Source organism: Methylobacterium sp. Leaf125, from assembly GCF_001423085.1.
GTDB lineage: Bacteria > Pseudomonadota > Alphaproteobacteria > Rhizobiales > Beijerinckiaceae > Methylobacterium.
Genome location: NZ_LMNU01000034.1, coordinates 1 through 55,650, shown reverse-complemented (window position 1 = coordinate 55,650; position 55,650 = coordinate 1). Strand labels below are relative to the sequence as shown.

Genomic DNA, 55,650 nt, shown 5'->3' with positions numbered 1-55,650 from the left:
ACGCGGCGGTCAGCGCCTTCGTCACCCTCGCGCGCCCGATGATCGCAACTCTCGCCGGAGCTCGGCCCACGTTGGGGAGCAGAGCCCCGCTCCTGAGCAAGATCGCCTCGACCATTGGAATGAGCGAAATCGTCTTCGCGCGACGGATGCCCAACGGGCTCCTGCCGCTCGGTGGTCGCGACCTTGCGCTGGCCAGCCTGATCCAGGCCGATGCGGCGATCCTCGTCGAACCTGACTCGGAAGGCTATCCAAAGGGCAGCGTCGTTCAAGGTCTCCCGCTGTGAAGGAGGGAGTACCCACCAACGCCGTGGCGACGGAAGACGCTTTCCTGGACCTGCTGGCGCAGGCTGCACGCCAGGAACAATTCCTGACCGTGGTCACCCGGGAGGAGGCCATCGAGCGTTTCCGCTCAGCGGTTCCGCACGCCCCCCTCGCCGCCGAGACGATTCCCCTCGGTGAAGCACTCGGGCGCGTCCTGGCTCACGATGTCGCCTCGCCCATCGACGTGCCGCCCTTCGACCGCGCCCTCGTGGACGGTTTCGCGCTGCGCGCTGGCGATACCGAGGGCGCGGACGCGGCGCAGCCGCGTCACCTGACCCTCAACCGCGAGATCCTCGCGTGCGGGGTCGCGCCGGCTGTGGCCGTCACCCCCGGCACCGCGACGCCGATCGCCACCGGCGGCGTCGTCCCGCGCGGCGCCGATGCTGTCGTAATGGTCGAGCAGACCGAGTTCCGCGCCGACAGCCTCGCGATCGATCTGGTCCGTCCGGCCCGGCCCGGCCAATTCATCGGCTATGCCGGATCCGACATGGCCTCAGGCGAGACCGTCCTGCGCAAGGGCATGCTGATCACCGCAAGGGAGATCGGCATCTTGGCCGCCTGTGGTCTCGCCGTGATCGACGCCGTCCGCCGCCCCCGGGTCGCCGTTCTGTCGACTGGCGACGAACTGGTCGCGCCGGGCCAGCCGCTGAAGCCCGGCGCGATCTACGATTCCAATGGACCGATCGTGGCCGCGACCGTGACCGAGAACGGGGGTAGCGTCTGGCCGCTCGGCATCGTGCGGGACGACGAGACCGCCCTGGACAAGGCCCTCCGCACCGCCATCACCGACAGCGACCTCGTGGTCCTGTCGGGAGGGACCTCGAAGGGGGCGGGCGACGTTTCGCACCGCATCCTTCAGCGCCTCGGCGAACCCGGCATCCTCGTGCACGGGGTCGCGCTGAAGCCCGGCAAGCCGCTCTGCCTCGCGGTGGCGGGGAAGACGCCCGTGGTCGTCCTCCCTGGCTTTCCGACGTCCGCGATGTTCACCTTCCACGATATCGTCGTGCCGCTGGTGCGGGCAATGGCCGGTCTTCCGCCGCGGGAAGAGAGCACCGTCACGGCAGTTCTGCCGCAGCGCGTGCTCTCCGAGCGCGGACGTACCGAATTCGTGATGGCCGCTCTGGCAGAGACGGAGGACGGCCTGCGTGCCCTACCGCTTCCGAAGGGATCGGGCTCGGTCACAGCCTTCTCACAGGCCGACGGCTTCTTCGCGGTTCCCGCCGCCAGAGCCGGCCTGGAAGCCGGAGAGACGGTGTCCGTCACCCGCCTCGGTGCCGGCGTTCGACCGCCGGATCTGACCCTCATCGGCAGTCACTGCGTCGGGCTCGACCAGGTGATCGGGCGGCTCGCAGAGCGCGGGCTCCGCGTACGGCCCATCTGGGTCGGCTCGGCCGGGGGGCTCGCCGCCCTGGGTCGGGGGGAGTGCGACCTCGCCGCGATGCATCTCCTGGACGCCGAGACGGGCGTCTACAACCGGCCGTTCCTGGCGCCCGGAATGGCGTTGGCCAAAGGCTGGGGCCGCCTGCAGGGTATCGTATTCCGGCCTGGAAATCCCTTGTTCGAGGGCCGCTCGCCGGAAATAGCTGTTGCCGCGGCCCTGGCCGAACCCGCGACCATGATGGTCAACCGAAATACCGGCTCGGGCACCCGTGCCCTGGTCGACGGACTTCTGAAGGGTGCCCGCCCGCCTGGGTTCTGGAATCAGCCGCGCTCGCACAACGCCGTGGCGGCGGCGGTGGCTCAGGGGCGCGCGGATTGGGGCGTCGCCATCGCTACCGTGGCGCGGGCCTACGGCCTCGGCTTCCTGCCGCTCGCGCATGAGCGCTACGATTTCGCCTACCGCGCAGAAAACCGCGACCGGCCGGCGTTGGCCGCCTTCCTCGCCTGCCTGCGCGAACCAGAGACTCACATCCTCCTCAACGAAGCCGGGTTCTCACCCGCCGAGGCATCGTGAATCCCGCCGCGGTCATCGGTCTCGCGGGCTGGAGCGGCGCGGGAAAGACCACGTTGCTGTCCCGGCTGATCCCGCTGTTGGTGACGCGCGGAGTGAAGGTTGCAACGATCAAGCACGCGCACCACGCCTTCGACGTCGATCATCCGGGCAAGGATTCCTACGTCCACCGCGAGGCCGGCGCGTCGGAGGTCATCGTGTCCTCGTCGCGTCGCTGGGTCCAGATCCACGAGATCGGCGACGGGTCGGAAGCGCGGCTCGGCGACCTCCTGCGCCGGCTTTCTCCCTGCGATCTCGTCATCGTCGAGGGCTTCAAGCGGGAGGCGCATGCCAAGCTCGAAGTCCACCGCGCCGCAAACGGCAAGCCACCGATCTACCCGGACGACCCACGGATCGTCGCTGTGGCCAGCGATCAGACCTTCACGGATGCGAGGGTCCCGGTGGTCGATCTCAATGATATCGCGCGCATCGCCGATCTCGTTCTCGCCCTGGCAGAACCGCTGGAGACGGCGCTGGCGCACGTGGAGGGGCCATGGCCCAACTGACCGACGACTGCTTCGCCTTCGGGGGCGCCCTGATGCGCATCGAGGACGCCGTGGCCTTGATCGGGGAGCGGCTGCCGGTCCTTGCCGGGACAGAGTGGCTGCCACTCGGTCAGGCCGATGGACGCGTTGCGGCCGAGCCTGTCCTGGCGCTCCACGACGTGCCGCCCTTTCCGAATTCCGCTGTCGACGGCTACGCGATTTGCCACGGCGATCTCAACCCGGAGGGCGAGACGCGCCTCCCGGTCCGCGGTCGGCTCCCCGCAGGAATGGCCGCGGAAGGGATCCTGGGCGACGGCGGCGCGATCCGGATCTTCACCGGCGCTCCGATGCCGCCCGGGGCCGATACGGTGTTCATGCAGGAGGACGTGCGCCGCGAAGGCGAAGTGGTCGTGCTGCCGTCCGGGTTGAAGCGGGGTGCCAATGCTCGGGACGCCGGCGAGGACATCGCTCGCGGGGCCTGCGCAATTCCGGCGGGGCGGCGCCTGCGGCCGCAGGATCTCGCCCTCGCGGCCGCCTGCGGTCATGACCGGATCGCCGTGCGTACACGGCTGCGGGTCGCCTTATTCTCCACTGGCGACGAACTCACCGAGCCGGGTGTGCCGCTTCTCTCCGGCGCGATCCACGATTCAAACCGCGTGATGCTCGCGACCCTGCTCGCCCGCCTCGGAGCCGAGGTCGCGGATCTCGGTATCCTGCGCGACGAACCCGATGCCCTCGCCGTGCGCCTGCGGCAGGCCGCCCGGGATCATGACCTGATCCTGACCTCGGGCGGCGTTTCGACTGGGGAAGAAGACCACGTGAAGACCGCCGTGGAGGCGGTCGGCGCTCTGATGTTCTGGCGCCTGGCAATCAAGCCCGGTCGGCCGGTGGCGATGGGGGTCGTTGACGGCACGCCGTTCGTCGGCTTGCCGGGCAATCCCGGCGCCGTCTACGTCACGCTCCTCTTCGTGGTGCGACCGCTTCTCGCGCGCCTTGGTGGCGCTCACGACATCAAGCCCCTCGGCCAACCTGTCCGGGCGGCCTTCACCTATCGCAAGAAGGCGGGCCGACGCGAGTTCATCCGCGTCAGCGTCTCGCCCGGACCTGATGCCGTTCTGGAGGCGATGAAGTACCCCCGCGAGGGCGCCGGTGTGCTCTCATCACTTACGGAGACGGACGGGCTCGTGGAACTGGACGATGCGGTGACGGCCGTGGCCACCGGAGACATCCTCACCTTCTACCCGCATGCCGTGCTCTGGTAGCCGAGGGTGGTGGAAGCCGCCCGTCCGGCGGCCTCCGTCAAGTCGGCCAGTACCGCCGCCTCGATGGTGACGCGGGCCGCTAGGAAGTAGGTTTCCCATCCCAGGGATTGAAAGGCGAGACCGAAGCGCTCCGCGATCGCAGGGGGGCCCATGCCGACATCCGCAGCGCCTGTGGCGATGAGGGCAGCGACGGCCTGATGGGTGAACTCCTCGGTTTGCGCCCCCCGGATCGCGCGACTTTCGAGACCGGCCTCGGCACAGAGACGTTCGAACCAGATCCGCGTGCCGGCACCGCGCTGACGGTTCACGAAGCGCAGGCCGAGGCGGGCGATGTCACGGACGTTGGTCACCCCGTGCGGGTTGCCGGGCGGGAGCATCAGGCCTTGCTGCCGCCGGAACAACGGCCCGACGCGCAGGTCCGGATCGCGGAACAGGGCATCGAACGGGTCGGGCGCCGGGCCCTCGGAACCGTAGTGGAAACCCGCCGCATCCGCGCTCCCGGTACGCAGATGCGCCAAGGCATCGAGGCTGCCGGCAATGGCGAGCTCGACGTCCGGCCGCGCTTCGATGACGCCGAGCAGAAGGGGATCGTGACTCGCCGCAAGCCTGAGAGGGGCGGGCCGTGGGGCCTCCAGGGCGCGCAAGGCTTCTGAGATCCGCTCCGCCTCGGCGGCGAGGAAGGGGTTGAGGCGATCGTACATCTCCGAAAGCACGGCGTGGAGATGGCGGCCATAGGGTGTGAGCACCGTGCCGTGACCCTTGGTCTTGATCGCCACCGGTTGTCCGATGACGGCTTCGAGGGTCGAGACCCGGCTCCAGGCCGAACGGTAGGATATCCCAAGTCTTCGCGCGGCGACGAGCAGAGAGGGTGACGCGGAAAGGGCGTCCAGCAGCGCGAAGGTCGGCCGCAGCGCGAGACCGTTCCAATCGCCGTCGGCCTGCAGCGTGAAAGCACTCGGTTTCCGCATCGGCAATGCCTTTCCTATTGATCTTTCCCGTCACCCCGTATCATCCCGCGAGGCCCCGCGCAGCCCGGTGACGATGCTACAGACCCTTGAGGAGACGATCTCGCGTCTGGCGACCCTCGACCGCGACGTCCTCGCGATCGCGTGGCTCTCCCTGCGCGTCAGTCTCACCGCCGTGAGCATCGGGCTCGCTGTCGGAATCCCGCTGGGGGCCTTCCTCGCGGTCGCGATATTTCCAGGGCGATCGATCCTGGTCGGACTCCTCAATGCCTTCATGGGACTTCCCCCGGTCATCGTCGGGCTGGTGCTCTACCTCCTGCTATCGCGGTCCGGCCCTCTGGGATCGCTCGGACTCCTGTTCACCCCGGGTGCAATGGTGGCGGCCCAGGCCGCACTGGCGACTCCGCTCGTTGCGGCGCTCACCCGGCAGGTGATCGCCGATGCCGAGGCGCATCTCGGCGAGCAGTTGCGCTCGCTCGGGTTATCGGCCCCGCACCGGGGAATCGCACTGATCTACGACACGCGATTCTCCCTCGTAACGACGGCCCTGGCGGCCTTCGGCCGCGCGATCTCGGAGATCGGCGCCGTCCTCGTCGTCGGGGGCAACATCGATGGTCATACCCGCACGATGACGACGGCGATCTCGCTGGAGACCCAAAAAGGCGATCTGAGCTTGGCCCTGGCGCTCGGTCTTGTGCTGATCGGGCTCGTCATCCTCGTCAACGCGGTGGCGGCGACGCTGCGCGCCCACGCCGCGCGCGCTTACGGCTGAGCCGATGCCCGCCATCGAACTCAGCGACCTCGTCCTCGCCCGGAACGGAACCACCATCCTGGATGGTTTGAGCGCCCAGATTCCCGCTGCCGGCATCACCGCCCTGATCGGGCCGAACGGCGCGGGCAAGAGTGCCACGCTGCGGGTCATCGACGGCCTAATCGCGCCCGATGCCGGTTCGGTGCGAATCGTCGGCGACGGCCCGGTGCGCCGCGCCTTCGTGTTCCAGAGGCCGGCGCTGTTGCGAGCCAGCGCGCTTGCCAATGTCGCGCTCGCGCTGACGCCTCTGGCTCTGTCTCGGGACGAGCGAACGCGGCGCGCCCAAGCTGCCTTGGCGCGTGTCGGCCTCGGCGATCGGGCCGCGGCGCCGGCGACCCGCCTCTCCGGCGGCGAGCAGCAGCGCCTAGCCCTCGCGCGGGCCTGGGCCGTCGAACCCGATCTCCTCCTCGCCGATGAGCCGACCGCCAATCTCGATCCGGGCGCTACCGAACTCGTCGAGGGCCTGATCGCCGAGATTGCGCGGCAGGGCACGAAGGTCGTGCTGGTCTCGCACAATCTCGCACAGGTCACGCGGCTCGCCGTTGACGTCGTCGTGCTCGCCCGCGGGCGAGCCGTCGAGCAGGGTCCGACACGAACACTTCTCACCTCGCCCCGAGCCCCCGAGACGCGGGCCTACATCACCGGAGAACTCCCTTGGACATCCTTCGCCGCGGCCTCCTGACCTTCGGCCTCCTGTTCGCGCTCGGTGCCGCATCCGGCGTCCGGGCCGAGCCCGCATCCATCGTCGTCGCTTCCACCACGTCCACCGAGCAGTCGGGCTTGTTCAAGCACCTGCTGCCGCTCTTCGAAGCGAAGTCGGGGATCGCCGTGAAGGTCGTCGCCCTCGGTACCGGCCAAGCGCTCGACGCGGGCCGCCGGGGCGATGCCGATGTGGTCCTGGTTCATGACCGCCCGGCCGAGGAGAAGTTTCTGGCCGAGGGCTTCGCCACCAAGCGCTGGGACGTGATGTACAACGACTTCGTCCTGATCGGACCGAAATCCGATCCGGCTGGCGTCCGCGGGGGCGACGTGGTCGCGGCGTTCGACAAGCTCGCGGCGGCCAAGGCTCCCTTCGTTTCGCGCGGTGACCGCTCCGGAACCCACAGCGCCGAATTACGGACCTGGAAGGAGGCCGGCGTCGATCTCGCCTCCGTCAAGGGCGACTGGTACCGCGACATCGGCCAGGGCATGGGACCGGCCCTCAACACCGCCTCGGCCCTGAACGCCTATCTGTTGGCGGACCGGGGAACCTGGCTGTCGTTCAAGAACCGCGGCGATCTCACCATCCTGGTCGAGGGCGACAAGCGCCTGTTCAATCCCTACGGGGTGATGCTGGTGAACCCCGCCAAGCATCCGACCGTGAAGGCGAAGGAAGGCCAAGCCTTCATCGACTGGCTGATCTCTCACGACGGTCAGGCGGCGATCGCGAGCTACAAGATCGAGGGCAAGGAATTGTTCTTCCCCAACGCCAGTCGGTAGCGCCGAACCCTGCGTCGTGGCGAGCCGCCGCTCTCCGTTCTCCGCATCGGAGTCGTTTGCCCCATTACCGGAACCCCGGACGGGAAGCGTAAGGTGCTGCGGCAATGCGGGGCGCAGAATGTCAGACCTGACATAGATACGGAGCGATGCGGACAGGTGTCGAGCGTGAGCGGCGATTGGGCCCATCGCGGGCGTGGTACCCGGCGTCATCCACGACAGCTCAGAGGGGGCAATCGCCGCGCCTCCATGCACGGCACGGGCACCATGTCGAGCGCCTTGTCGCCTCGTCGCGACGAGGCATATCTGTGAAGCATGACGGACATCATCGAGCACACCGACGGCCAGGAAATCCTGGAAGACGGCCACGGCGTCCGCTTCATCCTGCCGGCATGGCGGTTCGACCGTCCGGTTGGAGGAGGGGCGTGCCGGGACGCGTTGGTCAGCGGCCGACGGGTGCGAACCTTCAACGTCCAGAAGGGTGACGTATCCGCCAATGAGGCGCGTCATTACGCAGGACATTTGAAGGATGCGCCGGCTCGGGCGATGGCGGTGTTCGACGCAAGTCGACGCGATGTGCATCTACCCGGCAAAGCGATGCGCGCCAGCTTCGCGATCACCGTGCTCCCGGGCCTGCTGATGACGCACGATTGGTGCGTCATCAGCCAATACAACGCCCGCCCGAGCCCAGGCGAACGCTGGCGGAATCCGCCCTTCTCGATCGGGATCAAGCCGCAGGCCCCCCACGCTCGGGACGAAGTGCTCTACGTCGATCTGGCAACCTTCCCCGCGGCCGGCTCTCAGGAGCAAGGCCGCCATGTGGATCTGGGGCCGGGGGCCGTCGTCCCATTGCAGAGCTGCTGAAGGTGAAGGTCGATGACAAGCTGATCGTCGATTATGCCGGCCCGACCGGCTACGCCAACTTCGCCGGATGCTTCTTCGCCTACGGTCTGTATCGCTCCCCGTGGTGCCCCGGCTGTGAGGGTTTGACGGCAAGCTTCTCGGACGTCGTAGAAGGCGTCTCAGAGTGATCGCTGCGCCTTCGGGCTTCGACGACCAAAGAGCTTCTGGGGACAGTCCCGCGTCACTCCAGCGATCCGGGCGCGAGCGCAGCGCGGTTTCTCGGATGGTTTTGCCGGGCAATCCAGGGATTGCCCGGCGCAAGAATTCGCTTAGTGCCGATCCCGCCGAACGACGGCGGCGCCATGATCGGCCCGGGCACGATCTCTGTTCACGGCACTTCGACCTTCCGCCGCAGCATGATTGTCTCGGCGCAGGCCCGCCGCGTCCCGATTGACCACGGCCTGATCCCGATCGATGGCGGCCCGGTCTCCTCGCCGTTCGTCTCTGCGAAGGACCGCGGCATCATGATATTGCCTCGCCCGGTCGGTCCCGACAGTCCGGCGATCGTCGGCGCTCGAGCTCTCGGCGCGGTCCAAGTCGCGTCGCTCCGCGGCTGCCCTTCCGTTGTCACGGCGCTGTATGGCAGCATCAGACTGCGCGAAGCCCGGGAGCACCGCAGAGGCTGAGATCAGGATGGTTAAGGTGGCGAGGGTCAATTTGGATTGGGTCATGTGCTGAACCTTGTCCGATCCCTGAGCCCCTCGGGCCCAGTTGATGTTGCGAAGCATCTGCCCCGCCAGCTGTCGGTTCGATGAACGTCACCGGCCTGCCGCCGGAACAACGGTCACGAATTGCTGATCTGAACGAAGCGTAATTCAGATGCTCGCCTGCACAATCTTCATATCGACTGCGCAGGTGACGCCGCGTGATCCTGCGTATCGTCCTACCAGATCCCATCAGCAAATGGTCCGACCGGATGAGTGCGGTCCTACCCGCGAAGATTTCCCGATTGCCTGCGCCGGGCGATGTACCAGACCGCCAGCACGACGACCGCGATGACAAGGCTCAGCCAGATCCAGTTGAAATCCGTCGCGGCCGCATTGGCGGCGGTGGAGTTCGAGCCGGAGGGTCCCGTCTCGGGAATCGGCGGGGCGGGATTGGTTTGCTGGGCGAGCGCGCTCCCGAGGCTCGCGGTCCACAGGAAGACGCTGCTGGTAAGGGTGCGGGTCATCGGCATCGCAGTCTCCGCTGCTACTGGTCTGTCGTGTTGTCTGTCTTCCGCGCCGACCCGTACTGGAAGGCCGGCGCCGCGTTGAGTTGCGCCTTCGTCATGCGGATCTCGGCCTCGAGGGGCACACCGCCCGCCAGCACCGTGGCGCGATCGGCGGTCGGCTTCCGGTTCTCATCGACCGTGCCCGTGGTCGCGGTAACCTGATCGGTGTGCTTGTTCTGGACGGCACCCAGGACCTCGCGCGTCGTATCGGCCCCCGGCATGGTCTCGGGCTGCACGCGCGCTGCGGCTTCGGTGCTGGGCTTGGTCTCAGGCGTGATTACCGAGGTCGGCCCGCTCGTGAGGGGAACGTCCTTCATGTTCCAGGCGACCGTGTCGTAGGGGATCGCCACGAGCTTCTCACCGATTCCCAGGAAGCCACCGACACCGATCACCACGGCCTCAACCTTTCCGGCGTCGCCGATGAGCACGTCCTCAATCGATCCAACCCGTACGTGATCCATGCCGACCACTGGAAGGCCGATCATCTTGGAGCCCCGCATCGCCCCCGGACGTGGTTGGGCAAACCCGGCGCTGGCTGCGTCCGCAGCAGGTTGGGCATGGACCGACCCCTCGTAAGTCAGCGGAAGCGCGAGAACGGACAGGGCAAGGAGCACGGTGCTCCGGCGGCCGATAGACATTGCAGACTCCACGAAAACAACCGGCTTCGCGGAACGCGAACGATCGCTGGACAACGCGCGGTCCGCGTCCCGAGTTCAGGGCCATCGGCACGAGGCTGCTTCAGCGATTTGACTCTCCGCCCCGGGCAGGGCTGATCTCTGCCGGTTCCGCCATGCTGTTCACGCACCTCTCCGACGATCTCTTCAAGCCGCTCGCCTCGCCGAGTCGGGCCTTCAATGCGGCGCTCCTGCTGCATCTGCACGCCCGTGTGTTCGGAGACACCGCCGAACCCCTGCGCAAGAGCGAACTGCTGTCAGCAATCGGCGATTTCGCCGCCGATTTCGTCGACCGAGAGATCGACGACGAAACTTCCGGGACCGTCGAGCCGAGCGAGCGCCGCTCGGTCGTCTATCGCCGCCTTCTCGATGCCGGATGGCTGGTGGAGCGGCGGGAGCGCTACGTTCCGGTGGTCGAGTTCGACCCCGAGGCCCGGATGGTCATCGAGGAACTTGCACGCCTCGACCGAGGGGAGCGGCGCTCCTACGGCGGTGCCGTCCTCGATGTGCTGGGCAGCCTGGAAAGCGCGATCGCCAATCCCGCCGAGCGTTCCGAGGCGCTGGTCAATGCCGCCAAGTCGGCCCGCACCTTCCTGAGTCATCTGCGCAGCCTCGCCGGATCGATGCGCAAGAGCGAGGAGCGCATCCTGCGCGAGGCGGACCAGGGTGTCGCCCTGCGCCTGTACTTCGAAGAGTTCGTCGCGCGCCATCTCGTCAGCGACTACCGAACGCTGCACACCCGCTTCAATCCCTTCCGCTTCCGGTCGGGAATCGTGCGCGAGGCCGGCCGCGCGCTGCGCGATCCCCTCACCCTGCGCGCTTTGACCGATGCGGGCCTCCGGGAGGGGCGGGCGCCCGACCGGGAGACGGCTGAGCGCGCGGTCCGCAGCGATCTGGCGGAGATCCTGGCGATCTTCGAGGGCCTCGATCGTCACCTCGACGCGGTCGCCGACATCGTTGCCAGGCTCGAGCGCCGGATCGCCGCCACCCTGCGCTACCTAGACCATCGGGATTCGGACCGGATCGAACGCACGGCCGCAGCTCTGCGCGCGGTGGCGGGTGGCGATGACGACCTCGGCGGCCTGCCCGATCCGCAGGTCTCACTGTTCCGTCCGCCGATCGGCGAGCCGCACTGCTACGCCCCACGCCTGCGCCGGGCGGCGATCGAGTCCGAGCCGCTGCCCGAGATCGAGATCGATCCCGTCATCGAGGCTTTCATCGCCGCCAAGGACGCGTTCCGGGAGCGCGTCGCAGTCACGCCGGAGCGGATCGTGGCCTTCGTCGAGGCGCGGCTCGGGCCGGAACGCGCCATCCGGGGCTCTCAGATCCAGATCGCCGACGTCGACGATTTCGTCGTCTTCCAGCGGCTGCGTGAGATCGATGTGCTGTTCGACGGGAGCCTGCGTGCCCGCTACCGGCTCTCGCGCACGGAGGGACGGGTCTCGAATGGCTGGCTCGATTGTCCCGACTTCGTGCTGGAACGGGCTCCGGCGCTGCGCCGCTGAAGCAACGTCCCTCGGTGCCGCACCGCCGCTATGCTGGATTCCCGCGCGAAATCCCCCCGTCCTGAATGGCGTTCGGAGCGGTTCGACTGTCGATCCTCGTTTAATCCCGGGACTTGGCAAAATACCGTGACGGGTTCATGCTCCGCTGGATTTCACGCGCCAGATGCGAGGTGAAATCCGAGAAGACTGCGGGAGCGTTCGTCCATGACCAGCGCAAAATGCCTGATCAAGTCCGCCTGGATCGCCGCGGAAGTCGGCCGTGAGCGTTGCGAGCGGGTCCTGGTGGTCGAAACCTACATCGCCGTCAGCCCGCTGGAGCCGAACTACGATCCCGCGCGCTACGAGGCGATCGTGGCCGAGGTCCAGCGCGTCCTCGCCGCGAACCCCTCGCTCGACCGCGCCTCGATCCTCAGTATGCACCGAGACACGGCCTGCCTCTCGCTCTTCCGTGCAACGCCGGCCGTCGCCGCCTGAATGCTAATCCAACACTGGCGGCGCGCTCTTGGTGACCCCTTTGCAGCGACGTCCCTTGGCGCGGGTCGTTGCGAAGCTTAGAGACACCGGCCGGCGCGGGTTGATCCCGCGACCGTGAGGCCAGCCATGCTCGAACCCTTTCGCGCCATCGTCGACGGCGAGGACTTGCCGCCGCCCGGAGCCCGCGCGCCTTCGGAAGAGGAGTTGACCCGGGCACTCCAGGTCCTCCTGAAGAGCCAGTGCGTCTATGCCGGCACACCGGGTATCGGGCGCTCCTACGAGCTCGCCCGGCATTACGCGCCGTTCTTCCAGGCCTATTTCGCGTGCCTCGGCTACCAGTTCGAGGTGATGCACCGCGATCAGATGGTGTGCCTGCGGGTCCCGCCCGAAGGTGTCCGGCACGATGCCCAGGCCGAGCGCCTGCGCAAGGACGAGACGCTGGTGCTGCTCGCCCTGCGACTTGCTTACGAGGAAGGCCTGCGCGCCCATCGCGTGACCACTGAGGGGGTCGTGGAATGCACGACCGACGACATCGTCGAGTCGATCCGCACCGCCACCCGAAGCGACCCGCCGGAGGAAGCACGTCTCACAGATATCCTCCGACTGTTCGCGCGCAAGGGGGGGCTGCGCCTGGGCGAGCGTGACAAGGTCGAGAAAATCACGCCCCTGATGGTCATGCCCGGAATCGCGGTGTTGTCGCCGGACGCCTGGATGGATCAGGTTCGGGCGTGGGGGGCCGCACGCGGCGACGAGGAAGCCTGACCTCTCAGGTCTGCTTCGGATGCGGTTGCCGAGGACATTCAGGACGTTGCGCTTTGGTGGGAACCGCCGAAGGTTCTGGGCATAGAGGGCCTCGATGTCCGCGCTCCCCTGGACTTCTGGATTTCGAGCACCGGTCCTCGTCGTCCGTCGGCCGGACCGCCACGGGGCAGTCGCAAGACATGCTCGACCAAGGGCGGCGACGCTCCACACGGAGTTCGGGGCCAACCGGATGAGGGTGGCTGGCGGACGCTGCCGGCCCAGAAAGCACCGCGGTCCTGGCCCCGCCGGTACCCGACCTGGGCATTCCGGTGAACAGGTTCGGCAGCTAGGGATCGAGGGCCTCCGTGGCGATCAGGGATGCCGATCGGCACCGGTCGTTGAGCTTGGACGTCGTGATCGCACGTACCCGGCCCGGGCCGCCTCCGCCGGCGACGCTCACGCGGTACTTGGGCTGCGCGGTCTTCATCATGAGCGAATCCGATCGCCGACCGGCCTGCGCCGCGGGGCGCCGCGTCCCCAGGCGGGCGGGCGCACCGGCTTGCATCCCGGGCGCGCAGCGTTCATGCGAGGGGCGTCTTCTCGAAATTGGGACCGTCAGCGCCGGCCGTGTACCGCCTTACCGATATCGTCCTCTCGAACTGGTACCTGATCCGCCGCGAGCAGATTCGGATCCGGGGCGCGGCTGCGCTGGTGGGACCGACGGGGGCCGGCAAGTCCACCATCTTCGACGCGGTCGGCACGGTGCTGGCGGGCAACAATGCCAGCCGGCTCGCCCTCAACGCCTCGGCTTCGGGACGCAGCGCTCGGACGGTGCGCGATTACTGCCTCGGTTGGATCAGCGATCCGGCGGAGGGCGGGCGCCCCACCCGTGAAGCCTGCGAGACCCTGATCGTCCTGGTCTTCGAGAACGAGACCACGGGCCGCGTCGTGTCTGCCGGGCTGGCGCTTGCGGCCCGGGCGGAGGATAGTCGAGAGACCACCCTGTCCCGGTTCGTCCATGTCGGCCACCGCTTCGAGGTGGCCGATTACGTCCGGGAAGCGCCGGGCGGTAGCTTCGTCGCGCCCTGGACGGAAATCGCCAAGGATCTTCGCACCCGCGGAACCACCTTCGACGAGTATCGCGCGTCCGGCGAGCGCTTCACCGCCGAACTCCTCGGCATCCTGCGTGAGGGGGCCGCGGTCCCGGAGCCGCGCCACTTCCTGCGCACCTTCTCCAACGCCGTGGCGTTCAAGCCGATCTTCGATTCATCGGCCTTCGTCCGGTCCTTCGTGCTCGAACCTGAGCCCCTGGACGTCGCACGCATCCGGCAATCCGTGGAGACCTGGCGGCGCCTCCTCGAGACTATCGAGGAGTTGGAGCGTCGCCTGGCGCATCTGGCCCGGATCGTCGGGCGCTACGAGACCTGGGCCGAGGCGAGCCTCGCCTCGGCGCTCGGAGAACTGCGTGCCGCCGATGCGGATCTGCGTCGACGCATCCTTGACACCGTCACCGCTCGCCAAGCCCTCAAGGATGTCGCCGAGCGACTTCGCATCGCGCGCGAGAGCGTCGCGACCAGCCAGGGTTTCGTGCGCGAGATCGACGGCGAGATCGCCGGCAAGAAGGCGCTTCTCGCCGGCACGGCCGCCGAAGGGCGTCTCGCCGCCTCGAACGCCGGCCTCGCCATGCTGGCCCGCGACCGGCGGGATCTGGCCGCCCGGGTCGCCGACCTTGTCGGGATCGTCCTCGATACCGGCAAGCTCTCGGTGATCATCGGCGAGATCCGCAAGGTCTCGCCGGAGGCTGCCCGCCTGGTGGAGGCCTGTGCCCGATCGGGCCTGCGACGCGAGGCCAATCCGGAAGAGACCCTGCGGTCCGACGGCCCGCTCGCCGCGCTGCTCGCTGGACTGGCCGGAATGCCCCCGATCGCAACGCCGCTCGAGCGGGCCGCGGAGGACGCGGCGCTGCGCGCCCGTGCCTTGGAGAACGAGGCGCAGTCCCGCGCCCCGGCACCCAGCGCGGGGCGGGGGGCGGCGCCGCGCCTGTCCTCCGACGTCGCGGCGTTCCGCGAGGAACTGTCCCGCCTCAGCATCGTGGCGACGCCGATCTGCGAACTCGCCGAGATCATCGATCCGAAATGGGGCCAGGCCCTCGAAGGCCTCCTCGGCGGCGCTCGCGAAGCTCTGGTGGTGCAGCCGGACCGCCTCAACGAAGCCTTCGCGCATCTCGAGGCGCGCAAGAGCCAGTTCTACCGCTGCCTCCTCGTCAAGACGACGGATACCGCCAGGCGTCGCGGCGGGCGCGACGACGAGGGGCCGCTGGCGCTGATCGAGACGGCCGATCCGCACGCGCAGGCCTTCCTCGGCGCGCGCCTCGGGGGCTACGATCTCGCCCCGAACGATGCGGCCCTCGCCCATATGAGCCGGGCCGTGGCGCCGAGCGGGCGCTCGACCTCTGGCATGGCCTACTCTGTGGTACGCCCGGTCCAGCTCATGATGACCCGGGGCCATCGGGGTCCGACCGTCGAGAGCCGCCAGGATTGGGAGCAGGCGGTCGCCGAGGCACGCCGCGCTCGGGCCGAAGCCGATGTCCTGCGCGAAGCGGCCCGGATCGGTGCCGCCCTCGCGCGGCGCCTGTCCGAGACAAACCTCGACCTCGCCGCGTTGCGGGCGGAGGCGGATGCGATCGAGGGCCGTCGGCGCAGCCTGACCACGGAGCGGGAGAGCGTCGAGCGTGCCGAGACCGGCGTGCTGGAAGCAGAACTCGCGGAACTCGCCAAGGAGCGCTCGGCCTATCTTACCGAGCTCGTCCAGGTGCTGGAGCCGAAGCGGGACCTCCTGCTGGGCGAGGAGGCTGGCTTGAAGGCCAAGGTTGCGGCGAGCCGCGAGGCGGCCCGTGCCGCGCTCCAAGCGCGTCGGGCCGCGTATCAGCGCTGGACAGGCGGCGACAGCATGCGCATCCGGCTCGTGCGTCCGGACGCCTACGACCCGGGGGCGCTGACCGCGCTGCGGGCCGAGCGGGCGGATCTCGACGCCAAGGCGCTGGCGAGCCTGGCCAGTGCCGGGCGCGCCCGCGCCCGGGAGGCGGCGGAGACGGCGCGAACGCAGGGCCGGGCGGCCGAGCGCGACCTTGCCGAGTACTGCGTGCAGTGGCGCGTCGAGAATCCGCTGGGAGCAGGCGATGCGCCGGCCTCCTTCGGCTACGGCTGGGCGAAGCGGGCCCATGACGAGGTGGCGAGCCACGAACTTCGACGCTACCGGGACCAGGCGCGGCGGGCGGAGAGCGAGATGCGCCGCCTGATGATCGAAGACCTTCTGACCCGGCTCGCGGACAAGTTCGAGCGCGTGCGCGCCCGGCTCGATGCCCTGAACGAGCGCCTGTCGAGCCAGACCTTCACGGGACAGACCTACGCGTTCGAGGCCGAGGTGGATCGGCGCTACGCCGCCGTCCACGCCCTAGCGACAGAGGTCGCGCGCTCGCCGGATGCGGCCCAGGCGATCCTGCCCGACGAGGGCGGCGCGATCCCGGACGGTCCGCTCGCGGCGGCGATCGACGAGATCACGGCCCTGATCGCCGGCGAGGAGAGCGCCGCGCGCCTCGCGGATTACCGCAATTACTTCGTCTACGAGATCGGGATGCGGGATCGGGCCGGGAACCGCACGACGATGTCGAACCGGGCGCTCCGCGGGTCGGGGGGCGAAGCGCAGGCCCCGTTCTACGTCGCCATCGCGGCGTCCCTCGCCTCGGCGTATTACCCGGGTGATCGGCCCGGCGACGAGAACCCCGGCCTCGGCCTCTGCCTTCTCGACGAGGCGTTCTCGAAGCTCGACGTACGCAACAGCCAGGCCCTGGTCGACCTCTATCAGGCGTGGGGATTGCAGCTCCTGATCGCGGCGCCGGAGGACAAGCGGACGACGTTGACGGAGGTGATGGATACCATCGTCACCGTCTATAAGAGCCCGGACCTGTCCTCCGTGCGAATCGAGGCCGAACACCCGCTGGAAGCGGCCAAGCGTGCGCTGGCGGCGATCAATCCCGAGCGCCAGGGCATCGAAGGTTTTCGGATCACCGACGCCGCCGAATAGGACGCAGGCCGTCCTACCAGACCGGCTCGGGACCGTACCAGGTGAAGTGCTTCTTGACCGGTTCAATCACGTCCCAGGTGCCAGAGAAGCCCGCCGGAGTGACGAAGGCATCGCCGGTCCGGTAGGTCTTCGAGACGCCCTCCGCATCCGTCACCGTCACCACGCCCGCGATCAGTTGGATGAATTCCGCCCGGCCGAAGTCGATGCGGAACTTGCCTGGCTGGCAAGTCCAGATGCCGGCGGCGAACAGCCCGTCCGGGCTCTTGTAGATGTACGTTGCCGTCTGCTGGGGCTTCCCCGACAGGATGTGCGAGCGCTCAGGCCAGTATGCGGATTCCCGCGGCTGAACGGCTGGGAAATCGTGGGTGCGCTCGACCGGTCCCTCCAGCGCGGGGGGAGGTGCAGGCGTGCGGCGCCACGAGGGCATCGTGCCGACGAGGGCCATCATCGGGCCGGCGAAGGTGTGAAGCAGACGCGCAATTTCCATTCGCGATCCTCTGACTAGTCCGTGTCGAAAATCGCGGATCGTCGTCCAATTCACAATGGATCGCTCGGCCTTCGACGCCTGATCTGCAGAGAAGGCTGAATCGATGATGAATCGCTGAAAGCATAAACCAATCCGCCGATCTTTCCCGAAACTCGCGGATGATGTGCGGATGAGCGCCCTGGCGCGGAACGAGGGCGATCGCCGGGGAGCCTGACCCCGCGAACAGCCGCGGAGGAGTACCCATCCAGAGTCGTGTCTCTGCGATAACGCTCATCGATTCAGCACTACACCCTTAGGTGTAATTCAGTCCCACCTAGTCACGATATCTAACAAATGATTGTTGGGTATCGCACATACAGTCCATGAATCGAGCCGTACAGTAGGAAATCGACCACTGCACTTGCATCGAATATTGTTTAGGGGCTTACTTGCCTGCCAGATCTGGTTGGAGCTGGCTCCGTCTCGAAACTAGGGTCGCGCAATGACAGAAAGCGGACCACCCTGCGTGCTGGTCGCAGAGAGCAACGCGATCGTTGCCCTCGACCTCTGTGAAACCCTGCAGGAGGCCGGTTACCGCGTCGCTGGCCCGCTGGCGACGGTGGCCGCGACCGAGGCGCTCCTGGAGCGGGAGCACGTCGATCTGGCCGTCATCGAGCCGAAGCTGAAGGATGGTGATTGTTCAAGGACCTTGCGGCACCTCCGCAGGCGCGGCGTCCCCTTCATTCTGCACACGGCCTGTCATCGTGCGGATCCGATCACGCGTGGCTTCGGCGACGCCCCCTGGCTCGCGAAGCCTGCGATCCCCTGGGACGTCGTGATCGCCCTCGACGAAATCGCGATCGGGAGTTTGTGAGATGGTACAGGCCCTCAGCAGTCAGGCGGTTGGGGACCGCGTCTTCTTTCCCGTGCCGGAGTCGCCCGCGTCTGCGCTGGTACAGAAGCTCGAAGCGTTCCAAGACTTGTCGACCGAGGACCGGAACGCGCTCGCGCGTCTTGTGACGACCGCGCGGGACTACCCGGCCCACACCGACATCCTGCGTGAGGGCGAGCCGGCCGATGGCGTTCTCATCGTGGTCAAGGGGTTCGCGTGTCGGAACCAGTTCCGTCAGAACGGCGCACGGCAGATCACCGCCTACCTTGTGCCCGGCGATCATTGCAACTTGGAAGCCGGTCTCATCAACCGCATGGATCACACCGTCAGCACGCTCTCACCCTGTCGGGTTGCCCGCGTGAACGCGGAGGCCCTCCACGCGATTCTACGGCAACACCCCGCCATACGGCAGGCTCTTCGGATGAGCATCCTCGTCAACGAGGCCACCCTGCGTGAGTGGATCGTCAACATCGGATGCCGAACCGCCGTCGAGCGCATCGCGCACCTGTTTTGCGAACTGCACCTGCGCTTGAACGCAGTGGGCCTGACCCGTGGGATGACCTACGAACTGCCCTTCACGCAGAGCGATATCGCCGTCACGGTCGGGCTCTCGAACGTTCACGTCAATCGTTCTCTGCAGGCACTGCGACGCCAGCGGTTCCTCACCTTGTCCGGCAAGCGGCTGACCATCCTCGACTGGACCGGCTTGAGCGAGTTGGCCGAATTCAATCCGAGCTACCTGCAACTGGGCTGCCGTCCCCTGGACGGGTAACGCGAACCGAGCCGTCGGGCGGCCGCGATTCGACGCTCGGGTACCGAGGCCGCCGGTGGTCGGCGCCTCCCGTGGCCGCCGCGGCTCAGGCCTTCGCGGACGATTGGGGATCGATCGTCCCGGTCTCGCTCTCCAGGCGATCGTCGGCAGCCTCGTCGAACGCCTGCATCCAGGCGGTTCGGTCCTCGCTGCCCTCGGCATAGGGGCAACTCTCACGCTGCTTGCCGTAGAGGCGGGCATTCCGGCCCTTGATGAAGGGGCTGTCGCTCGCGGTCGCGCCGTCGCTCATATCGCGTATCCTGATGGTCGTGCGGCACGCCGGGGCGCATCCCCGGTCGTACGGCCTTGTCGCGGGTCAACCCGGACCAGGTCGATCCGGTTCATCCGCGTTCCATCACGAGCGCGCTGTTAGGGATCGCGCCGGTGATCCAGGCTATGCGCCACTGCGCGCCGCAGAATCCGAGAGAGATCCTCGACGGAGTAGGGCTTGCGAAGCAACTCGAAGCCGTGGGTACCCTGCTCGGCGATCACGTGGCTGTAGCCCGAAGCGAGGACGACCGGCAGGCCGGGATAACGCGCGCGGATCGCCTGTCCGAGGTCGATGCCGTTCATGCCGGGCATGACAACGTCGGAAAACACGACGTCGAAAGGGCGTTCGGACGGTTTCGCGAGGGAAGACGGCGCCAACACCTGAAGTGCCTGTTCGGCATCCGTGACCCAGCGGGTGTCGTAGCCGAGTTCCTGGAGGGCCTGCGTCGCGAAGGCTCCGACTTCCAGATTGTCCTCGACGACCAGCACCCGCGTCCCATGACCGTCAGCGAGGGATGCCGGTTCGGGCAGCACGGCTTGAGGGGCGATCTGCGCTCGGACGCGGGGCAGGAACAGCGTGAACGTCGTCCCGCTCCCGAGGGCGCTGTTCACCAGGACCTCACCGCCGGATTGCTTGGCGAAGCCGAAGACCTGTGACAGCCCGAGGCCGGTGCCCTGCCCGACGCCTTTGGTGGTGAAGAAGGGCTCGAAGATGCGATCCAGCATCTCGGGTGGAATACCCGAGCCAGTGTCCGACACCGAGACCGCAACGAAATCGCCGCGGACACGCGGATGCGCCCGCACGGCAGGAATGGTCAGGGCGCGGGTCACTCGGATCCGCAGCCGGCCTTCGCCCTCCATGGCATCCCGTGCGTTGACCACCATGTTGACCAGCGCGGTATCGAATTGGCTCGGATCCGCATCGACGAGATAAGTCAGCGGGGTGCCGTCGGAGGACAGGCCCGGAACGACGTCGGTTTCGACCTGAATCCGGGCGCCCGTGAGGGTCCCCACCATGTCTCCCACGGAGGCGACGCTGCGCGCGACATCGAACACCTCCGGGCTCAGGGCTTGCCGGCGCGCGAAGGCGAGAAGTTGCCCCGTGAGCTTCGCCGCCCGCGAGACGGTGTCGGAGATGGCCCCGATGTAGCGCTGGCGCCGCTCCTCCGGCAGGTCTGGGCGCTTCAGCAGATCTGTGGACGACTTGATCACCGTCAGGAGGTTGTTGAAGTCGTGCGCAACGCCGCCCGTGAGCTGGCCCACCGCTTCGAGCTTCTGCGATTGCCGCAGCTGCTCCTCGAGGGCCTTGCGCTCCGTCACGTCGCGACCGGCCGCGTAGAAATGGTCGCCCTGCGGAATGGCGTTCCAGGATACCCACCGGAAATCGCCATCGGCCGTCTTCATGCGGACGTCGAGATTGTCGAGGACGCTGCCCTCGGTCAGGCGGGTAAAAGCGGTGGTCGCCGGTGGGACATCGTCCGGATGCAGGTAGTTGTCGAACCGCGCGCCGAGGAGGGCGTCGGCCGGCCAGCCCAGCATTTCGGACCAGGCCGGATTCACAGCCCGGTAGAGACCGTCGAACCCACAGATCACGAGAAGGTCGCGGCTGGCGCGCCAGACGAGGTCGCGCTCGGCGGTACGGTCCCGCGCCGTGGTCCGCAGCAGCGTCTCGGCTTCGCGGCGGTCGGTGATGTCGTTGAAGAGGATCGCGACGCGGTGCTGGACCGGTTCACCGACGCGCAGGGCGTGGACATCGAACCAGCGGCCGAGGGCGACCGCGCCGCTCTCGAACCGAGCCGGTCGACCCGTCAGGGCGACTTCGCCATAGGTTTCGAGCCAGCGCGGCTCGAGATCCGGGATAACCTCGCTCACCCAACGCCCGACCACGTCGCCGAGGCCTGCCTGACGTTCGAAGGCTGGATTGACCTCCAGGAAGCGATAATCGACCGGACGTCCGCTGGAGTCGAAACGCATTTCCACGATGCAGAAGCCGGCGTCGATCGCATCGAAGAGGGTCCGATAGCGGGCTTCACTCTCTGCGAGCTTGCCCTCCTCGGTGCGGAACCGAGTGACGTCGAGCTGGCTGGCGAAGAAGTAGATCAGCCGGCCCTCAGGATCGAAAACTGGGCTGACGTAAAGCTCGTTGCGGAATGCGCTGCCGTCGCGATGATAGTTAACGATCTCCACCACGACGTCCCGTCGCGCCGCGATCGCGTCCCGCACGCGAGCGACTTCGGCCGGATCGGTACCGCTGCCCTGCAGGAAGCGACAGTTCCGCCCGAGCAGCTCCTCGACTCCGTAGCCGCACAGGTCCTGGAAGGCCCGATTGGCGAAGACAATCGGATTGTCCGGAAGGTTTGGATCCGTGATGATCATCGGCATGCGGGTCTTCTCCGCTGCCGTGAAAAGCAGGTTGGAGCTCGCCGCCGAGGTGCGTTGGCCCGGGCCGGGTGCACGGATCCCGGCATCGCGCTCCGCCCGCAGCGCCGCAATCTCCGCCTCGAGTGCCTGTTCCCTCAGACGAAGCCGTTCAACCGCGTCGTCCATGACCCCCCGGATATCACCTGAACGCGGCACGTCCCTTCGACGGCGCTCGGAGCCTCATCGTGATTCGTTCCGCGCCACGCCTCCCTATCCCACGTCTGTCGGCGCGTCGATCACGTGCGGCACAGGATGCCGATGGCGGAGTCGGAACCATTGCGTGGACCGTGGATTGCGATAGGCGCTGACGTTAGACCTGTGCCTGCAGTGTGTCGGCTCTGTCTGATGGTCGGCCCTGCATCGCCTCTTCGTTGTTCACTGGCCAGCGGCCTCGCTGTCCGTTCCGGGAAACGATCGTTCGTGCCGAGCTTTGGATCGATGCAGACGTTCGATACAACCACGACCACCCTGCCCACCCTGCGTCGCGGTTCACAGCTGTATGAGACGGAGCGGCGACTCAACGCGGTCCTGAACAACGCTTCGGTGGCCATCTTCCTGATGGATGACCGCCAGCACTGCGTCTACATGAACCGGGCTGCGGAACTGCTCACCGGTTTCAGCCTGACCGAGGTCCTCACGCGCGATTGCCCCCTGCACGATATCGTCCACCACACCTACCCGGATGGCCGCCCGTTTCCGCTCGCGGAATGCGCCATCGACCGGGCCTTTCCGGAGAACAATCAGGAACGCGGCGAAGAGGTGTTCGTCCATAAAGACGGACATTTCTACCCGGTCGGGTTCACCGCCAGTCCCATCCGCGACGACGAAGCGCGCATTATCGGTACGATCATCGAGGTCCGCGACATCACCGAGGAGAAGGCGGCCGCCGAGCGTCAGCGCCTTCTCACCAACGAACTCAACCACCGGGTCAAGAACACGCTGGCGACCGTCCAGTCGATCGCCGCGCAGACCTTCAAGGGAAAGACCGACGGCGTCGCGCGCCAGACCTTCGATGCGCGCATGGTCGCTCTGTCGAACACTCACAACGTCCTCACGGCGGAGAACTGGGAGAGCGCCAGCCTGCGCAGCGTCGTCGAGGGCGCCGTGGCACCGCACGCCCTGGCCGAAGTCGATACGGCGCGCTTCGACCTCGTCGGCCCGGATACCCGCCTGCACCCGAAGGTCGCGGTCACCCTCGCGATGGCGCTGCACGAACTGATGACGAACGCGGCCAAGTACGGGGCGCTGTCGGTTCCCGAAGGTCGAGTCGGCGTGTCCTGGACTCTGGAGCCGGAGGGCTCGGGCGAGCGCCTCGATCTCGTCTGGACCGAGACGGGCGGGCCGCCGGTCGCGCCACCCACGCGGAGGGGATTCGGAAGCCGGCTCATCGAGCGGCAATTGCCGCTGGAATTCGACGGCAGTGCGGATCTGACCTTCGCACCCACCGGCGTCATCTGCCGGCTCCGTATCCCGCTGACCGCGCTCGGATGGCACGGGCAGGAACGGGTGACCGGACGGGTCGCCCGATGAGCGGCCTCCAGGGACGGCGGGTTCTGCTGGTGGAGGACGAGAGCCTCGTCGCCATGCTCGGCGAGGACATGCTCCTCGATCTCGGCTGTGAGGTCGAGGTCGCCATGCGGCTTGACAAGGCGGTGGCGCTGGCCCGGGGGGCGGACCTGGACATGGCGATCCTCGACGTGAATCTCGGCGACACCTGCAGCTATCCCGTGGCCGATGCCTTGTTCGAGCGCGGCATTCCTTTCATCTTCGCCACCGGCTACGGCCTCTCGGGGATCGAACCCGCCTACAACGCCATTCCGGTGATGCAGAAGCCCTATCAGGTTGCGCAGATGGAGCGGCTGCTCCGGCACCTGCTCACCTGCAAAACGCCGCCCAGGGGGAACATGCCGTCCTTGCCGTGCGGGTGTTCGTTCTGGGCGAAGATCGTCGGCCCCCACCAGATCCGGGCCGACTGAGCGCCGTCGCTGCGGCCTTCGGTCTCCAACGTCTGGCGCTTGCCGCCGGAGCTTTCCGAACGATGTTGCGTTCGCTCCCTGCGGTGACGGGACAACGAACACGAACGCTCATGCAGATTCATCTGGACGCCCTCGGCGGCGTCGCCGGCGACATGTTCGCCGCTGCCCTTCTCGATGCTTTTCCGGACCAGGAAGCCGGCGTGCTGGAGAGCATCCGAGCCGCCTTGCCGGAAGTCTCCGGCGAACTCGTCAGACACAATGACGGCATTCTGGCCGGCCGCCGCTTCGTCGTCGCGCACGGTCCCGGGGCTCGGGATGGCGGGGCGGCCGGTCACACGCATCGCCACCACGATCACGCGCATGCGCATGGCGACGGACACGGTCACGCGGGCGATGCCCAACACGGGCATCGCCACTGGTCGCAGATCCGCGCGGACCTGCAGGCCTGTCCGCTCGGGTCCGCGGTCCGCGCTCATGCGATCGGGATCTTCACCCGTCTGGCCGAGGCCGAGGCGCGGGTCCACGGCATCGCCGTCGAGGCGGTGGCCTTCCACGAGGTCGGCGCCTGGGACTCGATCGCCGATATCGTGGCGGCCGCCCACCTGATCGCGGCCCTCGACGCCGAGGCCTGGAGCGTGTCGGCGCTGCCCCTCGGCTCGGGCCGGGTCCGGACCCAGCACGGACCGCTGCCCGTGCCGGCTCCGGCCACGAGCCTCCTCATCGAGGGGTTCGAGACCCTCGACGACGGCGTGCCGGGCGAGCGGGTCACGCCGACGGGGGCCGCGATCCTGCGCTACCTGCGCGACATCGCGCCACCGCTGCCGGCGGCGCCGCGGATACTCAAGGGATCGGGCATCGGCTTCGGCACGAAGGTCCTGCCGGGCCTCAGCAACTGCCTGCGCGCGATGGTGTACGAGGCGGCGACGTCGCGCGGGAGCGGCGAGCACCGCGACCTCGGCGTGATCGAGTTCGAGGTGGACGACCAATCGGCGGAGGATCTCGGCATGGGCCTCGATCGTCTGCGCGCGCATCCGGATATCTTCGACGTCGTCCAGATGCCGGTCTTCGGCAAGAAGGGACGGATGATGACTCATGTGCGGGCGCTTGCCCGTGCCAGCGCGCTCGAGGAGGCCATCGCGGCCTGTTTCCGCGAAACCACCACGATCGGCCTGCGCCATCGCATCGTCTCCGGTGCCGCTCTTTCGAGGCGGATGCACACCGTCACCGTCGAGGGTCAACCCGTACGGGTGAAGGTCGTCGACCGGCCGGGCGGGCGCACCGCCAAGGCGGAGGCCGACGATGCGGTCGCCCGGGAAAACCATGCCACCCGCGCCAGCCTGCGCCGTGCCGCCGAGGCGCTGGCGCTCCGGGCGGATACCGAGGAGGGGGGCACGGCATGAGCGGCGATGTCCTGCAACGCCTGAACGACGTGCTTCTAGAGATCGGGCCCCTCGCGGTCGCGGTCAGCGGCGGCGTCGACAGCCTGACCCTCGCCGAGACAGCCCATCGCCTCCTCGGGGCCGACCGGGCGCTGATGGTCCACGCGGCCTCGCCGGCCGTGCCGTACGAGGCGACGCAGCGTGTCCGCGACGAAGCGGCGCGGGCGGGCTGGACCCTGCGCGTGGTCGAGGCCGGCGAGTTCGCCGACCCGAGCTACCGCGCCAACCCGGTCAATCGCTGCTTCTTCTGCAAGACCAACCTCTACGGAACGATCCGTCAGGTCACCGACCGGACCATGGTGTCGGGCGCCAATCTCGACGATCTCGGCGAGTACCGCCCGGGCCTCGACGCGGCCCGCGAGTACAGCGTGCGCCATCCTTACGTGGAGGCCGGACTGCACAAGGCCACGGTGCGGGCGCTCGCCCGCGATCTCGGCCTCGGATCGGTGGCGGAGCTCCCGGCGGCACCCTGCCTGTCGAGCCGCGTCGAGACCGGTATCCGGATCGAGCCCGAAACCCTGGCGTTCATCCACGCCGTCGAAGGCTTGGTGAGCCGTAGCCTCGAGGCCGGCATCGGACCGCGCCGCGCCGTGCGCTGCCGCGTCCGGGCCGCCGGGATCGTGGTGGAACTCGACCCCGACAGCCTCGCCGCCCTCGACAGCGTGCGCCAGGCCGCTCTGTCAGCGGAAATCCGGGCGGGTGCTCCGGCGAACCTGCCCGAAGCCTCGGTGCGGTTCGCGGCCTACCGCACCGGCAGTGCCTTCCTGACGGGAACGGTCCGATGAGCGTTTCCGACGAATTCGTCCTCGACTTCGCCCGGCCGGAGCGGATCGGCCTCGAGGAGGCGATCTACGCGGCCGGCAAATCGCCGGTGCAGATCGACGCGATCCTGGACGCCGCCGCGGCGCGCGGTGCGCGACTGCTGCTGACGCGCCTCGACGTCGACAAGCATGCGGCCCTTTCCGGCCGCCACCGCGACCGGATCGACTATTGCCCAGTGTCGCGCACCGCGATCTTCGGGGAGGCCCGTCCGATCAGCGGTCCTGCGCGCATCGGTATCGTGGCTGCCGGCACCTCGGACGTCCCGGTAGCGCGGGAGGCCGAGCGGACCCTGGCCTACCAGGGCCATGCCACGACGCTCTTTGCCGATGTCGGGGTCGCGGGGCTCTGGCGCCTGACCACCCGCCTCGACCAGATCCGTGCCCACCCCGTCCTCATCGTCGCCGCCGGCATGGATGCGGCCCTGCCGAGTGTCGTCGGCGGCCTCGTCGCCAGCGCCCTGATCGCGGTGCCGACCTCCGTCGGCTACGGGGTGGCCGAGGGCGGCCGTACGGCCCTCGATGCGATCCTGGCGAGCTGCGCCCCCGGTATCACCGTCGTCAACATCGACAATGGCTACGGGGCGGCCTGCGCCGCGATGCGCCTGCTCCAGGCCGCCCGCGCCCTGTCGCAATCCAACCCCGTCGATGGGATGCTGGCCTGACATGCCGCGCCATTCCCGCCACACACCCGTTCACCCCGGAGAGCAGACATGGAACGCCGCAGCTTCCTACAGGGCGCCGCCGCCGGCGCCGGACTCGCCGCCACCAGCAGTGCCGGTGCAGCCGTGACCGCGCCTGGCCTGCCCAACACGCGACCGAAGGACCCGGCCGATTTGCCGGTGCTCACCGACCCCGGCGAACGCCGTGGCGAGATGCTCTACCGCCCCTTCGGTCGCCACGACGAGAAGATCTCGGCGATCGGGATGGGTGGCTTCCACCTTGGAAAGAACGCGGTCTCCGATGACGAGGCGACCCGCCTCATCCACGCCGGCGTCGATCGCGGCATCACGTTCATGGACAATTGTTGGGACTACAACGGCGGCCGATCGGAGCTGCGCATGGGAGTCGCCCTCTCGCAGGGCGGCTACCGCGACAAGGTCTTCCTGATGTCCAAGATGGATGGGCGCACGAAGCAGGAGGCGATGCGGCAGATCGACGAATCCCTCAAGCGCCTGCGCACCGACCGGATCGACCTCGTCCAGCACCATGAGATCCTTCGCTTCGACGACCCGGACCGGGTCTTCGCCGAGGGCGGCGCCATGGAGGCCTTCGTCGAGGCCAAGAAGGCCGGCAAGTTGCGCTACATCGGCTTCACCGGCCACAAGGATCCGCGCATCCACCTCCAGATGCTTGAAGTCGCCGAGGAGCGTGGGTTCCAGTTCGATTCCGTGCAGATGCCGCTCAACGTGATGGACGCGCATTTCCGCTCGTTCGGCCACCTCGTGCTGCCATACCTGGTCCAGCACGGCATTGCGGCGCTCGGCATGAAAACCTTCGGCGACGGCGTGATCCTGAAGAGTGACGCGCCGATCAAGCCGCTCGAGTACCTGCACTTCTCCCTGAACCTGCCGACCACCGTGGTGATCACCGGCATCGAGAGCCAGCGCGACCTCGACCAGGCCTTCGAGGCGGTGAAGACCTTCACGCCGATGGACAAGGCGAAGGTTGCCGAACTCCTCGAGCGCAGCAAGCCCTACGCGCTCCAGGGCAAGTACGAGCTGTTCAAGACCTCCGCCACCTTCGATGGCACCGCCAAGAACGCGGCTTGGCTCGGCGAGGATGTGGAGAGCGTCAAGAAGCTCGCGCCGACCATGGAGTGAGACCGGACGGCTCTCAGGCGCCCGTCCTGGTCGTTCCGGCGGGAGACCGTCGCGTCAAAATCCTGGACGTACCGAGCGTCATCCCGGGACCGCGACGCGGAGTCCGGTATGCAGAGACGCGCCAGCGGCGCAGGGCTTTCCACCGTCGGCGGTGCCGGAGGCCGGGCTCGCCTCCTGCGCCCGGGAATGGCCTGGTGCTTTCGATGATGATGTCACGAGGCGCCGCGAGGAATGCGGTCGCAACGCACAGCAACCCGGTGCAGCCGGCGAACATCATGACGATGCCCGCCGGCGGATGGATCAGCCTTCCTTGAAGCCGTAATCCGGCACGCCTTCCTCGTTGCCGTAGTATTTGTACGGCAGGAACTTGCCCGACATGTTCATCTTCACCCGGTCGCCCTTGTTGTTGGGCTCGCGCTCCATAGTCATGTTGAAGTCGATGGCCGACATGATGCCATCGCCGAACTCTTCCTGGATCAGCTCCTTCCAGGTGGTGCCGTAGACCATCACCAGCTCGTAGAAGCGGTAGATCAGCGGGTCCGTGGGCGGCATCTGCGCGATCGAGCCGCGGAAGGGCGCCTCGTTCAGCATGCGCTCCTCAGACTGAGAAAGGCCGAACAGGGCTGCAGCCTTGGCAGCCTGCGCCTTGGGAAGCTTCATCTGGCCCATGCAGGCGGCGGTGATCAAAATCGGCGAGATGCCGCCGATCTCGTCCTGGATATACTTCCAGGTCCAGCCTTTCTCGCGCTTGATGTCGAGGAGCTTCTCGGTGAGGTCTTCGCGCTTCATGGCTTGCGTCTCCGTGGTGGGTGGGAAAGGGAAAGATCAGGCGCGTCGCGCTGGCGCGGTGTCGGCGGCCGGAGCGGCGCCCTCGACCTCAGTGAGGCTCGGCCGGATCACTGGGGGATGACGCGGGTCGTAGCCGGCCGGCATCGCGTCCCGCAGCGTCTTCGAGCGGCTGACGAGAAAATCCATCAGGTGATTGCGCAGGGCGTAGTAGCCCGGGGCATGGTGCAGCTGAGTGCGGTCCCGGGACTTCGGGAGCGGATTCTCGACGATCTCCGCGACCTTGGCCTGCGGGCCGTTGGTCATCAGGACGATGCGGTCGGCGAGGTAGATCGCCTCGTCGACGTCGTGGGTGATCATGAAGACGGTCTGACCGGTCTCCACGCAGATCCGCCGAACCTCGTCCTGGAGCGTTCCGCGCGTCAGCGCATCGAGAGCGGAGAACGGCTCGTCCATCAGCAGGATCTTGGGCTCGATCGCGAGGGCGCGCGCGATGCCGACGCGCTGCTTCATGCCTCCGGAGAGCTCGGAGGGGCGCTTGTGCTCGGAGCCCGCGAGGCCCACCGTGGCGATCGCATCCTGCGCGCGTGCCGTGACCTCGGGCTTGGCCGCCTTCCGCCAGCGCGACGACACCGCGTAGGCGACGTTGCCCAGCACCGTACGCCAGGGTAGCAGCGCGTGGCCCTGGAAGATGACGGCCCGGTCGAGGCTGGTGCCATCGATGGCCTGCCCATCGACGATGACGACGCCCTCGCTGGGGGCCTCGAGCCCGGCCAGGATGTTGAGCACGGTGGTCTTGCCGCAGCCGGAATGGCCGATCATGCAGACGAACTCGCCCCGGCGCATGGGCAGCCACAGGTTCTCGAACACCGTGTTGCTCTTGCCCCCCGGCGCCGGATAGCGCCGGGCGATGCCCTCGATCGAGATGAACTTCTCCGAGGACGGCATGGTCTGGGACGACATGCGGGCCTCGTCGGCCTGGTCTGCGGAGGGGCTGTGGAAGGGGAGCAGCGTGACCATTGCGCTCACTCCGGAAACGTGACGAGGCGCTGCGCCCGGGCCAGCAGTTGGTCGAGGATCATGCCGACGAGGCCGATCACCAGGATCGAGGTGATCACGTTGGTGATCGAGAGGTTGTTCCACTCGTTCCAGACGAAGTAGCCGATGCCGGTGCCGCCCACGAGCATCTCGGCCGCCACGATGACGAGCCAGGCGATGCCGATCGAGATGCGCATCCCGGTGAGGATGGTGGGGGCGGCCGCCGGCAGGATCACCGTGACGGCCCGCCGGAACGGGCCGACCTCCAGGGTGCGGGCGACGTTGAGCCACTCGCGCCGGGTGCCGGCGACGCCGAAGGCGGTGTTGATCAGCATCGGCCAGAGCGAGCAGATGAAGATCACGAAGATCGCCGACAGGCCGGAATCCTTGATCGTGTAGAGGGCGAGCGGCATCCAGGCGAGTGGCGAGACAGGCTTCAGGAGCTGGATGAAGGGATCGAGCGCCCGGTTCATCAGGGGTGACATGCCGATGAGGAAGCCGATCGGGATCGCCACCAAGACGGCGAGGCCGTAGCCGAGCGCGACGCGGCCGACGGAGTAGGCGAGCTGGATACCCAGGCCCTTGTCGTTGGGGCCCCGGTCGTAGAACGGGTCTTTCAGGTGCTTCCACAGGGTGGCGCCGACGTCGAGCGGGCCCGGCATGGCCGACTTTCCAGTGGTGGCGCTCGCGCCCATCAGGGCGGCATATTCCGGATCCATCGCCTCGGTCTTGGCCGTGCCCCCGACCGCGATCTGCCAGGTGAGCAGGAACGCCAGGAGCAAAGCCAGCGAGACGAGGCCGGCGCGAAGGGAGAGGCTCGCGGCCATGGCTCAGCCTGCCCGCTTGATCTTGAAGGAGTCGAGGTATTCCTTCGGCTTGGCCGGATCGAAGGTCTTGCCCATGACCACGAAGGTCTTCGTGGTGGTCTCGGGCGGCGTGAGGCCGTTCTGCTTCATCAGCTTCGCGGCGTCGGTGGCGAGGTAAACCTTGGCCGCCACGGTCGCGTAGTCGACGTCGCCCTTGATCTGACCCCAGCGCTGCATCTGGGTCATGATCCAGACGGCGAAGGACTGCCAGGGGAAGGCATCGAAATCGACGCGGTCCGGCACCTTGCGCACGCTGCCGAGCCCGTCCGCGAAGGTGCCGGTGAGGACCTGTTCCACCACGGTGACCGGCTGGTTCAGGTAGTTGGCCGGCGCGATCTGGGCGGCGATCTCCTTCCGATTCTCCGCCTTCGACGCGTAGGTGGTGGCTTCGATGATCGCCCGCAGCAGGGCCGCGTAGGTGTTCGGTGTCTGGGTGACGAAGTCCTGCGACGCCGCGAAGGCGCAGCAGGGATGCCGATCCCAGATCTCCTTCGACAGGATGTGGATGAAGCCGACGCCGTCATAGACCGCGCGCTGGTTCACCGGATCGGGGGCGAGGAAGCCGTCGATGTTGTCGGCCCGCAGGTTCGCGACCATCTCGGGCGGCGGGACCGCGCGGATCTGAACGTCGGTGTCCGGGTCGATCCCGGCCTCGGCGAGGTAGTAGCGCAGCAGGTAGTTGTGCATCGAGTAGTCGAACGGCACCGCGAGCTTGAAGCCCTTCCAATCCTTCGGGTCGCGCCGATCCTTGTGCTTCATGGCCAGCGTGATCGCCTGACCGTTGACGTTCTCCACCGCCGGCATCGTGTAGGGCTGCGGGTTCGAGCCGACGCCGAGGGAGATCGCGATCGGCATCGGCGCCAGCATGTGGGCGGCGTCGTATTCGCGGTTGAGGGTCTTGTCACGGATCACCGCCCAACCGGCGGTCTTCACCACGTCGACGTTGAGGCCCTGCTTCTCGTAGAAGCCCATCGGCTTGGCCATGATGATCGGCGTGGCGCAGGTGATGGGGATGAACCCGATCTTCAGATCGGTCTTCTCCGGCTTGCCGCCTTCGGCGAAAGCTTCCGCGACGAAGCGGGTCGGCAGGAACTGGCTGACGGCGGCTAGGGCGGTGGCGGCGCCGACGCTGCGCAGGAAAGCGCGCCGCTCGGCATCGTGCGGAAAGAGCGCGCGCATCACCGTGCTCTCGACGACCCGCTCCATCGCAGCATCACCGCTGGGCAAGCCGGCATCATGCTCGGACTGCGAGGGGTGGGCGCCGCACGAACAGCCGCCCCGGTTCAAGCGACGGGACGCATCGAAGGGATTGTCGAACAGAGCCATGGCTGCCTCACCGCAAGCTGGTGCGGCCCTGTGAGCAATCGCCGTGCCAGGTAGAATTTCAGAAATTTATCAATGGATGCGAGCGCTTATACCATCTTGATGCTTTCACGTGATCTCGTGCTTTGCGAGATTTCGTGACGGTAGTAACGAGATCTCGTGCTACTGTCGCATGATGGCCCCCGATTCCGCTCTCCCTCCTGAACTCGGCCTCGCCTTCGAGGAAAGTCGCGAGCCGATGTTGATCCTGGATCCGCCCGCCGATCGGATCATCGACGCGAACCCCGCAGCAGCGGACCTGCTCGGCTACCCGCGTCCCACGCTCCGGGGGATGCCCGCCAGCACGCTGCATCCGGGGCAGCGCCCGGCCCTGATCGTGTTCACCCAAGCCGTGGACGCGAAAGGCCATTGGTGGACCCACGCGCTCTCGCCGCGGCACGGTTCCGGAAAGGCGCTCCGGCTCGAATACGCCGGCTCGCTGCTCAAGAGTGCGGCGCCCCTCATGCTGGTGACCTTGGCCGACCTCGACGCGCGCCGTCGGCGCCACGTCGACGCGCAGGCGGACGCTCACATGCGGGCCGGCCTCTCCGAGTGGCAGCGGATGGAGCGGATCTTCCGCGATATCGAGCGCGAGAATCAGCTCATCCTCCGCGCAGCGGGAGAGGGCATCTACGGGGTCAATGCCGAGGGGGTGACGACCTTCGTCAATCCGGCCGCGGAGCGGATGCTTGGTTGGCCCGCCGTCGAACTTGTCGGCCGAGACATGCACGCCACCGTCCACCACACCCATCCGGACGGAGCCCACTACCCCCACCGGGACTGCCCGATCTACGCCGCCTTCCGCGACGGCGCTGTTCATCAAGTCGACACAGAGGTGTTCTGGCGGCGTGACGGGCACGCGTTCCCCGTGGAATACACATCGACTCCGATCCGTGACCGGGGCCAGCTTCTCGGCGCCGTGATCGTCTTCCGCGATGTCGGTCCCCGGCGGGAAGCCGACGAGCGACTGCGTCAGGCGCTCGCCGAGGTCGATGTGTTGCGCGAGCGCCTGGAGCTCGAGAACGCCTATCTCAAGGAGGAAATTCGCATCGAGAGCCATCACCAGGGCATCATCGGGCGCTCGCCGGCCATCGAGGCCACCCTTCGCCAGATCGACGTGGTGGCCGGCACCGACGCCACCGTTCTCGTCACCGGTGAATCCGGCACCGGCAAGGAACTCATCGCCCGGGCGATCCACGAGGCCAGTCGGCGGTGCGACCGCCCCCTGATCCGGGTGAACTGCGCCGCCGTCCCCCGCGAGCTGTTCGAGAGCGAGTTCTTCGGCCACGCCAAGGGCGCCTTCACCGGCGCTGTTCGCGACCGCGTCGGGCGCTTCGAACTCGCCGACGGCGGCACGCTGTTTCTCGATGAGGTCGGCGAGATCCCCCTCGACCTGCAGGGTAAATTGCTGCGGGTGCTGCAGGAGCGCTCCTTCGAGCGGGTGGGCGAGGAGCGCACCCGCGCGGTCGATGTCCGGCTGATCGCGGCCACCAACCGCGACCTGCGGGACGAGGTGCGCCGCGGCCGCTTCCGTGAGGACCTGTATTTCCGCCTCAACGTTTTCCCGATCGCTGCGAGTCCCTTGCGTGAGCGACCGGAAGATATTGCGTTGATCGCCCAGCATTTCCTGAGGGGCGCGGCGCGAAGGCTCAACATCGCCGAGCCTCGGCTTACGGAAGGAGACGTACGCCGCCTCAGCCGCTACCCGTGGCCCGGAAACGTTCGAGAACTGGAGAATGTGATCGAACGCGGCGCGATCCTCGCGGTGCGCGGGCGGCTCCATCTCGATTTGCCAGAGATTGATCCGCCGCCGCAAGGCCTAGATGTGATCGCCATGGCCTCTCCGATCCTGAACCCGCTGACAGAGCCCGAACGCCGCGCTCGCGATCGGGCCGAAATCGAGGGGGCCCTGGGCTTGGCCGGCGGCAAGGTCTTCGGACGGGGTGGCGCAGCCGAGCTGCTTGGCCTGCGCCCGACCACCCTGGCCTCGCGGATGAAAGCCCTGAATATCGATGGACGAGCCTTCCGCGTGAGACGCTGAGACCGCCGCTCCGGGGGGACGGATACGTCTTCACGCGCGTCCTGCTGCCTTCGGCACGATCCGTGCGCCAGAGGATATGTCGAAGTCCGGTGCCCGGCCCTAGATGATGCAGACGCTCGTCTTCGCTGGAGTTCGTGTCCTGATGCATCCCTCTCGACGCACCCTCGTCGCCGGCGCAGGCCTTCTGCCCCTGTCTGCGGTTTTGCTAAAGAACAGGGCGATGGCTGGCACTGAGCGATCCTCCAAATTACTTCACCGAGCGATTCCCTCTTCAGGCGAAAGCCTGCCGGTGATCGGGATCGGTACGTCGCGTCGGTACGAAGTCGAGCCGACGCCAGAGAAGATCGCGCCGTTGCGCGAGGCGGTGCAGAGGTTCGTTTCGCTCGGCGGAACGGTCATCGATACCGCGCCGAGCTACGGCACCGCAGAGGACGTACTCGGACTGATCCTGAGCCAGGATGGCCTGCGCGAGAAGGTGTTTCTGTGCAGCAAGGTTGGGACACAGGGCCGTGAGGCAGCTGTTGCGGAGATCGCACGATCCTTCCAGCGCCTGAAAACGTCGGTGATCGACCTCGTCGCGGTCCACAACATCATCGATCCGGATACAAACCTTGCGACCCTTCGCGATCTGAAGACACAGGGGAAGATCCGTTACCTCGGTGCAACGGTTTGGCGCGATAGTCAGCTCGCGGATCTCGAAGCCCTGATGACCCGCGAGACCCTGGATTTCATTCAGGTGAATTACGCTCTCGACGATCGCGGCGCTGCCGAGCGCATCTTACCCTTGGCGAAGGAGCGCGGTGTAGCCGTGATGGTCAACGTTCCGTTCGGACGCGACCGCTTGTTCAAGGCTGTGCAGGGGCGCGCACTTCCGCCCTGGGCCGCCGAGTTCGACTGCGCGAGCTGGCCGCAATTCTTCCTGAAATACGTCCTCGCGCATGAGGCTGTGACCTGCCCAATTCCCGGTATGGCCAAGGCCACCTATGTCGAGGACAACCTCGGTGCCGCGCAGGGCCGTCTACCCGATGCCGCGCAACGCACTCGCATGGAGGCCCTCGTCGATGCACTCTAAGTTCGTGACACGCCGCTTGATTCTTGCGCTCGCCGCGGGCGCGACCTTGGCCGTGGCCCTTGGCGGCCCTGGTTGGGCGCAGACGGCCTCTGCGCCGGCGCGCATTGGTATCATCGGCGCCGGCAACATCGGCGGCACCCTTGGCGGTCTCTGGGCCAAGGCCGGCCATGCAGTGATGCTGTCGTCCCGGCATCCGGAAGAGTTGAAGAACCTCGTCGAGGGCCTTGGACCTAACGCCCGCGCTGGGACGCCGGCAGAGGCAATTGCTTTCGGCGACGTCATACTCATTGCCGTCCCCTACAAAGCGTATCCTCAGATTGCCCAGGACCATGGCGCGGCCCTGAAGAACAAGATTGTGATCGACGCCGGCAACGCCACTCAGGCCCGCGACGGCGAGGTTTACGGCGAGGTCCAGGCACGCGGCATCGCCGCAGTCTCCGCCAAGTATTTGGACAAAGCGCTAATCGTCCGCGCCTTCAACGCAGCCAACTACAAGGTGTTCGCCAAAAATGCTCACCGCGAGGGGGCGCAGATGGCGATCCCCCTCGCAGGCGACGATCCGCAAGCCGTAACGGCAGTGTCGAAGCTCGTTACCGATGCGGGCTTCGATCCTGTGGTGGTTGGATCACTTCAGAAGGCCGACAGCTTCGCCATGGGGTCTGCCGGCTTCGGTCTCGAACTCACCGCTCCCGACATGCGCGCGCGCCTCGGTGTTACCCCTTGAGCGATGATACCTCCACCAGTGCCTCGCACGAAGCGCCGGCGGGGCAGCGTGCCTCTGATTGGCTTCGACGCCTCGTCGATGTGCGGCCAGGCGAGGGACCAGCTCTTGCCTGGTCGTGGGCCTACATTTTTTCGATCCTGGCGGCTTATTACGTCCTCCGGCCAATCCGTGACCAGATGGGCGTGGCAGGCGGCATCGAGAACCTGCCCTGGCTCTTCACGGGCACCCTGGCGGGAATGCTGGCCCTCAACGTGCCATTTGCTTGGCTGGTGAAGACTCTTCCACGAGCGCGGTTCGTGCCGCTCACCTACCGATTCTTTGCAGCGAACATTCTCGTGTTCGCCGCCGCTTTGTACATCGCGGGTCCGGAGGGGAATATATGGATTGGTCGTGCTTTCTTCATTTGGTTGTCGATCTTTAACTTATTCGTCGTCTCGGTTTTTTGGGCCACCATCGTTGATGTCTTCTCAGCGGAACAAGGAAAGCGGCTTTTCGCGTTCATTGCCGCCGGAGCGACGCTCGGTGCCATCACGGGCTCGGCCACGACTGCCATCCTCGCCCGCGACGCGCCGACCTGGGCCCTGCTACTCGGCGCCGCAGTTCTTCTTGAAGTCGCGGTCTTCAGCATGCGCGGGCTCGCCCAAATGTCGGGCCAACTCCGCCAGGCACCCCACACCGGCGATGCACCGGCCGCCGGGGCCATCGGCGGCAGCGCTTTCGCGGGCATCACGCGAACGCTTCGCTCGCCCTACCTTCTGAATATCAGTCTTTTCCTGTTGCTGTTCTCGATCACCTCGACATTCCTGTATTTCGAGCAAGCCGGTATTGCCAAGCGTAGCTTTTCCGATCGGGGATCTCAGACAGCCTTTTTCGCCAGCGTGGATTTGTTGGTGAATATCCTCACGCTCGGCGTGCAATTTTTCCTGACGGGACGGATCGTGCGCCGGATTGGCTTAGGACCGACCCTGGCCCTCTTGCCCGCAGCCAGCATCCTCGGTTTCGCTGCTTTGGCCGTATCGCCGACGATTGCGGCGATTGCGGTTTTCCAAGTCCTGCGACGTGCCGGAAATTTCGCCATTGCCCGGCCAATCCGCGAAGTACTCTTTACCGTGGTGCCGCGCGAGGATCGGTACAAAGCGAAGAACTTCATCGACACGGTGGTATATCGGGTCGGCGACCAGTTGGGGGCCTGGTCATTCGCCGGGATCGCCGCTCTCGGGTTCGGATCGACCGCTGTCGCCGTAACGGCAGTCCCTCTGTCGGTAGCATGGCTTCTGAACGGCCTGTGGCTTGGGCGTCGTCAGCTAGAGCGTCAGATGCATCAGGATAGGATCGCGCAGAACCAGGATCTGACTGACCGGGTATAGGCCCTCAAGCACCGGATCTCAGGGCGCGTGAGCGTGATGCGATGACTTGAGATTCTTCGGGGTCCGTCATCCGATCAGGCCGCGCGGACAACGCTCGGTCTATCCGACGCGACCCGATGGTTGTGCCGGCGGAAACGCCTGAGCACAGAAGCAATAAACGCGAGTACCCTCCCAGCTCGAGAGTCCCTGTTGTGGACATCTCTTATCTGTGATGCGCATGTCAGGCATGTTCATCAGCGAATTTGGCTTCGACCGCTTGATAAATGTCTACAAATGGGCGATCTGCGGCCTTGGGGGCACAGGGAAAAGAAAACTACGCATGTCCGAAAGCACTGAAATTCAAACGACCGACTTCGTCGATCTCGCCGCGGACATCGTCGCGGCGTATGTGTCGAACAACCCAGTCCGCACCGCCGATCTACCAGATCTGATCCGCAACGTGCACGCAGCACTCAACGGCCTTGTCGCCGGTACCGCTCAGGTCGCGGAAGAGGTCGCTCCGGAAAAGCCGTCGCCTGCCCAAATCCGCAAGTCTGTGATGCCTGACGGCATCGTCAGCTTCCTCGACGGCAAGAGCTACAAGACACTGAAGCGTCACCTCAGCAGCCATGGCCTCGATCCACACAGCTACCGGCAGCGGTACGGCCTCCCAGCGGATTACCCGATGGTTGCCCCGTCTTACGCAGCCATGCGTTCGGAACTCGCGAAGTCCATCGGTTTGGGTCAGGTTGCCAACCGTAATGAGGACGATGAGGTGCCGCCGAAGACCAAGGGTCGCAAGCAGGCAGCTTAAAGTACCGCTTCGCGACTGATCGAGGTCTCGCCTTCTCAAATGGGCGCGGGACCTCGATAGCCAGCGCATATGCCCGCTGGCAAGGCTTTAGCAGCAGCTCTAAAGTCAACGTTGATCTCGATTAGTCGCCCTGAGAGCTGCGCTTTGATGTATTCCATTTCCCGCAGCGAAGATCACAATGTCGCCGGGTCCGACGTCACGCATGGCGCGGAAGTCCCAGCGCCGATGGAAGAGCCTTGGATCAGCAAAGAGACGTTAGGCGTTCCAGTAGCGATCGTCGCGAAAGCCAAAATAGTTATTACGACGGGGACAATCTACCCATTCGTCAGCAGGGACGTTCTCGCGTGCCTTGAAAAAAACGGCCATGTTTGTTTCCGCAAGGCTCCTTTGACATCGAGGTTGCTATCCACCGGCCAGGGATGCGGGTTGGCCCGGGAGCGTCAGGCGGTCACCTGTATAATTCAAGATGCCGCCTGCAATGCGAAATATGCCAAAGTTCTGGTCTTCGTAATTTTTGATATATCTATAACTGCCCGAAGGACTGAACGAGATACTCTGTGTGACGGTCCCGCGTAGGCCTAGGATATGGTCTATACGTTCTGGTCAGGGTTAGCCAGCGACGCGAATCCAGTCGTTGGTGTGTAGCCTAGACTTGCATGCGCTGCGCTCGAACCCCGTACGACTGTGACTGAAGCATGTAGACCGTCCGGTGCAAGCACTAAGAGTTCTGGCGTATCACCAATTTCACAGTGATCGAAGATGTTCGGGTATCGACCATCGGCTCGTAAGATACTGCTGTTATCTGCGCGCCCGTCTCTTTGCTCCTATCGGGTATGTCCGATCAGCGTCAGTGTACCGTTGGGCGTGACGTCGAGCCCGTAGACCTCGGTACCGACGGCATATCGTTCGCAGTCTCATGCCGCCCCAAAGTGGCATCGATCGCTAGGACGCTGACGCGCGCCGACTTGTACTTCGCGACGAAGCCACGCCTACCATTGGGCATAAACACGACGGCGGCGGCTTCATTGAGGACATCGACCAGTGCAACTGACCGCACTTTTGCGGCGGCGATCGACAGCACGGTAACGCTGCGTCCTCCGCAGTTCGCAACGAGAGACAAGTCGCCGACCTTCGAAATCGCGATGCCCCAGGGTTACCATCCAATCCTGACCATTTCGATAAGGCGCGGTGGTGGTGTGGTCAGATCGATGACATGTAGGCGACTGTCCGCGCGAGCGTACCAAACTGCATCCTTTTGGCGCATCAGTACCGAACTTGCGACCAAGCCAAGGCGTCCATTCGGCATGATCCGCAGGTTCGTTAGCGGGCCGTACACCGCGTTGTCGAGGGGAAGAGTATTGACGAGGCGGGAATGTGCCTCTTCGCTGACGTCGATGATCCCAGGGTATCGTTTCCGTTCGGTCCGTTGCAGCTTCCATCCGGCGCGAAGAGGGTTTTGCCATCGAGGCCGACGAGCATGAGCGCTGTTGTGCTACTCAAGGCCGAAGCGAGTCGGGATGAGCGGGAGCAGGAGCGCCATCCCGAGCTTGTTGGTGTGGATGCGTACCATATCCCGCATAAAGGGCGCTCGGACCAGGAGTTCTGTTCGCCTCATCATAGAGCGATCGGTCTGCGGCGCCGCAGCGGCCAGCACATTATCGGAACAATCGAAGTCCTGCGCCAAGCAGACTGAGCCCTGCGATGAGCAGGGTGCCGCCGGCCCATTCCAAGACGCTCCGACGCCGCGGCGAAGCCTGTGCCGCGGCTGCCAAAGCAATGCCGGCCAGCAGGAAACTCGCACTTACCGTGAACATCAGGGACCCCCTTCTTTCGAATTCTGGGCCATGACGGTCCTAATCGACCGATTGCCGGATTCTCCCAACTCAGGAGTTCTCTCCTTGTGTACGAAATGAATTCAGATCTGCATGTCCCATTTGGGGGATTGGCGACGCTTTCGCACACAATAGAAGTCTTGTCGCAACTGAGAAGTCAGTGCAAACTTAGATTGAAGAATATGGATCAGTTCGAGTGGACCGGGAAAGGCACACTAGTAAAATCCAGGCTAAAAAAATATCCTTCAGCAGCACATCATGTGCCTAAATGCTTCAATCTTTGCCATGCGTATTGCCAATTGAATCCCGGTGATTAAAAATATACAGATATTTATTGATTTTAGTTAGTCGTATTTGGCTTGATTGATTGTCTCTTTAGGTGACGCCACCCGGTGATCGGGCTCGAGAAAAGAGCTTTGTCGCGGAAATTTGCGCGCGATCGAAATATTCGGGTCGCGTCGGGATTACAGGGACGAGCAACCTTTCTCCTTGTGTGCGGACTCCTGCCTGGTCCCCCCGACCGCGAACGCTCGACGACTCTATGCTGGACGACCCCTGCGGCAGGGTCGCCAAATCGCCAAGGCGGGGCCCGCAGGCTCGTGAGCTCGCAACCGATGACCGTCGTCGGTTAAGAGCTCAAGCAAATGCAAAGCCGGTCGTTTAAACTTTCCCGGAACAACCACACTGTAATCAGCGGTTAACAGGCACAACGCGTGTCGCCGAGCCAGTAAAACGCGAGGCCGCGAGATCGTCGCCGGGGCTCCGAGCCGAGAAGCGTGTGGCGATTCCAGTTTGCGGCAAGACAATCGCCGTCGGCGCTCCGTCGAGCTTTGCCTTCGCCTTTGCAAGTTTCACCGGTGCCGCACGGCTTGCGGATTCGACATCCGTGGCAGCCGCAACGAAGAGCGCATGTAGCTGGGTTCGCGAATCCGCATTGGCCGGTACAGGCACCGCACGGGGTGGCGCATCTGGGGTAAGATTAACCATACCGGCATTGCCGAGACCGGCAAGATGTACAGCAGGCCGAGGGGGCGGGAGGGGCATCGTCAGAGCAGCAGTTACGGCTACAAATTCGGCTGGACGGCGAGGCGGTAGCGGCAGAGACGCTGAAATGGCCGCATCCGGCGCTGATTTTGCAGCCGCTTGCGTCTCACCGGTCAAGAGGCTCTGGGCGTCGCGGCCGTCACGTTCAAGCAGATTGCTCTTCAGAGCCTCATCCGTGGCGGGTGCTGCGTACGCAAGCGCTGAGCGCGCACCGACGGGGTCCTCGGGATCGGCACTGGCAATAACGATGGCAGTTGCCTTCGGGCGCGGTCCCACAGACGCTTTCGCTGCCATCTGAACCGGCGTTACGGTATTCTGCGAGCCTCCGCCAAAGAGACTGGCGAAGAACCCCTTGATGCTTGGCCCATCATCCTCGTCCATCTGCGCCACTTCCGTGATCCCGAGGACCGTGCCGCCCCGCGCAAGGATCTCGGTACGGGCCGTTTCATAGCCGGGCAGGGGCCGATTGTCGGAAGGGAGGTGTACAGTCTTTCCATCCGGGAAAAGACGAGCCAGCTGATCGTGCGTCATGCGCGGCCAGGAGCGGACTGAACCCACGTCGAGGTGTACGAAGGGCGAGTTTGAGCGCGGATACCAACCGACGCCGCCCCTTTGCATCCGCATACCGATGGCACGAATCTGGTCGATCGACACGTCCGGTAGATAGAAATCCATCGCCTTACCGAGCATATGCTGACTGTACTCGGCGACCATCTTGGATCGTCGGCGCAGCATCGCGTTGGTGCCGGGCGAGCGATAGGCAGAGACGACGTTGATGGGTTCCTGCGATCCTACCGACCGGTAGGCTTCCCAGACCGTGTCGAACAGGCGCGGATCCATCTTGATCGGCTCGTCGACCCGCCAGTCACGCAGGAGCCAGTTCAGCTGTTCGAGAGCCGCCCGGTCGTAACGTCCGTCGCGCTTGAAGGTAACCGTCAGGCTTTCCTTCGTATGGGTGTGATAGATCGACAGGGTCCGGGTATCGCCATTGGCGACGGCGTCCTGTGTGCCACGGGTTCCCCCAAGGAGAGCGAGACCGAAACTAGCGACGATGACCGGTAGACGTCGGGCCCGCTTCAGCGAGACAGCGCGTTGGGTCGTCCGGCCGTTCCGCAGAGACTTACCCACCGTGATCTCACCCTCTACCGAATCGCGCGCGGGGCACGGATCATGGTGAACGCAAGGTTGCCGAAAACCGTAAACGTTCGGTTTACTAAGTTCTCGGCGTTTTGCTCCCCGATGCCTTACGGCTAGGTCTGAACCATGGCAAAATCGTGCCTCGGTGTGCGCAGCGGCACAGTCCAGATTATGTTCCTAAATGTGCAATACTTTCGGGTTAGGCTACGCCTCGAATCGGCATGCTTCCGCAAAAGACAGTCGTTTCATGCATTTTTCTAAAAGGTCGATGGATTAAGACTTCTGTCTGACTAGCATTTGGACCACAAACGAATCAGGTCTGCAGACGTGTGCCTCAGTATCGTTGAAAGCGCAAAGGAGCTGTCGCTCCGATATCCCAATGAACTGCAAAAAATCAGTTTACTGATGCTGTCAGCGAAAAATGTTTTGTGAAACACTATGGTATCTAGACAAGCTGTCCCAGACCAATCGATCAGTCTTTCATTCGCTTGATCGTGGCAATCATATTGGGCGTCGTCTGCAGCGTCGGCTCTAGTAGCCGGATGGAGCGGGTACCGGGAATCGAACCCGGGTATTCAGCTTGGAAGGCTGGATTGTCAACCCGACTGCATCCCTCCCGCCCAGGGTTTCAGTAACCAACCGCCCGAAAATACAGGGGAAATCGCGTTCCCACGGTTAACGCCCGCCTTGCCAGGGTGATTGGTGTCAGGTGGTATCCCGGTGGTATCCAGCGGGAGGGACCGGATGGCAGTCGAGGGTGGCAGGGGCTCGTACGCCCGGGAGCGCGTGGCGTTGACCGCGGGGCACGTGACCAAGGCGCGCGCCATGATCCGCAAGGGGACGGTCCCCGGGCGCGGCCTCGATCTCGTCGACGCTGACTGCGCCGGCCTCGTCCTGCGGGTGACCCGGAACTCGGCGACGTGGATGCGGAAGTCGAAGTCCGGCACGGTCCGCATCGGAGACGCCGCGGTTATCTCCCTGGCCCAGGCCCGTGACCAAGCCGAGCGCATCCGCCTCGCCGTCCCCGGGCTGCACCAGCCGACGATGGAAACTCGCATCTACGAGGAGGCACTGCGCCGGACCGGCAGCGTCGAGGAGGCTCTGGACGCCGCGTGGCCCGAGGAGGAGCCCGAGACCCAGACCGTCGAGGTGCGCCGGCGGGACGGGCCCTGGGTTCTCGGTGACCTGATCGACGCCTACCTCGCCTGGAAGCTTCCACGGCTGAAGGAGGGGCGCTGGCGCGCCAGCTACGAGAGCTACCTCCGACACCCCGAGCTCGCCGGCCTGTCGATGGTCACCGTCGCCGGACTGGACCTGGAGACGATGCTGGGCGTCCGGCAGCGGCTGCTGGAGGATGGCGGCACGAAGCGCAGCGCGGCCAAGAGGGTCATCGGCCAGTTCCGCGACGCGATGACATGGGGCTGGCGGGCGCAGCCGCTCCGCTGCAGGCTCGTGCGCATGGAGTTCCCGTGGTGGGACCGGCTGACCGTCGACTACACGCCCGGGACGCGTGACCACGTGCCGACGGTCGAGGAGCTTGCCAGGACGCTCGCCGTCGCGGAGCGCCACCGCTCGCTCGGGCAGACCGAGCACGCTACGGGCGCGGGTCTGCTCGGGGCGCTCTGGGCCGTCGTGCTGACCGCCCAGCGTACCGGCGCGCTCGTCACCACGCAGGTGAGCTCGTGCGTCCCCCAGTTCTCCAACGAATTGCCTGGCTGGACCGCTGTCGGCTGGCCGGGCGCGGTGATGAAGAGTGAAATGCCCCACGGCGTGCCCATCCCGCCGGAGGCCTGGGCCGTCATCGAGCGCTACCGCCAGGAGGACGCCTGGGGTCGGGAGGCGCCAAGCCCGTGGATGTTCCCGTCACGCCGCGGGGATGGGCACGTCTCCTACCTGGCGACCAACCAACTGTTGAGCCGCCTGCAGGGGCTCCGGGAGGGCAAGCGCGCCGAGGGCAAGGTCGACCTGTTCGCGCTCTACGGCATCCGCCGCTGGACACCGCACGACGTACGGCGCGGTCTCGCGACGTTCCTCGGGGAGCGGCGCCTGGGCGGGGCCGCGGCCGCCATCCTCGACCATGTCGACGGGAAGGCGGATGAGCGCGAGCGGACAGCGGCGGTGACCCGGCTCCACTACGACCGCGCGCAAAGGATGGAGCTCAAAGCCGAGGGGCTGGCTCTGTGGTGCGAGGCGATCCTGGAGGCCTACGAGCGGGAGCGCGAGGCCATCGCCCGCGTGCCCCTGCCGCCGGCGCGACCGCGCACGGTCAGGAAGCTCGCGACCAAGCGGAAGGCGCTCGTTCCCGCCTAGCTCGCCGGTCCCGGCCGAGGGCCCGCGCCAGGTCGGCCGGGCGCTCGGCCGACACGAATCCAGCCCTGCCGCGGCGGGGACCCGCCGCCTCGGCGACGTCTTCGGCCAGGGCGCGCCAGAGGGCGTCCCGCTCCTCGCCGGCCGGTGAAATCGCGACGTCGTCGTAGCCGTGCATGTCCCGCCTCCGCATGAGAACAAAATAGGAACAAGCGGGCGCGGGTCAACGGGGTCCGACGTGCATTTCCATACCCGGGAGCGCCCCCGGGTATAGGAATGCACGTCCCCTCGCAGAACCACTTAAGCCTTCCTTCATCACGCTGTCGGCATCGCCCCGGCGCGAGCTTGACCGGTCCCCGCGAGCTGCGATCCTGTCGATTCCCCCCAGCGCCCGAGAGGCCCCCGGTGAAACGAATAGCGCGCCCCACCCCGCACGAGAGACCCATCCCGGGGGCGTGACGCCGCGCGCGCAGCCCCCCCCTCACGGAGGCTGCCATCATGAAGAGCCCGACGTTCAACCCCAACACGACCTGGTTCACCGCCGACGCCCATTTCGGACACCGAGGCGTCCTGCGGATGGCCAACCGTCCCTGGGACGACATCGCCCGCCACGACGAGGATCTGATTCACGCCTGGAACAGCCGCGTCCGCCCCGCGCACGACGTGTTCTTCCTCGGCGACTTCGCGATGAATTCCTCGCCGGAGCGGTGCCAGGCGATCTTCGCGCGGCTCAATGGCCGGAAGCATCTGGTCATCGGCAACCACGACGGTCCGCGGCACATCGAACTCGGCTGGGCCAGCGATCCGGCGGACATGCGCACGATCCACGTCGACGGCACCCGGATCGTCATGTGCCACTACGCCCTCCGGACCTGGAATGGTCTATGGAGGGGCGCCATCCATTTGTTCGGGCACTCTCATGGCTCGCTGCCCGGGACGTCCCGCTCCTGCGACGTCGGCATGGATTGCTGGGGCTACCGCCCGGTGAGCCTCGCCGAGATCCGGGAGCGCCTCGCCGCGACGCCCAAGCAGCCCGAGGAACGGCGTCCCGACGACGACGACGCGGAATGAGGAAGGGCCCCGGAGACGATCCGGGGCCCTTCGGTTTCGGGGGTGGTTGCGTCTAGCGACCCATTCCGGGGGCCGCGGCCTCCTCGGGCTCGATGGCCTTGGGGCGGCGCTTGGCCGCCGCCGCCGGGCGCGCCGCGAGGGCTTCCTGCCGCTGCCGGGACTGCTCGTGGGCGATACCGCGCTCGTACAGGCGGATCATCTCGCGGACGATCTCACCGTCCATCCGCTCGGGGTCGACGTAGGCGCAGATCTTCTTCTCGGAGCCGTCCGGCCGGAGGCTGAAGATCTCGCACTTATACTTGGGTCCCGGGATGGGGCTCTCGCGGACGACGTAGCCCGCGGGCGTCCACTCGGCGACGTGGGTCAGCCAGCGCTTCATGTCGACCCCGCCGCGCCGGTAGGCGACCCCCTCGGCGATGTGGCGGTCCCCGCCGGTGGCGGCCATCTGCGCCGCGATGATGTCGCTGACCGGTGTGCTCCTAGCGAATGCCATGTCCTGTCCCCTGTCCCGCGGGCACTCGGCCCGTCCCGGGGACCAGCGTACGTATGGACAAGCAAGGCACCAGGCGGCCCCTACGCGAGCCGCCGCGATTCGGCCATCAGGCGGTCGCCCTCGGCGTCGAGGCGAGCGTGGAGATCGACCAGCTCGGCGTGGCGGGGGTGCCAGTCGGCGCGGAGGTACGCCCGCAGCCGGGCGGCTGAACCGTCGCAGCGGGCCGCCCGACGCGCGAGGGCCCGGGCGCGCTCATGCTCCTTGGCGGGCTGCAGGTCGATCATGAGCGCGCCCTCGTCGAGGGGACATCTCGCCAGAACGCTGTCGAGATCGGCGACGAGGCTCGCGCCCCGGGCTTCCCGGCGGGCGGCCTCCAGCGTGGCGGGGTCCGCGGTCGCGGCGATGGCCGCCGCCTGATCGGCGAGGACCTCCTTCAGCGGGGCGTCAGCGGCCGGCGCCGGGGCGACCGGCTCGGGAAGCACGGCCTCAGCCTGGCTGATGACGGCGCAGGCGCCGCGGACCACGGGCGGGAGCCGGGGCGGCAGGCGCATCGGGAGAACGGGACGCATCAGGGTGCCTCAGCGAAATTGGAGAGGTCCTCAACGGCGACGCGCTGGTCATAGCCGCTCTCGGCGTCGAGGTGGGTGGTGATGCCGACGTCGCCGAACCGGGACGCCATGACGACACGGACGCGCCGGCCGGCGTGGTCGGCGAACAGCACCGGGACGGGGTCGCGCCACATCGGGCATCCCAGGTGCGCCTCCATCCCGGCGTCGAAGTCATCGTCCTTGGTCGGGTACTTCGCGGCCGCTGGGAGCCGGTTGTAGTCGAGGAACCGGCGCAGGCACTCGGGCTGCGCCGGGTCCTCGATGAAGTGGTCGCAGTGACGGGGCTCCGGGACCGGCATGGATGCCTTCATGTCGACCAGCCGACCGCCCCCTCGCATCCACCGGCTGATCTGCCAGGCGCAGGACCGGCAGTAGTACGGACCATTCGCATCCTCAGCCCACGTCGCCCCGGGCGCCTGGCAGGCCGTGCGATTGCACGACCCGCCGAGCAGACCCTTGTCGGCCTTGATCACCGGCGGCTCATGGGGCTTGCCGATCACGATGGTCTGGGTGGAGGCGGCCTTGGCGGAACGCGCGCGGGCCCCGGCCCGAGCCACGGAACGGACGAGGCTACCCATTGTCGGCTTCCTTCGGCGCTGGGGTGGAAGCCCCGTCGGCGACGCCGGTGGCGGCCCCGACGAATGCGAGTGTGCCGAAGGCCAGGGCGAACGCGCTCAGCCAGAGAAAGGCGTACCAGGCCGCCCGGGCGAGATCCCCGCCGTTGCCGGCGAGGAGGAAGGCGCACGTCACGGCGAAGGCAGCCGAGGTGGCGACCCGCCCGGGGCCGCCTGCGATGAGGGCGAGGAGGCCGCGCATCAGCGGACCTCGCCCTGGAGGTCGTAGGTGTCCGCGAACATCTCGCGGAACTCGCACGGGTGCATCTTGGGCAGGAAGTGGCGGATGGTCTGCCGGGGCCCCAGGTTCGACCACTTGGTGTGGAACGGGCCGTCGGCCCGCTCCATCATCCCGGCATCCCACTCGATGATCGCGGCGGCGAGGCGCAGCGCGTCCTCCGCGGTCGTCTCGTATGCCAGCGGGACGGTGTGCTCGTTGGCCGCCATGACGTGGACCCATCGGACGTAGCCGCCCTCTACGCCCTCCAGCGTGGCGATGCCGGTCGAGGCATCGGGCTGCACGTTCGAGAGGGCCAAGCCGTCGTCGATGTTGAGGTTGACGGTGCGCATCAGGCGGCCCTCTTCGGGGTACCCTGGGCACGCCAGGCCAGGAGCACGGCCTTCAGCCATGTCCGGGGCACGATGGGGTCGCCATCCTCTGTGTCCCAGCACTCGACCAATCCGACGAGGCGCCCCGTCGAGCGATCCGTGACGACAGCAAAGGTGCACAGGTCGTCGTGGTAGCTGTTCGGGTCGGCCGGGTCGTCGCGACCGGTGAGCTCGACCCGGCACCCGTGGCGGGCCGCCATGTCGTTAGCGAGGCGGCAGCAGACGCCCCAATTGTCCTTCTCGGGCTCCCCGCCCTCGGGTTCGGCATCCGAACCCATCGTGCGCATGCGCTCGCTGTAGAGCTTCCAGACGTTGCCTTCCGGCCCATCGGCCGAAGCTCCGCCAAGCGCCCTCGTGATCGCGCCCGGCCAAGCCCGTCCCTCGCGGACGAGGCGAAGGGCTTCCGCGTAGCCCGTCTCGGATGCCGGCGCCGAGACCTTGGTGCCGGCCGGCAATTCCTCGATCCGGCCGGGCTCCAGCGTCACCGTGGCAGGCTCAAGGGTTCGCTCGACGACACCGTTCACGCTTACCTCGATGTCGGGCCTGCCCCTTAGGGCTACCGTGCCGTCCGCCTGGACGAACAGGTAACCCGGGCGGGCGAGGGTCTCGTACGTCGGCAGGAACTCCGCCGCGGCGGCGGGATCGCTCTGGCGCAGGACGTTCACCCAGGCCGTCCAGTCGGCGTCGGAGACCTTGCTCCAGTCTCCGGTCAGGCGCGCCTCGCCGACGCGGGCGGCGCTCCCGGCCGGTCGGGTGAGCCCGAGCTCCTCTGCGCGCTGACGCATGGCTTCGGCCTGGCGTAATACCTCCGCCGGGTCCTTACCGTAGCGAGCGGCGGCCTCGTCAGGCAGGATGTCGAGGGTGCGGTACCGGATATCGAACCCGGCCGCGTCGAGGGCCTGCGTGATTTCGTGGGCCCGCTCCTCAGCGGGCCGACCGAACCGCTCGCCAACGCTCGCCAGGATGGCTTTGGCGATGACGATCTCCGCGTCGTTCACCGCGATGGCCTTGGCGCCGTCGTCGGTGAACCGTGTCCTGAATTCGCTGGTCTCGCGCCGCATGGGACGCTCTCCTGTTCTGGGGGATGCTCGGAATAAAGGGGGCGCCACTGCCGCCTGGCGCGCGACGGGGCGATCAGGCGTTATGGAGGTGGGCGCTATCGGCTTCGCGGCCGGCCGCCGTCTCTTCGGTGAAGATGTCGGTGCGCTCGCCGCTGAAGCGCGCCAGCCGCCGGTAGAGAGCCTCGCTGCGCGCGGCGAAGGCGTCCACGCGCTCCTGGCTCATACCGAGCATGAGCATTGCCCAGTCGTCCCCGGCATAGCGGACGCATCTCAGCAGCCTGCGTAGACACGCCAGGTCGCTCATTAAGGAGGCGTCGACCTCGCCACGGATCAGCTTGACGAAGTCGACCTCGGCGCTCGCCCGCTCGGCGGCCAACAGGGCGCAGAGGTCCTCGTAGTCGATGTCGGCGACGGCCTCGGCCTCCTCGGTGGCCCGCTCCGCGAGACGCGCGTCGTGCCGGCGGCGCTGGCCGGCGCTACGCCTCATGTACGCGTCGATCTGGTCGCAGGCGTCGGTCAGCGTGTCAGCGAACCGCTCGCGTCCCCGCAGGACGTATGACCACCGCCCTGAGGTGGTCCACATCCCCTGCTGGACGTCGACGCCGCGGTACCGGCGCATCATCCACACACCACCGTCGGTCCGGATGGCGAACCCCTCGATGGGGTATGGACGCTCGTCGAGGGGGACCTTTTCGAGTGGGAATTGATGCTTGATCATGTCGGGTGCCTCGATCTGGAATGGTGGTTTTTGATTGGCGCCACTGACCGCCTGGCGCGTCGACGGGGATGCCTAGGGCCGCTGCGGCAGGCGCGGCCTCGGCGGGGGGACTTGCACGCGACGGGCGCCCAGGGGCGACGGCGGCGGGGACTGCCGAACCGGCGCAGGCGGCCGGTCAGCGTCGAGCTCGCTGACGATCTGCGCGTGGGCTTCAGCCGCGGTCGCGGGGACGGGCTTGAAGTCGGCCTCCTGGAGCGCCTCGTCCAGGATCTGAATCGCGCCACGGGCGGACGTGAGGAGCTCGCGCTCTACGCGGCTGACGGCGTCCTGGAGGAGCTTGCCCTTGGAGCCTTCTGCCCAACTCGGGTGGACCTTGGTGGCGGCCATCGCCTCCGCGAGGCGGGCGCGGGTCTCGCGCATGTCCAGAGAGACGAGGCCGTCGGCGAACGAGGTGCGGGTGCTCATGCCTGCCCCCCGCGCCGGACGAGTTCCCAGGAGATCCCGAGAGCGGCCAGGATGCCGGGCGGGGGCGGGCGGCGGCCCCGCAGGGCGGAGCTGACATCAGACTGCGACAGCCCGTGTGCGCAGGCGAACCTCTTCTGGCTACCGGCCGCCGCGACCGCTGCCCGCAATGCCGCGACCGCCTCAGGCGGCGTGATGACGGACGCGGCGCGAGCGTCCTCCTCGTTCGAGTGCGCCATAGGCGAGCCTCCTCGGCCGGCCGAGCCGGCAACGTATCTCTCAGGGGGAATACCGGGCAGGCCTAAGGGCCTTGCCTCGATACTCTAGTAATATGCCTGGAAATGCGTTTTGCCAAGAGGTATTATGTAATTATCTTCTCGCCTCTAGCCTGGCAAATATCCCAATACTTGGGAAATGAGTCAAGCGAGTTGTTTTAGAAACTTCGAAAGTTTTCTTTGGAGCCTGCATGATCACCGCCCGTCTCCCCCACGACACTTGGCTCTGGACCGCGGTCCTGGCTTCGCGGGAGCGCGGGCACGTCTGCAACGGCAGGCCGATCCGGGCCGTCCGCCACGAAGGCACGGGCCTCGCGCGCGTGGGCGTCTATGACGTCGACATGCCCGCGGGGACGCTCCTCGTTGCGACGCCGGCGGGCATGTCCGCCCAAGGCGACGGCCCATGGGGTGGCCGGCACGCGGCGTATCGCCTGGAAGCGGACGGCTCGCTCACGCCAGTCGCGAAGGACGACGCAGCCGACGAGCTCGATCCTGAGGGCGCGCTGGCCCGTCTGCACCGGCGCCTCGTCCTGGCGGCCGGCCTCGATTTCGGGCCGACGCGGATTCGCATGCCGGAGGGCCACGGCTACGAGGCCGGCACCGGCACGGAGTGGAGGGGGTATTGGGCCATCGTCGAGAAGACGACCCCCAAGCAGATCTGGCTACGGGGTCCGAGCCTCGCCGAAATGCAGGAGGCCGGCCTGCCCATCTCGCCATCCGACAGCCCCGAGGCCATCGCCGCGGCCGACGCGATCAGATCCGCTGCCTGATCGTACGTATGGCCCTGGTCGTTTTCATCGCCCCGTCGAGAATGGTGTCGGGACCATTCAACCGGGAAGGGACGAAGCCATGCGGACGGCAGCAAGGATGATGATGTGGGTGCTCGCGGCGATGGCCGCGGCGACGAAACTGGTCTGGGAAGGCGGGAAGTGGATCGTGCGGTCGATCTTCCCGAGCATGGCGCCGCCGCCCGGCGCCGACGTCGAGGACGCCCTGGAACGCGTCGCGGCCGCCCCCGAATCGAGCGGGAAGGAAGCCCTCCCGGATCTCGACATCGACGCAGGCAAGATCGCCTTCGACCACGCCCTTTCGACGCTGTCCGGGGGACGCCACCCGGCGCCCGACATGACGCGCCTGCCGGAGGACATCGTCAAATGGGTCGCCCGGCTCTCGGCCGAGGATCTCCAGCGGCTGACGCAGCATGGGGCAAAGCGCGTCGGCGAGCACGTCCTCGGCGAGCGCCCCATCGCAGATCTCCCCCTCTGCCGGGAGGCGCGCCTCGGCCGGGGGTTCGCCAGGGTCGGTGACCGCATCGTCCTCGTCGGCCGGTGCGCCGCCGAGGCCCCGGCCGCCCCGTCACCGGAGGACGCCAGGGCCCAGGCATTGGAGATCCTCCAGGATCTCATCGAGGACCAGCCCGAGCCGGTCGGCCTCGCGGCCTGATAGAGCGAGCCACGCCGAAACGGAAGAGGGCCGCCCCGAATGCCGGGGCGGCCCTCTCTTTTTGCCTGCGTCAGACTGCGACAACCTGCCACATCATTTCGGCGACAAACCCGTTGTGCTTTTCCCTGTGCACACTTGTGCGCATCACGTCAGCATCTCTGCGCACGACGTCGTGCCGCTAGGGCATCCCATCATGCCGCGCGCGTTCCCCGGAGCGTCCGGAGGGCGCCCTTCACGTCTTCGAGGCTGCCCTCTGCGCGCAGGGCCCGCATCCGCATGGCGCTGAGCTCGGCCCGGAGCCGGGCGTTGTCGGCCTCCAGGCTCTCGATGCGGTCGGCATCCCGGCGAACCCGAGCGGCCACCCGGCCGACCGCGTCGAGGTTCCGCTCGCGCTGATCGAGGGCGGCCTCGTGCTGCGCATCAAGGCGGTCCTGATGGAGCGTGAAGGCGACCCCGGCGAGGCGCTGGAAGCCGACGTCAAAACCCTCTGCGATGGCGTGTGCGGTCATAGCGGCCTCCTGCGTCTTCGAGGGAGACGATCTCAGCTCGCCGAATCGCCGTCCAGCGCCGATCCCCCCCGTGGTAAAGGCTTCCCTGGGCGCACCGTGCGTATTCCCCAGTTTTCGGAAACCCCTGCAGAGGAGATACGTTCGGCATCGGAGCGCCCCGTTACTTCATGCCTTCGTAACGCGGGCGCCCCGGTTCTGTAACGGAATGTGGGGAAAGCACGTACCCCGGCGCGCCTCAGGTCTGGGTGCCCGAGAACACGGCTGTGAGGTCGGCGGCCGCGCTGCCCTGGGTCGCTGGCGCGACGATGGCGAGGACGTCCCCGGACACGCAGAACGTGTCCGCTGCCATCGTCCAGACGCCCACCTTGGAGTTGGTCGCGAAGGCCAGGGTCGCCACCACGGAGCCGTTCTTTGTCACCGTGAACGTCGTGCTCGCGGTCGCCGCCGCGCCCAGCACGCCTCGGGCCTCGGGCAGCCCCTTGGTGAGGAAGAGGTAGCGGTCGATCACCTCGCGGTGGAGCGTTTTCCCGGCCGCGGGCTTGCCGTCGGTCCACGCGCGGATGGCCCATCTCAGGGCGCCGTTGACGAGCGCCCAGGCGGAGATCTTCTCTTGCGGCGGGAAGCCCGGCAGGGTCACCGTCGTCCCGGGGGGTCAACCCGCGGCGACGGGCAGAGCACGTGAGGGCCGCGAATACGTGCGGTCCCAGATCGCGTCCCGGACCGAACGTGCAATCAAAACCTAATTTCCCGCCCAAGTTTGCATCGAACGAGGCGCCAGCGACCTGCCCGGCCGCGCAGGCGGACCAAGCGCTGAGCTTACCGCCGCCGACGTAGCGCACGCACTGCAGGTTGGCGGCTTCAACTTAAGGCAGCAGCCAAAACCTTGCCTCACACCAGCTGACGGACGGACAGCTATCGACCCAACCTCGCCGGAACGCAGGGGGTAGCCGGTACTCGTAAGCGGACGCATCCCCCACCGGCGGGCTGGCTGAGCCCTCGTGGTGCGGCTAGACCGTAACGACGATCTTCCCGATCTGCTCGTTGCTCTCCATGAACCGATGCGCCTCCACGATCTCGTCGAGCCCGAAGGTCTTGGCGATGACCGGCTTGAGTGCCCCCGAGGCCAAGCCCTCGACGATGTACGCCTTGGCCTTGCTTAGGCGCTCCGGGTCCGTGCTGACCTCGAAGATCTGGTAGCCGCGCACCGTCAGGTTCTTGCCGAGCAGCGAGAGGACCGGGATGGTGATGGGCGTGGTGTCGAGCGCGCCGTACTGAAAGAAAATCCCGAGGGTGCTCAAGGCATCAAGGATCTTGCCGACCTCCGGTCCGCCGACCGGGTCGAAGGCGACGCGGGCGCCCTTGCCGTCCGTGATCCGCATCACCTCGGCGACGAGGTCCTGCTCTTCCGTGGCGATGACGTGGGCTGCGCCATGCGCCAGGAGTTCGTCGCGCTTGTTGCTGCGCCGGGTCAACGCGACGGGGACGGCGCCGAGGGCCTTCGTGATCTGGATCGCGGCGAGCCCGACGCTGCTGGACGCGGCGCGGATCAGCACCGTCTCGCCGGCCTTGACGTCGGCGATGTCAACCAAGGCGCCATAGGCGGTCGTGAACATCATCCAGGTGGCGGCCGCCTCCTCCCAGGACAGCGTGTCCGGGTGCTTCACGACACCGATGGCCGGCGCGTTCACGAGCTCGCCGTGGAGGCCATACTCACCCAGCATGAAGCAGGGGACTACGCTGACGGCATCGCCCGGCGCAATGCCTTCGACATCCGCTCCAAGGGCCTCGACGATGCCGGCGGCCTCGTAACCGAGGATGGCCGGGAAGGCCGGCTCGGTGACGTACTGGCCGGTCCGGAACATCACCTCGGCGCGGTTCAGTCCCATCGCCTTGACCTGGATCTGGACCTCGCCCGCCTTCGGCGCCGGTACCGTGACGTCCTCGACCTTAAGGACTTCGGGTGCGCCGATCTCATGGAATCGTACGATGCGCGTCATGGGCTGTTTCCTGTCGCCGATGCCATTCCCTCGCATCGGGAATTGGCTGGTGTCTGGAACCTAGGGGTGGGAGACTGCTGCGATAACCTGCCAGTTTCTGCGCGCGGTGATGAACGAGACAGAACAATGCGTGCGAGCGAACTCGGTGAGATGTCGACCTTCCTGGCGGTCGCCAAGCATCGCAGCTTCCGGAAGGCTGCGACGGAGCGCGGCGTCGCATCCTCGGCGGTCAGCCATGCCATCCGCAGCCTTGAGGAGCGCATCGGCGTTCGATTGCTCCAGCGCACGACTCGGTCCGTCGCCCTGACCGACGCGGGCGAACGCTTCCTCGCCGAGCTTTCACCTGCCTTCGAGCAGATCGCGAGGGCCCAGGAGAGCCTGAACACCTTCCGGGAGACGCCGTTCGGCACCGTCAGGATCAACCTGCCGACCTCGATTGCCCCTTTCCTGCTGCGCGACGTCATGGTCCCGCTGATCGAGGAGAACCCTGGCCTGAAGCTCGACGTCGTGGCGACCGACCGCTTGGTCGACATCGTCGAGGAAGGTTTTGACGCCGGTGTCCGATTTGGCGAGGTCCTGTCCCGAGACATGGTCGCCGTCCGGATCGGGCCTGTGCAGCGTCTCGTCGTGGTGGGCTCGCCGGAATACCTGAGCAAGAACCCGCGTCCAGAGCACCCGCGCGATCTCGCTCGGCACACCGGCATCCGGTACCGCTTCCCCAGCGGCAAGATGTTCAACTGGCGGTTCGAGCGGGGGGGCGAGGTCATCGAGGTCGAGGTCGACGGTCCGATCACCCTGGACGACCAATCCCTGATGATCGAGGTGGCCACCAAGGGAGGCGGCCTCGCCTACGTCTGGGAGGATCGCGCCAGGCCGTACCTCGATGCCGGGACGCTGGTCCCGTGCCTGGAGGATTGGTGCCCCGTGAAGGGCGACCTGTTCCTGTACTATCCGAACCGGCGGCATGTCTCCGGGGGTCTCAGGGTCTTGATCGACCGCATGAGGATCTGATGCCGAGGACGGAATGATCCGGGGACGCCGGGGATGCGTGAGGCGGTGGCCGCTTTGGCGAAGAGCTTACCGTAAGCGGTCAGGCGGAAATCCACCCATCCCGGGCGGAGAGCAGTCCGGCAGATGTCGACCCAACGCAGTCACTGCTGTGAGAGCGTGGGCGTCCAGAAAGCAGCCATTCCCTTGTGCATCAACACAGAACGGCTGCTGGTCCGCAACGAAGCCTTAGGCCCCCATAGTCATAACGGAGCCGCCGTCGACCCGGAGGAACTCGCCGGTGATGAAGCTGGCGTGTTCCGAGCAAAGGAACGTCACTGCCGCCGCAACCTCCTCAGCTCGGCCGCGGCGCTTGGCGACGATGCCGGGGCGCTCCTCATCCAACGTTTGTTGAACCGCCTCGTCGAAGGAGATGCCCTTCTCTTTCGACTTCTTCTCCATCTGGGCGTTGGTCATCGGCGTGGCAATGAAGGCCGGGCCGACCGCGTTCACGAGTGTCCGACGTCAGCACCTGTGGGACAGAATGAGGGTCTTCCCGAACGGAGGATGGCTGGTTCATCGTAGCCCCTGAGGAGCGAAGATGAAGCAGACATC

Annotated in this window: 57 protein-coding genes and 1 tRNA gene (1 of these 58 only partly in view); 33 read left to right on the top strand and 25 right to left on the bottom strand. The window is 66.7% G+C overall.

Features of this window, described 5'->3' with window-relative positions:
- The 4 genes in view from ASF58_RS18710 to glp are tightly spaced (each overlapping or abutting the next) and all read left to right on the top strand, a layout consistent with a single transcriptional unit that may run on beyond the window.
- Positions 1–284: the 3' end of a molybdopterin-binding protein gene (locus tag ASF58_RS18710; protein ID WP_280137562.1), read on the top strand. It extends 784 nt beyond the left edge of the window; the window shows 284 of its 1,068 coding nt (coding positions 785–1,068); its start codon lies off the left edge, out of view; its stop codon occupies positions 282–284.
- Entirely contained in the window at positions 281–2,275 is a 1,995-nt protein-coding gene (locus tag ASF58_RS18705; RefSeq protein ID WP_244477396.1) for a molybdopterin biosynthesis protein, read from the top strand. The genes ASF58_RS18710 and ASF58_RS18705 overlap by 4 nt, the downstream gene beginning before the upstream one ends.
- A complete protein-coding gene (gene mobB / locus ASF58_RS18700) occupies positions 2,272–2,817 on the top strand; it encodes a molybdopterin-guanine dinucleotide biosynthesis protein B (protein WP_055955950.1) in 546 nt (181 codons plus the stop codon). The genes ASF58_RS18705 and mobB overlap by 4 nt, the downstream gene beginning before the upstream one ends.
- Complete coding sequence (gene glp / locus ASF58_RS18695) at positions 2,805–4,058, top strand: gephyrin-like molybdotransferase Glp (RefSeq protein WP_055955947.1); 1,254 nt, start codon at positions 2,805–2,807, stop codon at positions 4,056–4,058. The genes mobB and glp overlap by 13 nt, the downstream gene beginning before the upstream one ends.
- On the opposite strand, the gene ASF58_RS18690 is transcribed toward glp, so the two are convergent.
- Complete coding sequence (locus ASF58_RS18690; protein WP_055955944.1) at positions 4,034–5,026, bottom strand: helix-turn-helix transcriptional regulator; 993 nt, start codon at positions 5,024–5,026, stop codon at positions 4,034–4,036. The genes glp and ASF58_RS18690 overlap by 25 nt on opposite strands.
- A gap of 73 nt (positions 5,027–5,099) precedes the next feature.
- Here ASF58_RS18690 and ASF58_RS18685 point away from each other — a divergent pair, with 73 nt between their 5' ends.
- The 6 genes from ASF58_RS18685 to ASF58_RS18665 all read left to right on the top strand — a co-directional run bounded on the left by ASF58_RS18685 (position 5,100) and on the right by ASF58_RS18665 (position 8,839).
- The gene (locus ASF58_RS18685; RefSeq protein WP_055955941.1) at positions 5,100–5,795 is read left to right on the top strand and encodes an ABC transporter permease; all 696 of its coding nucleotides are present in this window, start codon (positions 5,100–5,102) and stop codon (positions 5,793–5,795) included.
- Between the two features lie 4 nt (positions 5,796–5,799).
- On the top strand, positions 5,800–6,516 hold the full coding sequence (locus ASF58_RS18680; protein WP_055955938.1) for a phosphate ABC transporter ATP-binding protein: 717 nt from the start codon (positions 5,800–5,802) through the stop codon (positions 6,514–6,516).
- Entirely contained in the window at positions 6,489–7,313 is an 825-nt protein-coding gene (locus tag ASF58_RS18675) for an extracellular solute-binding protein (RefSeq protein WP_055955935.1), read from the top strand. Before ASF58_RS18680 ends, ASF58_RS18675 begins: the two co-directional genes overlap by 28 nt.
- Before the next feature lie 312 nt (positions 7,314–7,625).
- A complete protein-coding gene (locus ASF58_RS18670) occupies positions 7,626–8,174 on the top strand; it encodes a hypothetical protein (protein WP_055955932.1) in 549 nt (182 codons plus the stop codon).
- A 2-nt stretch (positions 8,175–8,176) separates the two neighbouring features.
- A complete protein-coding gene (locus tag ASF58_RS26215; RefSeq protein WP_156375795.1) occupies positions 8,177–8,341 on the top strand; it encodes a hypothetical protein in 165 nt (54 codons plus the stop codon).
- A gap of 144 nt (positions 8,342–8,485) precedes the next feature.
- Positions 8,486–8,839, top strand: a complete 354-nt coding sequence (locus ASF58_RS18665) for a hypothetical protein (protein ID WP_156375794.1) — start codon at positions 8,486–8,488, stop codon at positions 8,837–8,839.
- A gap of 302 nt (positions 8,840–9,141) precedes the next feature.
- Here the strand turns inward: ASF58_RS18665 and ASF58_RS18660 are convergent, their stop codons facing one another.
- Both ASF58_RS18660 and ASF58_RS18655 read right to left on the bottom strand, forming a co-directional pair.
- A complete protein-coding gene (locus tag ASF58_RS18660; RefSeq protein ID WP_055956527.1) occupies positions 9,142–9,384 on the bottom strand; it encodes a hypothetical protein in 243 nt (80 codons plus the stop codon).
- 20 nt (positions 9,385–9,404) lie between these two features.
- The gene (locus ASF58_RS18655; RefSeq protein ID WP_244477395.1) at positions 9,405–10,118 is read right to left on the bottom strand and encodes a PRC-barrel domain-containing protein; all 714 of its coding nucleotides are present in this window, start codon (positions 10,116–10,118) and stop codon (positions 9,405–9,407) included.
- A 98-nt stretch (positions 10,119–10,216) separates the two neighbouring features.
- On the opposite strand from ASF58_RS18655, the gene ASF58_RS18650 reads away from it, so the two are divergent.
- The 3 genes from ASF58_RS18650 (at position 10,217) to ASF58_RS18640 (ending at position 12,841) form a co-directional block, all read left to right on the top strand.
- Positions 10,217–11,605 (top strand): Wadjet anti-phage system protein JetA family protein, encoded by a 1,389-nt coding sequence (locus ASF58_RS18650; protein WP_055955923.1) that lies wholly within the window; start codon positions 10,217–10,219, stop codon positions 11,603–11,605.
- 204 nt (positions 11,606–11,809) lie between these two features.
- Positions 11,810–12,079, top strand: coding sequence for a hypothetical protein (locus tag ASF58_RS18645; protein ID WP_055955920.1), 270 nt, complete (start codon positions 11,810–11,812; stop codon positions 12,077–12,079).
- 126 nt (positions 12,080–12,205) lie between these two features.
- Positions 12,206–12,841, top strand: coding sequence for a DUF4194 domain-containing protein (locus ASF58_RS18640; RefSeq protein ID WP_055955918.1), 636 nt, complete (start codon positions 12,206–12,208; stop codon positions 12,839–12,841).
- 325 nt (positions 12,842–13,166) lie between these two features.
- Here ASF58_RS18640 and ASF58_RS18635 read toward each other — a convergent pair whose 3' ends face one another.
- Positions 13,167–13,310: a hypothetical protein gene (locus ASF58_RS18635; RefSeq protein ID WP_156375793.1), complete on the bottom strand. Its 144-nt coding sequence runs from the start codon at positions 13,308–13,310 to the stop codon at positions 13,167–13,169.
- Between the two features lie 137 nt (positions 13,311–13,447).
- On the opposite strand from ASF58_RS18635, the gene ASF58_RS18630 reads away from it, so the two are divergent.
- Positions 13,448–16,903, top strand: a complete 3,456-nt coding sequence (locus ASF58_RS18630; RefSeq protein WP_055955912.1) for an SbcC/MukB-like Walker B domain-containing protein — start codon at positions 13,448–13,450, stop codon at positions 16,901–16,903.
- A gap of 13 nt (positions 16,904–16,916) precedes the next feature.
- Here the strand turns inward: ASF58_RS18630 and ASF58_RS18625 are convergent, their stop codons facing one another.
- The gene (locus tag ASF58_RS18625) at positions 16,917–17,390 is read right to left on the bottom strand and encodes a cupin domain-containing protein (protein ID WP_055955911.1); all 474 of its coding nucleotides are present in this window, start codon (positions 17,388–17,390) and stop codon (positions 16,917–16,919) included.
- Positions 17,391–17,895: 505 nt separating this feature from the next.
- On the opposite strand from ASF58_RS18625, the gene ASF58_RS18620 reads away from it, so the two are divergent.
- Positions 17,896–18,243, top strand: a complete 348-nt coding sequence (locus tag ASF58_RS18620) for a response regulator (RefSeq protein ID WP_055955908.1) — start codon at positions 17,896–17,898, stop codon at positions 18,241–18,243.
- Position 18,244: 1 nt separating this feature from the next.
- A complete protein-coding gene (locus ASF58_RS18615) occupies positions 18,245–19,033 on the top strand; it encodes a Crp/Fnr family transcriptional regulator (protein ID WP_055955905.1) in 789 nt (262 codons plus the stop codon).
- An 85-nt stretch (positions 19,034–19,118) separates the two neighbouring features.
- On the opposite strand, the gene ASF58_RS18610 is transcribed toward ASF58_RS18615, so the two are convergent.
- A complete protein-coding gene (locus ASF58_RS18610) occupies positions 19,119–19,322 on the bottom strand; it encodes a ribosome modulation factor (RefSeq protein WP_055955902.1) in 204 nt (67 codons plus the stop codon).
- A gap of 119 nt (positions 19,323–19,441) precedes the next feature.
- Positions 19,442–21,889, bottom strand: a complete 2,448-nt coding sequence (locus tag ASF58_RS18605) for a PAS domain S-box protein (protein WP_055955899.1) — start codon at positions 21,887–21,889, stop codon at positions 19,442–19,444.
- A 312-nt stretch (positions 21,890–22,201) separates the two neighbouring features.
- Here ASF58_RS18605 and ASF58_RS18600 point away from each other — a divergent pair, with 312 nt between their 5' ends.
- The 6 genes from ASF58_RS18600 to ASF58_RS18575 all read left to right on the top strand — a co-directional run bounded on the left by ASF58_RS18600 (position 22,202) and on the right by ASF58_RS18575 (position 27,819).
- A complete protein-coding gene (locus ASF58_RS18600) occupies positions 22,202–23,293 on the top strand; it encodes an HWE histidine kinase domain-containing protein (protein ID WP_055955897.1) in 1,092 nt (363 codons plus the stop codon).
- A complete protein-coding gene (locus ASF58_RS18595; RefSeq protein WP_055955894.1) occupies positions 23,290–23,739 on the top strand; it encodes a response regulator in 450 nt (149 codons plus the stop codon). The genes ASF58_RS18600 and ASF58_RS18595 overlap by 4 nt, the downstream gene beginning before the upstream one ends.
- 110 nt (positions 23,740–23,849) lie before the next feature.
- Positions 23,850–25,139 carry a LarC family nickel insertion protein gene (locus ASF58_RS18590; protein ID WP_055955890.1) on the top strand — a complete coding sequence of 430 codons (1,290 nt, stop codon included), beginning with the start codon at positions 23,850–23,852 and terminating at the stop codon, positions 25,137–25,139.
- A complete protein-coding gene (locus ASF58_RS18585; protein ID WP_055955887.1) occupies positions 25,136–25,963 on the top strand; it encodes a hypothetical protein in 828 nt (275 codons plus the stop codon). The genes ASF58_RS18590 and ASF58_RS18585 overlap by 4 nt, the downstream gene beginning before the upstream one ends.
- Complete coding sequence (larB, locus tag ASF58_RS18580; RefSeq protein ID WP_055955885.1) at positions 25,960–26,661, top strand: nickel pincer cofactor biosynthesis protein LarB; 702 nt, start codon at positions 25,960–25,962, stop codon at positions 26,659–26,661. The genes ASF58_RS18585 and larB overlap by 4 nt, the downstream gene beginning before the upstream one ends.
- Positions 26,662–26,709: 48 nt before the next feature.
- Positions 26,710–27,819 (top strand): aldo/keto reductase, encoded by a 1,110-nt coding sequence (locus tag ASF58_RS18575; protein ID WP_055955882.1) that lies wholly within the window; start codon positions 26,710–26,712, stop codon positions 27,817–27,819.
- 300 nt (positions 27,820–28,119) lie between these two features.
- On the opposite strand, the gene cynS is transcribed toward ASF58_RS18575, so the two are convergent.
- From cynS to ASF58_RS18555, 4 genes are read right to left on the bottom strand one after another with little or no spacing between them, the layout of a single operon-like run.
- Positions 28,120–28,608, bottom strand: coding sequence for a cyanase (gene cynS, locus ASF58_RS18570; protein WP_055955879.1), 489 nt, complete (start codon positions 28,606–28,608; stop codon positions 28,120–28,122).
- A gap of 36 nt (positions 28,609–28,644) precedes the next feature.
- Entirely contained in the window at positions 28,645–29,625 is a 981-nt protein-coding gene (locus tag ASF58_RS18565) for an ABC transporter ATP-binding protein (RefSeq protein ID WP_055955877.1), read from the bottom strand.
- Between the two features lie 5 nt (positions 29,626–29,630).
- A complete protein-coding gene (gene ntrB, locus ASF58_RS18560; protein WP_055955875.1) occupies positions 29,631–30,470 on the bottom strand; it encodes a nitrate ABC transporter permease in 840 nt (279 codons plus the stop codon).
- 3 nt (positions 30,471–30,473) lie between these two features.
- A complete protein-coding gene (locus ASF58_RS18555) occupies positions 30,474–31,835 on the bottom strand; it encodes a CmpA/NrtA family ABC transporter substrate-binding protein (protein WP_055955872.1) in 1,362 nt (453 codons plus the stop codon).
- Between the two features lie 169 nt (positions 31,836–32,004).
- On the opposite strand from ASF58_RS18555, the gene ASF58_RS18550 reads away from it, so the two are divergent.
- The 6 genes from ASF58_RS18550 (at position 32,005) to ASF58_RS26210 (ending at position 39,561) form a co-directional block, all read left to right on the top strand.
- Complete coding sequence (locus tag ASF58_RS18550; protein ID WP_055955869.1) at positions 32,005–33,912, top strand: sigma 54-interacting transcriptional regulator; 1,908 nt, start codon at positions 32,005–32,007, stop codon at positions 33,910–33,912.
- Positions 33,913–34,054: 142 nt separating this feature from the next.
- A complete protein-coding gene (locus tag ASF58_RS18545; RefSeq protein WP_055956523.1) occupies positions 34,055–34,984 on the top strand; it encodes an aldo/keto reductase in 930 nt (309 codons plus the stop codon).
- Complete coding sequence (locus tag ASF58_RS18540) at positions 34,974–35,708, top strand: NAD(P)-binding domain-containing protein (RefSeq protein WP_055955866.1); 735 nt, start codon at positions 34,974–34,976, stop codon at positions 35,706–35,708. The genes ASF58_RS18545 and ASF58_RS18540 overlap by 11 nt, the downstream gene beginning before the upstream one ends.
- Before the next feature lie 80 nt (positions 35,709–35,788).
- The gene (locus tag ASF58_RS18535; RefSeq protein WP_156375804.1) at positions 35,789–37,075 is read left to right on the top strand and encodes an MFS transporter; all 1,287 of its coding nucleotides are present in this window, start codon (positions 35,789–35,791) and stop codon (positions 37,073–37,075) included.
- Positions 37,076–37,394: 319 nt separating this feature from the next.
- On the top strand, positions 37,395–37,868 hold the full coding sequence (locus tag ASF58_RS18530; RefSeq protein WP_055955862.1) for a MucR family transcriptional regulator: 474 nt from the start codon (positions 37,395–37,397) through the stop codon (positions 37,866–37,868).
- A gap of 1,477 nt (positions 37,869–39,345) precedes the next feature.
- Positions 39,346–39,561 carry a hypothetical protein gene (locus ASF58_RS26210; RefSeq protein WP_156375792.1) on the top strand — a complete coding sequence of 72 codons (216 nt, stop codon included), beginning with the start codon at positions 39,346–39,348 and terminating at the stop codon, positions 39,559–39,561.
- A gap of 829 nt (positions 39,562–40,390) precedes the next feature.
- On the opposite strand, the gene ASF58_RS25310 is transcribed toward ASF58_RS26210, so the two are convergent.
- Entirely contained in the window at positions 40,391–41,797 is a 1,407-nt protein-coding gene (locus tag ASF58_RS25310; protein ID WP_244477406.1) for a DUF882 domain-containing protein, read from the bottom strand.
- A 627-nt stretch (positions 41,798–42,424) separates the two neighbouring features.
- Positions 42,425–42,501 (bottom strand) — tRNA-Gly (locus ASF58_RS18525).
- Between the two features lie 166 nt (positions 42,502–42,667).
- On the opposite strand from ASF58_RS18525, the gene ASF58_RS18520 reads away from it, so the two are divergent.
- Positions 42,668–44,191 (top strand): integrase family protein, encoded by a 1,524-nt coding sequence (locus ASF58_RS18520; RefSeq protein ID WP_210166882.1) that lies wholly within the window; start codon positions 42,668–42,670, stop codon positions 44,189–44,191.
- Positions 44,192–44,686: 495 nt separating this feature from the next.
- Positions 44,687–45,259: a metallophosphoesterase gene (locus ASF58_RS18515; protein ID WP_055955856.1), complete on the top strand. Its 573-nt coding sequence runs from the start codon at positions 44,687–44,689 to the stop codon at positions 45,257–45,259.
- Positions 45,260–45,311: 52 nt separating this feature from the next.
- Here ASF58_RS18515 and ASF58_RS18510 read toward each other — a convergent pair whose 3' ends face one another.
- From ASF58_RS18510 to ASF58_RS18475, 8 genes are all read right to left on the bottom strand, one after another.
- Positions 45,312–45,752: a hypothetical protein gene (locus tag ASF58_RS18510; RefSeq protein WP_156375791.1), complete on the bottom strand. Its 441-nt coding sequence runs from the start codon at positions 45,750–45,752 to the stop codon at positions 45,312–45,314.
- 80 nt (positions 45,753–45,832) lie between these two features.
- The gene (locus ASF58_RS18505) at positions 45,833–46,321 is read right to left on the bottom strand and encodes a hypothetical protein (RefSeq protein WP_055955850.1); all 489 of its coding nucleotides are present in this window, start codon (positions 46,319–46,321) and stop codon (positions 45,833–45,835) included.
- Positions 46,321–46,938, bottom strand: a complete 618-nt coding sequence (locus ASF58_RS18500; protein WP_055955848.1) for a hypothetical protein — start codon at positions 46,936–46,938, stop codon at positions 46,321–46,323. The genes ASF58_RS18505 and ASF58_RS18500 overlap by 1 nt, the downstream gene beginning before the upstream one ends.
- The gene (locus ASF58_RS18495; protein ID WP_055955845.1) at positions 46,931–47,176 is read right to left on the bottom strand and encodes a hypothetical protein; all 246 of its coding nucleotides are present in this window, start codon (positions 47,174–47,176) and stop codon (positions 46,931–46,933) included. The genes ASF58_RS18500 and ASF58_RS18495 overlap by 8 nt, the downstream gene beginning before the upstream one ends.
- Complete coding sequence (locus ASF58_RS18490) at positions 47,176–47,544, bottom strand: hypothetical protein (protein ID WP_055955842.1); 369 nt, start codon at positions 47,542–47,544, stop codon at positions 47,176–47,178. Before ASF58_RS18490 ends, ASF58_RS18495 begins: the two co-directional genes overlap by 1 nt.
- Positions 47,544–48,644 (bottom strand): hypothetical protein, encoded by a 1,101-nt coding sequence (locus ASF58_RS18485; protein ID WP_055955839.1) that lies wholly within the window; start codon positions 48,642–48,644, stop codon positions 47,544–47,546. The genes ASF58_RS18490 and ASF58_RS18485 overlap by 1 nt, the downstream gene beginning before the upstream one ends.
- A 73-nt stretch (positions 48,645–48,717) precedes the next feature.
- Complete coding sequence (locus tag ASF58_RS18480) at positions 48,718–49,362, bottom strand: hypothetical protein (protein WP_055955836.1); 645 nt, start codon at positions 49,360–49,362, stop codon at positions 48,718–48,720.
- A gap of 72 nt (positions 49,363–49,434) precedes the next feature.
- On the bottom strand, positions 49,435–49,827 hold the full coding sequence (locus tag ASF58_RS18475; RefSeq protein WP_055955833.1) for a hypothetical protein: 393 nt from the start codon (positions 49,825–49,827) through the stop codon (positions 49,435–49,437).
- A 463-nt stretch (positions 49,828–50,290) separates the two neighbouring features.
- Between ASF58_RS18475 and ASF58_RS18465 the strand changes: the two genes are divergently transcribed.
- Positions 50,291–50,869 carry a hypothetical protein gene (locus tag ASF58_RS18465; RefSeq protein ID WP_055955828.1) on the top strand — a complete coding sequence of 193 codons (579 nt, stop codon included), beginning with the start codon at positions 50,291–50,293 and terminating at the stop codon, positions 50,867–50,869.
- A 79-nt stretch (positions 50,870–50,948) separates the two neighbouring features.
- A complete protein-coding gene (locus ASF58_RS18460; protein WP_156375790.1) occupies positions 50,949–51,542 on the top strand; it encodes a hypothetical protein in 594 nt (197 codons plus the stop codon).
- Positions 51,543–51,733: 191 nt separating this feature from the next.
- On the opposite strand, the gene ASF58_RS18455 is transcribed toward ASF58_RS18460, so the two are convergent.
- The 3 genes from ASF58_RS18455 to ASF58_RS18445 form a co-directional block, all read right to left on the bottom strand.
- The gene (locus ASF58_RS18455; protein ID WP_055955822.1) at positions 51,734–52,051 is read right to left on the bottom strand and encodes a hypothetical protein; all 318 of its coding nucleotides are present in this window, start codon (positions 52,049–52,051) and stop codon (positions 51,734–51,736) included.
- Positions 52,052–52,286: 235 nt separating this feature from the next.
- Positions 52,287–52,688 (bottom strand): hypothetical protein, encoded by a 402-nt coding sequence (locus ASF58_RS18450; RefSeq protein WP_055955820.1) that lies wholly within the window; start codon positions 52,686–52,688, stop codon positions 52,287–52,289.
- 370 nt (positions 52,689–53,058) lie between these two features.
- Positions 53,059–54,048, bottom strand: a complete 990-nt coding sequence (locus tag ASF58_RS18445; RefSeq protein WP_055955817.1) for a zinc-dependent alcohol dehydrogenase family protein — start codon at positions 54,046–54,048, stop codon at positions 53,059–53,061.
- A 126-nt stretch (positions 54,049–54,174) separates the two neighbouring features.
- On the opposite strand from ASF58_RS18445, the gene ASF58_RS18440 reads away from it, so the two are divergent.
- Complete coding sequence (locus ASF58_RS18440; protein WP_055955814.1) at positions 54,175–55,059, top strand: LysR family transcriptional regulator; 885 nt, start codon at positions 54,175–54,177, stop codon at positions 55,057–55,059.
- A gap of 225 nt (positions 55,060–55,284) precedes the next feature.
- Here ASF58_RS18440 and ASF58_RS18435 read toward each other — a convergent pair whose 3' ends face one another.
- Positions 55,285–55,548 carry an SDR family oxidoreductase gene (locus ASF58_RS18435; protein ID WP_055955812.1) on the bottom strand — a complete coding sequence of 88 codons (264 nt, stop codon included), beginning with the start codon at positions 55,546–55,548 and terminating at the stop codon, positions 55,285–55,287.
- Between the last annotated feature and the right edge of the window lie 102 nt (positions 55,549–55,650).

What these genes read in the sequence shown, in the direction of transcription:
- glp (WP_055955947.1), top strand. Translation starts at nt 2,805, where the DNA reads ATGGCCCAACTGACCGACGACTGCTTCGCCTTCGGGGGCGCCCTGATG.
- ASF58_RS18690 (WP_055955944.1), bottom strand. Translation starts at nt 5,026, where the DNA reads ATGCGGAAACCGAGTGCTTTCACGCTGCAGGCCGACGGCGATTGGAAC.
- ASF58_RS18685 (WP_055955941.1), top strand. Translation starts at nt 5,100, where the DNA reads ATGCTACAGACCCTTGAGGAGACGATCTCGCGTCTGGCGACCCTCGAC.
- ASF58_RS18680 (WP_055955938.1), top strand. Translation starts at nt 5,800, where the DNA reads ATGCCCGCCATCGAACTCAGCGACCTCGTCCTCGCCCGGAACGGAACC.
- ASF58_RS18670 (WP_055955932.1), top strand. Translation starts at nt 7,626, where the DNA reads ATGACGGACATCATCGAGCACACCGACGGCCAGGAAATCCTGGAAGAC.
- ASF58_RS18660 (WP_055956527.1), bottom strand. Translation starts at nt 9,384, where the DNA reads ATGACCCGCACCCTTACCAGCAGCGTCTTCCTGTGGACCGCGAGCCTC.
- ASF58_RS18650 (WP_055955923.1), top strand. Translation starts at nt 10,217, where the DNA reads ATGCTGTTCACGCACCTCTCCGACGATCTCTTCAAGCCGCTCGCCTCG.
- ASF58_RS18645 (WP_055955920.1), top strand. Translation starts at nt 11,810, where the DNA reads ATGACCAGCGCAAAATGCCTGATCAAGTCCGCCTGGATCGCCGCGGAA.
- ASF58_RS18640 (WP_055955918.1), top strand. Translation starts at nt 12,206, where the DNA reads ATGCTCGAACCCTTTCGCGCCATCGTCGACGGCGAGGACTTGCCGCCG.
- ASF58_RS18635 (WP_156375793.1), bottom strand. Translation starts at nt 13,310, where the DNA reads ATGATGAAGACCGCGCAGCCCAAGTACCGCGTGAGCGTCGCCGGCGGA.
- ASF58_RS18625 (WP_055955911.1), bottom strand. Translation starts at nt 17,390, where the DNA reads ATGGAAATTGCGCGTCTGCTTCACACCTTCGCCGGCCCGATGATGGCC.
- ASF58_RS18615 (WP_055955905.1), top strand. Translation starts at nt 18,245, where the DNA reads ATGGTACAGGCCCTCAGCAGTCAGGCGGTTGGGGACCGCGTCTTCTTT.
- ASF58_RS18610 (WP_055955902.1), bottom strand. Translation starts at nt 19,322, where the DNA reads ATGAGCGACGGCGCGACCGCGAGCGACAGCCCCTTCATCAAGGGCCGG.
- ASF58_RS18605 (WP_055955899.1), bottom strand. Translation starts at nt 21,889, where the DNA reads ATGGACGACGCGGTTGAACGGCTTCGTCTGAGGGAACAGGCACTCGAG.
- ASF58_RS18600 (WP_055955897.1), top strand. Translation starts at nt 22,202, where the DNA reads ATGCAGACGTTCGATACAACCACGACCACCCTGCCCACCCTGCGTCGC.
- ASF58_RS18595 (WP_055955894.1), top strand. Translation starts at nt 23,290, where the DNA reads ATGAGCGGCCTCCAGGGACGGCGGGTTCTGCTGGTGGAGGACGAGAGC.
- ASF58_RS18590 (WP_055955890.1), top strand. Translation starts at nt 23,850, where the DNA reads ATGCAGATTCATCTGGACGCCCTCGGCGGCGTCGCCGGCGACATGTTC.
- ASF58_RS18585 (WP_055955887.1), top strand. Translation starts at nt 25,136, where the DNA reads ATGAGCGGCGATGTCCTGCAACGCCTGAACGACGTGCTTCTAGAGATC.
- larB (WP_055955885.1), top strand. Translation starts at nt 25,960, where the DNA reads ATGAGCGTTTCCGACGAATTCGTCCTCGACTTCGCCCGGCCGGAGCGG.
- ASF58_RS18575 (WP_055955882.1), top strand. Translation starts at nt 26,710, where the DNA reads ATGGAACGCCGCAGCTTCCTACAGGGCGCCGCCGCCGGCGCCGGACTC.
- cynS (WP_055955879.1), bottom strand. Translation starts at nt 28,608, where the DNA reads ATGAAGCGCGAAGACCTCACCGAGAAGCTCCTCGACATCAAGCGCGAG.
- ASF58_RS18565 (WP_055955877.1), bottom strand. Translation starts at nt 29,625, where the DNA reads ATGGTCACGCTGCTCCCCTTCCACAGCCCCTCCGCAGACCAGGCCGAC.
- ntrB (WP_055955875.1), bottom strand. Translation starts at nt 30,470, where the DNA reads ATGGCCGCGAGCCTCTCCCTTCGCGCCGGCCTCGTCTCGCTGGCTTTG.
- ASF58_RS18555 (WP_055955872.1), bottom strand. Translation starts at nt 31,835, where the DNA reads ATGGCTCTGTTCGACAATCCCTTCGATGCGTCCCGTCGCTTGAACCGG.
- ASF58_RS18550 (WP_055955869.1), top strand. Translation starts at nt 32,005, where the DNA reads ATGATGGCCCCCGATTCCGCTCTCCCTCCTGAACTCGGCCTCGCCTTC.
- ASF58_RS18545 (WP_055956523.1), top strand. Translation starts at nt 34,055, where the DNA reads ATGCATCCCTCTCGACGCACCCTCGTCGCCGGCGCAGGCCTTCTGCCC.
- ASF58_RS18540 (WP_055955866.1), top strand. Translation starts at nt 34,974, where the DNA reads ATGCACTCTAAGTTCGTGACACGCCGCTTGATTCTTGCGCTCGCCGCG.
- ASF58_RS18530 (WP_055955862.1), top strand. Translation starts at nt 37,395, where the DNA reads ATGTCCGAAAGCACTGAAATTCAAACGACCGACTTCGTCGATCTCGCC.
- ASF58_RS26210 (WP_156375792.1), top strand. Translation starts at nt 39,346, where the DNA reads ATGAGCGCTGTTGTGCTACTCAAGGCCGAAGCGAGTCGGGATGAGCGG.
- ASF58_RS18515 (WP_055955856.1), top strand. Translation starts at nt 44,687, where the DNA reads ATGAAGAGCCCGACGTTCAACCCCAACACGACCTGGTTCACCGCCGAC.
- ASF58_RS18510 (WP_156375791.1), bottom strand. Translation starts at nt 45,752, where the DNA reads ATGGCATTCGCTAGGAGCACACCGGTCAGCGACATCATCGCGGCGCAG.
- ASF58_RS18505 (WP_055955850.1), bottom strand. Translation starts at nt 46,321, where the DNA reads ATGCGTCCCGTTCTCCCGATGCGCCTGCCGCCCCGGCTCCCGCCCGTG.
- ASF58_RS18500 (WP_055955848.1), bottom strand. Translation starts at nt 46,938, where the DNA reads ATGGGTAGCCTCGTCCGTTCCGTGGCTCGGGCCGGGGCCCGCGCGCGT.
- ASF58_RS18495 (WP_055955845.1), bottom strand. Translation starts at nt 47,176, where the DNA reads ATGCGCGGCCTCCTCGCCCTCATCGCAGGCGGCCCCGGGCGGGTCGCC.
- ASF58_RS18490 (WP_055955842.1), bottom strand. Translation starts at nt 47,544, where the DNA reads ATGCGCACCGTCAACCTCAACATCGACGACGGCTTGGCCCTCTCGAAC.
- ASF58_RS18485 (WP_055955839.1), bottom strand. Translation starts at nt 48,644, where the DNA reads ATGCGGCGCGAGACCAGCGAATTCAGGACACGGTTCACCGACGACGGC.
- ASF58_RS18480 (WP_055955836.1), bottom strand. Translation starts at nt 49,362, where the DNA reads ATGATCAAGCATCAATTCCCACTCGAAAAGGTCCCCCTCGACGAGCGT.
- ASF58_RS18475 (WP_055955833.1), bottom strand. Translation starts at nt 49,827, where the DNA reads ATGAGCACCCGCACCTCGTTCGCCGACGGCCTCGTCTCTCTGGACATG.
- ASF58_RS18465 (WP_055955828.1), top strand. Translation starts at nt 50,291, where the DNA reads ATGATCACCGCCCGTCTCCCCCACGACACTTGGCTCTGGACCGCGGTC.
- ASF58_RS18460 (WP_156375790.1), top strand. Translation starts at nt 50,949, where the DNA reads ATGCGGACGGCAGCAAGGATGATGATGTGGGTGCTCGCGGCGATGGCC.
- ASF58_RS18455 (WP_055955822.1), bottom strand. Translation starts at nt 52,051, where the DNA reads ATGACCGCACACGCCATCGCAGAGGGTTTTGACGTCGGCTTCCAGCGC.
- ASF58_RS18445 (WP_055955817.1), bottom strand. Translation starts at nt 54,048, where the DNA reads ATGACGCGCATCGTACGATTCCATGAGATCGGCGCACCCGAAGTCCTT.
- ASF58_RS18440 (WP_055955814.1), top strand. Translation starts at nt 54,175, where the DNA reads ATGCGTGCGAGCGAACTCGGTGAGATGTCGACCTTCCTGGCGGTCGCC.